The 57,671-nt window shown below is 34.0% G+C and carries 47 protein-coding genes and 3 tRNA genes (2 of these 50 cut by a window edge); 34 read left to right on the plus strand and 16 right to left on the minus strand.

Features of this window, described 5'->3' with window-relative positions; all coding sequences use genetic code 11:
- From E0F91_RS00505 to E0F91_RS00520, 4 genes are all read left to right on the plus strand, one after another.
- Positions 1 to 329 carry the final stretch of a 2,3,4,5-tetrahydropyridine-2,6-dicarboxylate N-succinyltransferase gene (locus tag E0F91_RS00505; protein WP_132064432.1) on the plus strand. 487 nt of this gene lie to the left of the window's left edge, so 329 of the gene's 816 nt are visible here — the last part of the coding sequence; its start codon lies off the left edge, out of view; it ends in the stop codon at positions 327 to 329.
- A gap of 35 nt (positions 330 to 364) precedes the next feature.
- The gene (locus E0F91_RS00510; protein ID WP_132064433.1) at positions 365 to 1,345 is read left to right on the plus strand and encodes a glycosyltransferase family 2 protein; all 981 of its coding nucleotides are present in this window, start codon (positions 365 to 367) and stop codon (positions 1,343 to 1,345) included.
- 19 nt (positions 1,346 to 1,364) lie between these two features.
- Positions 1,365 to 2,429 carry a glycosyltransferase family 9 protein gene (locus E0F91_RS00515; RefSeq protein WP_243698811.1) on the plus strand — a complete coding sequence of 355 codons (1,065 nt, stop codon included), beginning with the start codon at positions 1,365 to 1,367 and terminating at the stop codon, positions 2,427 to 2,429.
- A gap of 64 nt (positions 2,430 to 2,493) precedes the next feature.
- Entirely contained in the window at positions 2,494 to 3,285 is a 792-nt protein-coding gene (locus E0F91_RS00520; protein ID WP_132064434.1) for a glycosyltransferase family 2 protein, read from the plus strand.
- Here E0F91_RS00520 and E0F91_RS00525 read toward each other — a convergent pair.
- Positions 3,268 to 4,029, minus strand: a complete 762-nt coding sequence (locus E0F91_RS00525) for a lipopolysaccharide kinase InaA family protein (RefSeq protein ID WP_132064435.1) — start codon at positions 4,027 to 4,029, stop codon at positions 3,268 to 3,270. The two genes, E0F91_RS00520 and E0F91_RS00525, sit on opposite strands and share 18 nt — an antisense overlap.
- Before the next feature lie 218 nt (positions 4,030 to 4,247).
- On the opposite strand from E0F91_RS00525, the gene E0F91_RS00530 reads away from it, so the two are divergent.
- From E0F91_RS00530 to E0F91_RS00560, 7 genes are all read left to right on the plus strand, one after another.
- Complete coding sequence (locus E0F91_RS00530) at positions 4,248 to 5,360, plus strand: glycosyltransferase (RefSeq protein WP_132064436.1); 1,113 nt, start codon at positions 4,248 to 4,250, stop codon at positions 5,358 to 5,360.
- Positions 5,347 to 5,916 carry an L-threonylcarbamoyladenylate synthase gene (locus E0F91_RS00535; RefSeq protein WP_132064437.1) on the plus strand — a complete coding sequence of 190 codons (570 nt, stop codon included), beginning with the start codon at positions 5,347 to 5,349 and terminating at the stop codon, positions 5,914 to 5,916. Before E0F91_RS00530 ends, E0F91_RS00535 begins: the two co-directional genes overlap by 14 nt.
- Before the next feature lie 61 nt (positions 5,917 to 5,977).
- Entirely contained in the window at positions 5,978 to 6,370 is a 393-nt protein-coding gene (locus E0F91_RS00540; protein ID WP_132064438.1) for a GxxExxY protein, read from the plus strand.
- A gap of 23 nt (positions 6,371 to 6,393) precedes the next feature.
- A complete protein-coding gene (locus E0F91_RS00545; protein ID WP_132064439.1) occupies positions 6,394 to 7,815 on the plus strand; it encodes a CCA tRNA nucleotidyltransferase in 1,422 nt (473 codons plus the stop codon).
- Between the two features lie 51 nt (positions 7,816 to 7,866).
- Entirely contained in the window at positions 7,867 to 8,889 is a 1,023-nt protein-coding gene (locus E0F91_RS00550) for a COX15/CtaA family protein (protein WP_132064440.1), read from the plus strand.
- Between the two features lie 63 nt (positions 8,890 to 8,952).
- Entirely contained in the window at positions 8,953 to 9,726 is a 774-nt protein-coding gene (locus E0F91_RS00555; RefSeq protein ID WP_132064441.1) for a CDP-alcohol phosphatidyltransferase family protein, read from the plus strand.
- Positions 9,727 to 9,962: 236 nt separating this feature from the next.
- Entirely contained in the window at positions 9,963 to 10,145 is a 183-nt protein-coding gene (locus E0F91_RS00560; protein WP_091258074.1) for a CsbD family protein, read from the plus strand.
- 107 nt (positions 10,146 to 10,252) lie between these two features.
- On the opposite strand, the gene E0F91_RS00565 is transcribed toward E0F91_RS00560, so the two are convergent.
- From E0F91_RS00565 to E0F91_RS00590, 6 genes are all read right to left on the minus strand, one after another.
- Positions 10,253 to 11,020 (minus strand): LytR/AlgR family response regulator transcription factor, encoded by a 768-nt coding sequence (locus tag E0F91_RS00565; RefSeq protein ID WP_132064442.1) that lies wholly within the window; start codon positions 11,018 to 11,020, stop codon positions 10,253 to 10,255.
- A 74-nt stretch (positions 11,021 to 11,094) separates the two neighbouring features.
- Positions 11,095 to 11,430, minus strand: a complete 336-nt coding sequence (locus tag E0F91_RS00570; RefSeq protein ID WP_243698812.1) for a 2TM domain-containing protein — start codon at positions 11,428 to 11,430, stop codon at positions 11,095 to 11,097.
- A gap of 73 nt (positions 11,431 to 11,503) precedes the next feature.
- A complete protein-coding gene (locus E0F91_RS00575) occupies positions 11,504 to 11,803 on the minus strand; it encodes a 2TM domain-containing protein (protein ID WP_132064443.1) in 300 nt (99 codons plus the stop codon).
- 19 nt (positions 11,804 to 11,822) lie between these two features.
- Positions 11,823 to 13,157, minus strand: a complete 1,335-nt coding sequence (locus tag E0F91_RS00580; protein WP_165930069.1) for a histidine kinase — start codon at positions 13,155 to 13,157, stop codon at positions 11,823 to 11,825.
- Between the two features lie 52 nt (positions 13,158 to 13,209).
- The gene (locus E0F91_RS00585) at positions 13,210 to 13,830 is read right to left on the minus strand and encodes a hypothetical protein (protein ID WP_132064444.1); all 621 of its coding nucleotides are present in this window, start codon (positions 13,828 to 13,830) and stop codon (positions 13,210 to 13,212) included.
- A 404-nt stretch (positions 13,831 to 14,234) separates the two neighbouring features.
- Positions 14,235 to 16,394 (minus strand): TonB-dependent receptor, encoded by a 2,160-nt coding sequence (locus tag E0F91_RS00590; protein WP_132064445.1) that lies wholly within the window; start codon positions 16,392 to 16,394, stop codon positions 14,235 to 14,237.
- 270 nt (positions 16,395 to 16,664) lie between these two features.
- Here E0F91_RS00590 and E0F91_RS00595 point away from each other — a divergent pair, with 270 nt between their 5' ends.
- The 9 genes from E0F91_RS00595 to E0F91_RS00635 all read left to right on the plus strand — a co-directional run bounded on the left by E0F91_RS00595 (position 16,665) and on the right by E0F91_RS00635 (position 24,945).
- Entirely contained in the window at positions 16,665 to 17,228 is a 564-nt protein-coding gene (locus E0F91_RS00595; RefSeq protein ID WP_132064446.1) for a sugar O-acetyltransferase, read from the plus strand.
- Between the two features lie 71 nt (positions 17,229 to 17,299).
- Positions 17,300 to 17,695, plus strand: a complete 396-nt coding sequence (locus E0F91_RS00600) for a hypothetical protein (RefSeq protein WP_132064447.1) — start codon at positions 17,300 to 17,302, stop codon at positions 17,693 to 17,695.
- 47 nt (positions 17,696 to 17,742) lie between these two features.
- Entirely contained in the window at positions 17,743 to 18,132 is a 390-nt protein-coding gene (gloA2, locus tag E0F91_RS00605; protein ID WP_132064448.1) for an SMU1112c/YaeR family gloxylase I-like metalloprotein, read from the plus strand.
- A 128-nt stretch (positions 18,133 to 18,260) separates the two neighbouring features.
- The gene (locus tag E0F91_RS00610) at positions 18,261 to 19,541 is read left to right on the plus strand and encodes a chloride channel protein (protein ID WP_132064449.1); all 1,281 of its coding nucleotides are present in this window, start codon (positions 18,261 to 18,263) and stop codon (positions 19,539 to 19,541) included.
- Between the two features lie 6 nt (positions 19,542 to 19,547).
- On the plus strand, positions 19,548 to 20,165 hold the full coding sequence (locus tag E0F91_RS00615) for an HPP family protein (protein ID WP_132064450.1): 618 nt from the start codon (positions 19,548 to 19,550) through the stop codon (positions 20,163 to 20,165).
- Between the two features lie 180 nt (positions 20,166 to 20,345).
- The gene (locus tag E0F91_RS00620) at positions 20,346 to 20,885 is read left to right on the plus strand and encodes an IS1096 element passenger TnpR family protein (RefSeq protein WP_132064451.1); all 540 of its coding nucleotides are present in this window, start codon (positions 20,346 to 20,348) and stop codon (positions 20,883 to 20,885) included.
- Positions 20,886 to 20,947: 62 nt separating this feature from the next.
- Entirely contained in the window at positions 20,948 to 21,307 is a 360-nt protein-coding gene (locus E0F91_RS00625; RefSeq protein ID WP_132064452.1) for a four helix bundle protein, read from the plus strand.
- Positions 21,308 to 21,354: 47 nt separating this feature from the next.
- On the plus strand, positions 21,355 to 22,413 hold the full coding sequence (locus E0F91_RS00630; protein ID WP_132064453.1) for a nucleoid-associated protein: 1,059 nt from the start codon (positions 21,355 to 21,357) through the stop codon (positions 22,411 to 22,413).
- 168 nt (positions 22,414 to 22,581) lie between these two features.
- Complete coding sequence (locus E0F91_RS00635) at positions 22,582 to 24,945, plus strand: GAF domain-containing protein (protein WP_132064454.1); 2,364 nt, start codon at positions 22,582 to 22,584, stop codon at positions 24,943 to 24,945.
- A 2-nt stretch (positions 24,946 to 24,947) separates the two neighbouring features.
- On the opposite strand, the gene E0F91_RS00640 is transcribed toward E0F91_RS00635, so the two are convergent.
- On the minus strand, positions 24,948 to 26,126 hold the full coding sequence (locus E0F91_RS00640) for a Pycsar system effector family protein (protein WP_132064455.1): 1,179 nt from the start codon (positions 26,124 to 26,126) through the stop codon (positions 24,948 to 24,950).
- 25 nt (positions 26,127 to 26,151) lie between these two features.
- Between E0F91_RS00640 and E0F91_RS00645 the strand changes: the two genes are divergently transcribed.
- Positions 26,152 to 29,886 carry a metallophosphoesterase gene (locus E0F91_RS00645; protein WP_132064456.1) on the plus strand — a complete coding sequence of 1,245 codons (3,735 nt, stop codon included), beginning with the start codon at positions 26,152 to 26,154 and terminating at the stop codon, positions 29,884 to 29,886.
- On the opposite strand, the gene E0F91_RS00650 is transcribed toward E0F91_RS00645, so the two are convergent.
- Both E0F91_RS00650 and E0F91_RS00655 read right to left on the minus strand, forming a co-directional pair.
- Complete coding sequence (locus tag E0F91_RS00650) at positions 29,869 to 30,744, minus strand: SdiA-regulated domain-containing protein (RefSeq protein WP_132064457.1); 876 nt, start codon at positions 30,742 to 30,744, stop codon at positions 29,869 to 29,871. The genes E0F91_RS00645 and E0F91_RS00650 overlap by 18 nt on opposite strands.
- Positions 30,745 to 30,910: 166 nt before the next feature.
- Positions 30,911 to 31,975 (minus strand): hypothetical protein, encoded by a 1,065-nt coding sequence (locus E0F91_RS00655; protein WP_132064458.1) that lies wholly within the window; start codon positions 31,973 to 31,975, stop codon positions 30,911 to 30,913.
- 572 nt (positions 31,976 to 32,547) lie between these two features.
- On the opposite strand from E0F91_RS00655, the gene E0F91_RS00660 reads away from it, so the two are divergent.
- From E0F91_RS00660 to E0F91_RS00690, 7 genes are all read left to right on the plus strand, one after another.
- Complete coding sequence (locus E0F91_RS00660) at positions 32,548 to 34,377, plus strand: PAS domain-containing sensor histidine kinase (RefSeq protein ID WP_132064459.1); 1,830 nt, start codon at positions 32,548 to 32,550, stop codon at positions 34,375 to 34,377.
- A complete protein-coding gene (locus E0F91_RS00665; protein WP_132064460.1) occupies positions 34,367 to 34,768 on the plus strand; it encodes a response regulator in 402 nt (133 codons plus the stop codon). The genes E0F91_RS00660 and E0F91_RS00665 overlap by 11 nt, the downstream gene beginning before the upstream one ends.
- A gap of 67 nt (positions 34,769 to 34,835) precedes the next feature.
- Positions 34,836 to 35,732: an ABC transporter ATP-binding protein gene (locus tag E0F91_RS00670; protein ID WP_132064672.1), complete on the plus strand. Its 897-nt coding sequence runs from the start codon at positions 34,836 to 34,838 to the stop codon at positions 35,730 to 35,732.
- 91 nt (positions 35,733 to 35,823) lie between these two features.
- Positions 35,824 to 36,660, plus strand: a complete 837-nt coding sequence (locus E0F91_RS00675) for an ABC transporter permease (protein WP_132064461.1) — start codon at positions 35,824 to 35,826, stop codon at positions 36,658 to 36,660.
- A gap of 15 nt (positions 36,661 to 36,675) precedes the next feature.
- Positions 36,676 to 39,000: a T9SS type B sorting domain-containing protein gene (locus E0F91_RS00680; protein ID WP_132064462.1), complete on the plus strand. Its 2,325-nt coding sequence runs from the start codon at positions 36,676 to 36,678 to the stop codon at positions 38,998 to 39,000.
- Between the two features lie 24 nt (positions 39,001 to 39,024).
- Complete coding sequence (locus tag E0F91_RS00685; protein WP_132064463.1) at positions 39,025 to 43,974, plus strand: T9SS type B sorting domain-containing protein; 4,950 nt, start codon at positions 39,025 to 39,027, stop codon at positions 43,972 to 43,974.
- Positions 43,975 to 43,995: 21 nt separating this feature from the next.
- Entirely contained in the window at positions 43,996 to 46,500 is a 2,505-nt protein-coding gene (locus E0F91_RS00690) for a T9SS type B sorting domain-containing protein (protein WP_132064464.1), read from the plus strand.
- 251 nt (positions 46,501 to 46,751) lie between these two features.
- Here E0F91_RS00690 and typA read toward each other — a convergent pair whose 3' ends face one another.
- Positions 46,752 to 48,548, minus strand: a complete 1,797-nt coding sequence (gene typA / locus E0F91_RS00695) for a translational GTPase TypA (protein ID WP_132064465.1) — start codon at positions 48,546 to 48,548, stop codon at positions 46,752 to 46,754.
- Positions 48,549 to 48,721: 173 nt separating this feature from the next.
- Here typA and E0F91_RS00700 point away from each other — a divergent pair, with 173 nt between their 5' ends.
- Together E0F91_RS00700 and E0F91_RS00705 are read left to right on the plus strand one after the other, a co-directional pair.
- Positions 48,722 to 50,437 (plus strand): PAS domain-containing sensor histidine kinase, encoded by a 1,716-nt coding sequence (locus E0F91_RS00700; protein ID WP_132064466.1) that lies wholly within the window; start codon positions 48,722 to 48,724, stop codon positions 50,435 to 50,437.
- Positions 50,437 to 50,847 carry a response regulator gene (locus E0F91_RS00705; protein WP_132064467.1) on the plus strand — a complete coding sequence of 137 codons (411 nt, stop codon included), beginning with the start codon at positions 50,437 to 50,439 and terminating at the stop codon, positions 50,845 to 50,847. Before E0F91_RS00700 ends, E0F91_RS00705 begins: the two co-directional genes overlap by 1 nt.
- Positions 50,848 to 50,914: 67 nt before the next feature.
- Here the strand turns inward: E0F91_RS00705 and rpsT are convergent, their stop codons facing one another.
- The 5 genes from rpsT to proS all read right to left on the minus strand — a co-directional run bounded on the left by rpsT (position 50,915) and on the right by proS (position 53,057).
- Entirely contained in the window at positions 50,915 to 51,166 is a 252-nt protein-coding gene (gene rpsT, locus E0F91_RS00710) for a 30S ribosomal protein S20 (protein WP_066078122.1), read from the minus strand.
- A gap of 33 nt (positions 51,167 to 51,199) precedes the next feature.
- A tRNA-Glu gene (locus E0F91_RS00715) sits at positions 51,200 to 51,271 on the minus strand.
- A 37-nt stretch (positions 51,272 to 51,308) separates the two neighbouring features.
- A tRNA-Glu gene (locus tag E0F91_RS00720) sits at positions 51,309 to 51,380 on the minus strand.
- A 48-nt stretch (positions 51,381 to 51,428) separates the two neighbouring features.
- Positions 51,429 to 51,500 (minus strand) — tRNA-Glu (locus tag E0F91_RS00725).
- A gap of 78 nt (positions 51,501 to 51,578) precedes the next feature.
- A complete protein-coding gene (gene proS, locus E0F91_RS00730) occupies positions 51,579 to 53,057 on the minus strand; it encodes a proline--tRNA ligase (RefSeq protein ID WP_132064468.1) in 1,479 nt (492 codons plus the stop codon).
- Between the two features lie 100 nt (positions 53,058 to 53,157).
- Between proS and E0F91_RS00735 the strand changes: the two genes are divergently transcribed.
- The 4 genes from E0F91_RS00735 to E0F91_RS00750 all read left to right on the plus strand — a co-directional run.
- Complete coding sequence (locus E0F91_RS00735; RefSeq protein WP_132064469.1) at positions 53,158 to 54,201, plus strand: hypothetical protein; 1,044 nt, start codon at positions 53,158 to 53,160, stop codon at positions 54,199 to 54,201.
- 54 nt (positions 54,202 to 54,255) lie between these two features.
- Positions 54,256 to 55,833, plus strand: coding sequence for an OmpP1/FadL family transporter (locus tag E0F91_RS00740; protein ID WP_132064470.1), 1,578 nt, complete (start codon positions 54,256 to 54,258; stop codon positions 55,831 to 55,833).
- 238 nt (positions 55,834 to 56,071) lie between these two features.
- Positions 56,072 to 57,385 (plus strand): 30S ribosomal protein S12 methylthiotransferase RimO, encoded by a 1,314-nt coding sequence (gene rimO, locus E0F91_RS00745; protein WP_132064471.1) that lies wholly within the window; start codon positions 56,072 to 56,074, stop codon positions 57,383 to 57,385.
- A 30-nt stretch (positions 57,386 to 57,415) separates the two neighbouring features.
- Positions 57,416 to 57,671, plus strand: partial view of a hypothetical protein gene (locus E0F91_RS00750; RefSeq protein ID WP_132064472.1) — the 5' portion only. It continues 212 nt past the right edge of the window; only the first 256 of its 468 coding nucleotides appear in the window; its start codon is at positions 57,416 to 57,418; its stop codon lies beyond the right edge, outside the window.

The raw sequence follows: 57,671 nt of genomic DNA on the forward strand, positions 1-57,671 counted from the left end.
CAGCTCCAGTAATTATTGAAGACGGTGCATTTATTGGTTCACGTTGTATTGTTGTTGAAGGTGTTCACGTAGGAAAAGAAGCCGTTCTTGGTGCTAATGTTTGTTTGACAGCCTCTACAAAAATCATTGATGTTACAGGTGAAACTCCAGTTGAAATGAAAGGTTTTGTTCCTGCTCGTTCCGTAGTGATTCCAGGAAGTTATACCAAATCATTTCCTGCAGGTGATTTCCAAGTTCCTTGTGCATTAATCATTGGAACACGCAAGCCTTCAACTGATTTAAAAACATCATTGAATAATGCTTTACGCGAATATGACGTAGCGGTATAATTCGGTTTTGTTTTAAATTTTACACATAAAACCTATTGGATATTTCAATAATCATAGTCAATTACAAGGGTTGGAAAGCCTTAGACGAGTGTTTAGAATCTATTGATTCCATTAGTTCAAAAACATTTTCATTTGAGGTTATCATCGTGGATAATTTTTCTAATGATGGACAATTTCCTGTTTTTAAACATAAATATTCCAAGTTTACATTTATAGAAAATACTGGTAATAATGGTTTCTCAAATGGTTGCAACTTTGGTGCAAGCATTGCTACGGGAAACCATTTCCTTTTTTTAAATCCAGATACAAAACTCACTCTTGAAGCATTAGAAACGCTTCTGCAAACTGCGATCTCACATCCAGAGATTGGAATTGTATCCTGTTTGCAAATAAACGAAAATAATGTTTTTTACAAACAGACTAATTTATTCCCGGCTTTAGGAAGGTTTTTTGGAATCTCAAGAGCCCTTTTTAGAAAGTTGAACAAACCCAAACTTGAAAAACGTTTCAACACAACCACTGATTTATTTTATCCTGATTGGGTGACTGGAGCAGTTATTTTCATCAGTAGAAACTGGTTTGACAAAATTAAAGGCTGGAATGAAGATTACTGGCTGTATTTTGAAGATGTTGACCTTTGCAAAAAAGTTGCTGATCTTGGAGGAAAAATTGCCGTAACCAGAAAAGCTACAATTTTCCATCAACATGGCGGTGCATCCCGAATAAACGTCAAGACAAAAGCGCTTACAAAAACCGAAGTGATTATTTCTAAACACGTTTATATTAGCAATCAATTCTCAACAGGAATCCAGATCTATTTGCAAAGTCTATTGATTCTTGGAGTTCTTCTGGAGAAAATATTATTGTCCATTATCAGCCTGTTTTTGTTTTTTATTCCAAAATTAAAGGTGAATCGATTAATGCTTAAAAACTTAACCGTTTATTACTTTAACGCACTTCAAAAACAAACCTGGATTAGTCCTCGTGCTATGAATTACTTGAAAACTAACGCTTAATTTTTCTAATTTTCTCCTCATGAAAATACTTGTAATTCAACAAAAAATGATTGGTGATGTTTTGGTAAGCTCCATTTTATGCGACAATCTTCGCAAAGCGTATCCAAAAGCGCAAATTGATTATATGGTTTACGAATCGACTATTGCTGTTTTACAAGGAAATACCAGTTTTGACAATCTGATCCTTTTTAAGGAAAAACATCAAAAAAACAAATGGGAATATTTAAAGTTATTAAAATCTATTCGCGCAGAAAAATACGACGTTGTTATTGATGCGTATTCGAAATTAGAAAGTTGGTTGGTCGTACTATTTTCTGGTGCCAAACAAAAAATATCATATTGGAAAAAAGGAAGAGAATTTCTCTATACAGATTCCGTAAAACGAAAAGAAAGCTCCAATACTAATTTGGGTTTAATAATCGAACAACGTTTAGCACTCCTAAATCCTTTGCTTCTGGATATTGAATTACAAACTTTCCCTCGTATTTATGTCACGCAAAAAGAGAATGATTTTGCCACTTCCCTTTTTGAATCGCACGGAATAAACCAATCCAAAAAAACGATAATGATCAGCATAATTGGCAGCAGTCCAGACAAAACGTATCCACTGGATTATATGTCGAAATTAGTTGATTTCATTGCAGATAAAGGAGATGTGAATATTCTTTTTAATTATTTTCCAAAGCAAATTGAGGAAGCAAAAATAATTTATGATACGTGCAAAGAAACTACAAAGCAGAAGATCTATTTTTCCGTTCTAGGCAAAAGCATCCGAGAGTTTATTGCTATTATGAACCATTGTGACATGATAATTGGTAATGATGGCGGAGCAATAAATATGGCAAAAGCTTTAGAGAAACCTTCCTTTATTATTTTTTCTCCTTGGATTGATAAAAAAGGCTGGGCCACATTTGAAGATGGAATCAATCATGTTTCACTTCATTTAACTGAGTTTAAACCAGAATTATTTAAAGAGAAAACCGCTAAAATAGTAAAAAAAGAAACCGCTACATTCTACACAGCTTTTACTCCTGAATTAATTTATCCTGCATTGAATACTTTTTTAGAAACGCATTTACAATAAACTTTTAAGTTAAAAAATTGATTTTAATCCGAAAACTATATTTTTGTAGCACATCCAAAAATTAATGACAAACAATCACAACACTAACATTTCAGTTTTAATTATTACATTAAACGAGGAAAATCAAATGAAGTCGCTTTTGGCTGATTTAGAATTTGCTGATGAAATTGTTGTTGTGGATTCCTTCAGTAGCGATAAAACGGAATCTATTTGTAAATCATTTCAAAAAGTCACTTTCATTCAAAATAAATTCGAAAACTATTCTTCTCAACGAAATTTTGCGATCTCTCAAGCAAAAAATGACTGGATCTTATTTTTGGATGCAGACGAAAGACTAACTCCTGCATTAAAAAATGAGATAATAACCACGGTAAATACTAACAAAACCTATTCGGCTTTTATGTTTTACAGAACTTTTATGTTTGAAGACAAAGTGCTTCATTTTAGTGGAAATCAAAATGATAAAATATTTAGGCTCTTCAATAAAAATAATGCTGATTACACTAAAGAAAGGCTCGTACATGAAAAATTAAAAGTGAATGGAAAAATAGGCGTGTTAAAAAATAAACTCATTCATTACTCCTATTCCAATTTTCAAGCTTATAAAGCAAAAACCATCCGTTACGGAAAATTCAAGGCTCAAGAGAAATTTATAAAGAAGCAAAAATCTTCCTTTTTATTACGATTTTTGCATCCTACTTATAATTTTTTATTCAATTATATCGTGCGATTGGGATTTCTTGACGGAAAAAAAGGCTTGATTATTTGTTATTTAAATGCAAATTCAATTCATGTCCGTTATCAAGAATTGGAACAACTTTGGAAAACCGAAAAAAAGCTATCTCCAAAACAATAATTTCTTTTTTCGAGCAATCTTTCGGTGAAATTTTGTCTGGAAATCATTGGTATAAAAGCACATTTTTGTAAAAACAGTATCATATTCTTTACCGTAAAGTTTGGCATATTCATCACTCATTACCGCAAGCATTTCTATTTTTGGCGTAAGCCTGTTCAAATTTTTCATTCGGGAATCAAAATCCATCGTTTCGTGAAAATTCATTCGGTTTAAATCCACCAAGTAAAAACTATAGACGTTGTTCGCTTCTTTCCTGATTAATGTATTTCCTGGCGAATGATCCAGAAATTCAATCCCTTTTTCATGCAAATCGAATGTGAATTTAGTGAACTGACGCAGGATATTCTCGTGATCGTGATAATCCGGTTCGAGCACTAATTCTCTAAAAGTTAGGTGGGATTGTAGATGTTCACTGATATAAAAACTTTTTTCCAGTCCTGACAATTTGAAATTTTCAGCATAAGCAATAGGCTGAGGAGTTCCAATTCCATTTTCAATTAATTTGTTTGCATATTCATAAGAGCGTCTAGCTTTAGACTTTCTAAAATATTTGTAAGCCACTTGATTGATAACATTAGGAATTTTAAACGATTTAATGTTAATCGTTGTATCATCTAAATCAAATAATTTAATCTTATTTCTTTGACCGTCACCAAATAGTATTCCTGTTGTATCAAAATTATTTACAAAGTTCCTAATTTGTTTCTCAAAAGATTTAAAAGAAGGGTTAAAGATATATTTCATAAAAAGCAGAATTGAAAGACAAAAGTAAGTATTGAATTCAAGACTTAAAATATTTAATGTAATTTTACCCGAATTTTATGACTATGGTGGATTATCAGTACCCATTAAAAGAAAGCTAAAAGGGTATTAAGACCAATTATTTCTTAAAAAAGAGAGTGCTATTTTTAAATGAATACGACTACCAAATCAAAAACCAACCTAAAAATGAAACAAAAATAATGACAGTTCTACATATATCTGCAGTAAAAAGTTGGGGTGGTGGCGAAAATCATATTGAAAACTTATGTTTTGAATTAGCACAATCGAATCCTGAAGTCACCAATATCATTTTGTGCGTGAAAGATGAATTATTTCATCAACGTTTGTCCAAGACCAATATAATTACAGAAACTGCACCTTTGTCTATTAATATGGATCTTCGTTTTGTTTTGAAAATAATTAAATTGAATCGGAAATATAAACCTGATATTATTCACCTGCACGATCCTTCCGCCATTGTTCTGGCCATTGTAGCGGATAAATTTGCTGGATTACCGCCTTTTGTATTCAGCAAAAAAACATCGTTTCCTATTAAAAATAAAAAGTTGACACTTTATAAATACAATTATTTTAAAATTAAGAAGTATTTATGTGTTTCGGAGGAAACAAAAAGAATCACAGAAGAATCCATAATTGATAAAAATAAACTAATTACAATTTATCACGGAACTAATATTGGAACTAAAAATTCACAAACTCCTTTTTTACTGAGAGAAAAGTTCTCTATTGCTCCACAGACAAAAATAATCGGAATTATAGGCAATCATATTCGAGCCAAAAATTTTGAAACGCTAATCGAGACCGTAAATATCATTGTTAATGTACAAAAAAGGACTGATTTTATTTTTATCCAGATAGGAAGTCATACGGATCGTACTGAGGATTTATTGCAAAGTGTAAAAAGCTTACATTTAGAAAAAAACCTTTTATTTTTAGGTTATATGCCAAATGCTTCTAATTTTATTCCACAATTTGACGCACTATTGCTTACCTCGCAAAGTGAGGGCATTCCGCAAGTTATTTATGAAAGTTTCTACCATGAAGTCCCTGTTATCAGTACAAACGTGGGTGGAATACCTGAAATAATACAAGATGGTATTAATGGACTTTTAGCTCCAAAACAAAACCCAGAAATACTAGCTGAAAAAATTGAATATTTATTTAATAATGAGAATATGATCTCTAATTTTGTAGGTATTTCTAAGAAAAATCTGTTGCAGTATTATACGACATCGATTATGGCACAAAAAACGCTACAAGAATATAAAACTATTTTAAATGGAAAATATTAACGACGAAATACTTAAAGCCTACGAAGTCATAAAAGATGGTGGAATAATCCTGTATCCTACGGACACCGTCTGGGGAATAGGTTGCGATGCTACAAACGCTGAGGCTGTCGCCAAAATCTATAAACTAAAAAAAAGAGCCGAAACCCAAAGCATGATCGTTTTGATGAATGGCGAAAAAATGATGTACAATGTTTTTAAAGACATCCCTGAAGTAGCGTGGCAAATTATCGACTTATCCGAGAAACCAACTACTCTTATACTAGACAAACCAAGAAATGTAGCTGCTAATATCATCTCCGCCGATAACTCACTTGGAATTCGTGTTGTGAAAGAACCGTTTTGCTTTAAACTAATGGAAAAGATGAAAAAACCATTGGTTTCTACCTCAGCAAATATCTCTGGACAGCCTACTCCTATTGCCTTCAAAGATATTAGTCCGGAAATTATAAAAGGTGTAGACTATGTTGTAAATTTGCACCGTGAAAAAATTGGAGGAAAACCTTCGACTATTATAAAATTGACAAACGATTCACAGGTGAAAGTGATTAGGAAATAGTTTTTTTATTGTAATCTTTTCACCGCTGATTCGCAGATTATTAATCAATTTAATATTTTTTATGTCAGAAGAATACTCAAATAAAGATGAAACATACAAAATAATAGGAATTCTGTTTGAAGTACATAATAATTTAGGAAAAGGTTTCTCAGAAATCGTTTATAAAGATGCTTTGGAATACGAATTTAATGCTAATAAGATCAAATTTGAGCGTGAAAAAGAGTTTCAAGTTCAATATAAAAACACAACTTTACAGCATAAATTTTACGCTGACTTTATAGTTTTTGACAGTATAATACTTGAAGTTAAAACTGTTGATTGTTTCAACAATAGCCATTATAATCAATGCCTTAATTATTTAAAGATTTCTGATAATGAACTAGCTTTATTAGTAAATTTCAACGCAACATCTTTAGAATATAAGCGTATAATTAATACAAAAAAATTAAAATAAATCTGCGAATCTGCGGTAAAGCAATGAACTACAAACAAGCATTACATAATAAGATATTCGAAGTCATTTCTCAAGCTTCCCAAGAACTTAACGTTGACAGTTATGTGATTGGTGGTTTCGTGCGAGATTTGCTTTTGAAAAGAGACTTCAAAAAAGACATCGACGTTGTTGCCGTGGGTAGCGGAATCGAATTGGCTTTAAAAGTATCTCAATTACTACCTAACAAACCAAAAGTTCAGGTTTTCAAAACTTACGGAACAGCGATGTTGCGCTTTGAAGATACCGAAATTGAGTTTGTAGGTGCCAGAAAAGAATCCTATCATTTTGAGAGCCGCAATCCTGTTGTAGAAAACGGGACGCTTGAAGACGATCAAAACCGCCGCGATTTCACCATAAACGCTTTGGCTTTATCTTTAAACGCTAAGAATTTTGGAGAATTATCCGATCCTTTTAACGGACTTGAAGATTTAAAAAACAAAATAATCAGAACACCTCTGGATCCAGATATTACTTTTTCTGATGATCCGTTACGCATGTTGAGAGGCATTCGTTTTGCGAATCAATTAGGATTTGAAATCGAAGGAAATTCGTTGAACTCGATAACCAAAAACGCAGACCGAATCAAAATCATTTCCGGAGAACGCATTGTTGATGAATTGAATAAAATCCTTTCGACAGATAAACCTTCAGTAGGATTTTTACTTTTGTTCAAAACTGGGCTTTTAGACATTATTCTTCCCGAATTGACTGCGCTGAATCAAGTGGAGGAAATTGAAGGCCATACACACAAAAACAATTTCTACCACACATTAGAAGTCGTTGACAATATTTGCCCAAATACGGATGATGTTTGGCTGCGCTGGTCGGCATTGTTACACGATATTGGTAAAGCGCCAACGAAACGTTTTAATAAAAAGCAAGGCTGGACTTTTCACGGACATGAGTTTCTGGGTGGAAAAATGGCAAAAAAGATATTCGAACGCTTGCACATGCCATTGAATCACAAAATGAAATTTGTACAAAAAATGGTCATGATGAGTTCGCGCCCTATTGTATTATCACAAGATACGGTGACGGATTCTGCTGTGCGCCGTTTGGTTTTTGATGCAGGTGAAGATGTTGAGAATTTAATGACGCTGTGCGAAGCAGATATTACGACCAAAAATCCAAATAAGTTCAAGAAATACCATAATAATTTCGAAATCGTCCGCAAGAAAATTGTTGAAGTGGAAGAGCGTGACCAAGTTCGTAATTTCCAACCACCCATATCAGGTGAAGAAATTATGGAAAAATTCAACATAAAGCCATCCAAAGAAATTGGAATGCTAAAGGAAGCTATAAAAGAAGCAATTCTTGAAGGAGAAATTCCAAATGAATATGAGGCAGCCTATGAATTCATGTTAAAAAGAGCTGCAAAAATTGGATTAAAGATTAACGCTTGTTGAATTAACAATTAATTACATTTCAAATATCTTTGTACAAATTAATTTCAAACAATGAAAAAAGAGAATAATTACGTTATCATTTGGTTGTTATCAGGATGTTTATTATTGTTTATGATGGTTGTAGTGGGAGGAATTACCCGATTAACCAATTCCGGTTTATCCATGACTGACTGGCATTTAGTTACCGATACTTTTCCACCATTAACAGAAGAAAAGTGGACGAATGCTTTTGAAGAATATAAAAAATTTCCAGAATATCAAAAAATCAATATACACAATGATTTTACCCTAAGTGATTACAAGTTCATCTATTTCTGGGAATGGTTTCACCGGTTTATTGGTAGAATAATTGGTCTAGCATTTATCGTTCCTTTTTTGTATTTCTTGTTCAAGAAACGTCTTTCTACCGAAACCATCAAAAAATGTGTAGTTTTGTTGTTCATGGGCGGATTTCAAGGGTTTTTAGGTTGGTTTATGGTTCGTAGTGGCTTAATTGACAATCCGGATGTAAGTCACTTTAGACTGGCGTTACACCTGACATTTGCCTTTATCACGTTTGCTTACACACTTTGGGTAGCTTTAGACTTAATTTACCCAAATAAAGCACAAATAATAGTTCCTTTACGAAATCTTGCACGTGTAGCATTAGTTTTTCTGATTATACAAATCATCTATGGTGGGTTTGTTGCGGGTCTAAATGCAGGTTTAATTCACAATCACTGGCCATTGATGAGCGACGGACAATTCATTCACGATAGTGTTTTTATAGAGAAAAGCACCCTGTTTTTAAATCTCATTGAAGGAAAAAGTGGCGTTCAATTTGTTCATCGTACGATGGCTTATGTTGTAGTAGGACTTATTTTGGCGTTGTATTTTACAAGCCGAAAACACCTGCTTACCGTACTACAGAAAAAAGGGATTAAAACATTGGTAGTAATTGTATTTTTACAATTTGCATTGGGCGTCTTTACTTTGCTATACGGTGTGCCATTGTGGTTGGGATTATTACATCAGGTAATGGCTTTCTTTTTATTGACCGCAATGACATTTTCTTTGCACCGATTATCCAAATAAAATTATAATTCAATACCTATATTGCCTGACTATATTGTCACATTTCTTTGCTTATTAACGTAAATGTCTAAACTTGCCGCTCAAGATAAATTTTTAGATTTATCAGATTATGGAAGAACTTTTGGAAAATTTCTCGCCAATCAATTAAAAAATACTCGTTTCACACCCATACATGTAACATTGCTTTTTGGCGTTTCCGGTCTGATAGCCATTTATTGTATTCTAGAAGGATCGTATTTTTGGGCCGGTTTTTTTATAGTTTTAAAATCTGGAATCGATGCTGCCGATGGCGAATTGGCACGCTTAAAAAACACGCCTTCCTACACTGGGAGATACTTGGACAGCGTGTTTGATATCATCCTGAATTTTCTGTTTTTAATGACCATTTGTTACGTTTCACAAACCAGTATTTGGATGACATTTTTGGCCTTTATTGGCATCCAGTTACAGGGAACTTTATACAATTATTACTATGTGATTTTAAGAAATAAATCGGTTGGTGGAGACACAACAAGTAAAATTTTTGAGTACAAATCACCCAGAGCTTTACCGGGAGAAACGCAAAAATCCGTGGATATTTTGTTTACAATTTACACCATCGTTTATGGAACTTTTGACAAGATAATTCACTTATTAGATAAAGAGGCGTACAAGGTAAAAACCTTTCCAAACTGGTTTATGACGTTGGTTTCTATTTACGGTTTAGGTTTTCAGTTACTGATAATTGCAGTACTATTGCCTATGGGTTTAATAGAATTTATCATTCCATTCTTCATCTTTTTTACCCTAATGATTTTTGTGATAATTGGCATTAGAAAGACTTTTTTTAAGGTATAAGTTCATCATAGAGAATATCTATATCAAAAATCTAGAATTCATGTTACCAATGTTTTAAAACAAAACACTTGTAGTTATTATTTAAGGTATTTTTCGTTTTAATACATTTACTAAATACCTACAAAATCACCTTATCAATAGGAATTATATAATAGATTCACAGAATTATATAACAATCAAACAGCTTAAAATCGCCAAATTTGTAAAAACAAATAGTAATTTAAAACTTAGATATTATGCCAAATTCAAAAGAGATTGAAGGAAACTGGAATGAGTTGAAAGGAAAACTTAAACAAAAATTTGCCGATTTGACGGATGATGATTTACTATACGAAGAAGGAAAAGAAGATGAAATGTGGGGTAAATTACAACAAAAATTAGGCAAGACAGAGAAAGAAATTAAATCATTATTTGATTAATTTTTAATTCCTAAACGGACTTAAAACTGTTTCAATTGTTAAATTCAAAAATTTCCCTTTTAGGATATTTTGACTTTCAATTGAAACAGTTTTTTTATGTTGTAAAACTACCCAATCCACGTCTTAAAATCAGATACTTTTTCTCTGCTCACAATCACTTCTTCCTCTTTATAAGAAGGCAAAATAACTTTCAAACGAGAGTTGCTGTACACAACAATTTCCTTAATTGCTTTCAGCGGAATTATAAATTTTCTACTGATTCGAAAGAAATCTGCGGGATCTAATTCCTGCTCCAAAAGTTCCAAAGTACATTCGATTAAATAATTCCTGTTGTCAAAAGTATGCAAATAGGTTCCTTTATTTTCACTAAAAAAACATTCAATTTCATCAATGGAAATCACTTTCAAATGTTGGCCTATTTTTACCGTAAACCGTTTTTTATAGTTTTTCTCAAACGGATTGGTCAACATCCTTTTGATTTGTTCAAAATCGATTCCAAGGTTTTGAGATTGTAATTCTTGCTTTGGCAAAAGCGACTTGAATTTGGCAACAGCCACTTCTAAATCATCTTCATCAATAGGTTTTAAAAGATAATCGATGCTATTCAATTTGAAGGCACGAAGCGCATATTCATCATAAGCTGTTGTAAAGATTACGGCGCTTTTAATTGCAACTTTTTCAAAAATTTCAAAAGACAATCCATCCGATAATTGAATGTCTAAAAAAATTAGTTCCGGGTGTTCATTTTTAGAAAACCATTCGAGTGCTTCTTCTACGGAATGCAACATCACTCCTACTTGAATATTTAGTTTTTCCAGTTTTCTTTGCAGTAATCTAGCTGCTGGTTTTTCGTCTTCGATTATTATTGTGATCATTAAGGTAGAATCGTTAATGTGATTATTTGTTTAACTGAATAGTGCTCCCGAAGCTTCGGGACGAATACTCCTTTTTACTCCCATTTTTCACTTTTTTCTTTCTCCATAAACTCTTTAATTTTTTTTTCTTCCCAGTTTTTTCCAAAAAATATACTACCACCAAAAACAGATAATCCATGAAACAATAGTCCTATTCCCCAAAAAAATGCAGTAAAGAAATTTTCTAGTTGAAAATAACTTTCGCCTGGTGAAAGGTCCTTAACATTCAAAACAAAAATAAAAATGTTAACCAAAATGTAAATCATCAAATGGCTATAGAATCCTTTTAACTTTTTTACTTTTTTTTGGGCTTCTGCATATCTGTCCTCGGATTGGAGGTTGTTATAATCCATCTCAACTTTATTTCGCATTGTACTTAATTTTAAATGATACTTTGTTAGACCTCAACAATTCATATTCTAATTTCCTGTTTGGTAAACCGTATTACTCCCAGTTTTTTTTATTTTCCTGATCCATTATCTGTTTGATCTTTTGCTTTTCCCAATCTTTACCTAGAAAAGGCATGTAATTAAACACTCTCAGTCCGTGTATAACCACTCCAATTCCCCAACCAAACAAAGGCCAATAAAACCAAAGATGATCTGGTGATGTAACGAGATTAATGACGAGTAATACGCTGTTAAAGACGATATAAGAAGCCAAGTTCCCATAAAACCCCTTTATTTCTTCAATTTGTTTTTTTGCTCTAAAATAGCGCTCGTCATTTTGATATGTATTTTCCATGATTTAATTTTTTTAGGGTTTAATTCCAATTTTTCTTGTTGTCTTCTTTTTGTAAAATTTCTTGAATCTTGCGCTCTTCCCAGTTTGAGCTGTAACCATACACTTTTAAAGCGTGCATTAGTAAACCAAATCCCCATCCCACTGCTGAAAACCAAAACCACTGAAAATGAGGTGAAAACTTTAAATTGATAAATATTAAAAAAGGAATTACGCAACAGTACGAAATCAGGTTTCCGTAAAATCCCTTGAGTTCTTCTACTCTTTTTTTTGCTTTATAATAGGCGTTGTTTTCGCTATAATTATTTGTTGTATCCATGACGGTTATTTGTTTGGTTAAAATGGGTATTTTGACAGTAAATGTTTTCTCATTCTGGACAATCAAAACCTTTCGTTTAGTAATAATTCCGTATCTATTGATGATATTTTGCAACCCAACACCTTGACGCTCTTGCAACACTTCTTTCTTTTGATAATCATTTTGAACCGCCAAATAATCGCCTTCTACACAAATCCTGATGTGTAATGGTCTTTGTTCACTAACCACGTTGTGCTTCACCGTGTTTTCCAATAAAAGCTGCAAAGAAAGCGGTACTACTTTGGCTTCAGCCGAAATTTCAGTTGTTGGCATTTCATAAAACAAACTATTTTCGAAACGCATTTTCAATAAATTCATATACGTTTTGGCAAAAGCCAATTCTTCGGCAACCGAAACTAATTCCTTGTCTTTTTGTTCCAAAACATAACGATAAATCTTGGATAAGGAAGTTGTAAATCGTTGCGCATTTTCAGGATTTTCTTCGATCAAAGAACTCAGTACATTCAAACTATTGAAAAGGAAATGAGGATCAATTTGATTTTTTAAACTTTCGAATTTTGCGTTGGCCGTTCCTGCAATGATTTTCTGTTCTTTAACTTTATTTTCATTATAAGCCTTGTAAAAAGCAATGGCATGCACCGACAACGTCACAAAAAAAGTAATTATAATCGACGCTAAATAATTCGAAGGCTTTTCGTTTGCCAAAAATTTTTCGAAAGAGTTATTACCGTACACTACTTCTTCAAAAACATGCAGTAAAAAAATCACTGCTAATGAGACTACAAAAGAACCTAAAAACCCTGATACCAGTCGTTTAATTGAAAATCGATCTACAAAAAAGCTGTCTAATTTCACAAAAAGCAACGCATTAGCTCCGTAAAGCGAAAATGTATACAATGTTGTAAATAAAAAATGAACCAAAAGCCTTTTGTTAAAATGAACTTCACTACCCATAATCACATTAATCACTTCAATTACAATAAATATAATTAGGGTTAGTTTTATTACTTTTTGAAGTTGTTTGTATAGTACATTCATTTTACTTTGCTATTTATTCCGATGTTACATTCAAGAAAAAGTTTCTTTTCTCTTATTTACAATTTTTCTGTGCTTCGATGGCTCTTTCTAAACCCCATTTTGGAGAGAAAGATGTTTCAGGTTTAAAAGTAGCAAAAAGTCCAATAGCTTTTTCAATTTGCGTACACATTGGTTTAGTATCAGTACCCCAAAATTTAGCACTACCCATTTCAAATTCGGCTTTACTAAAAACTACTCTTGGGTTTTCTGGTGCTATTGCCTGTGCTTTTCCGTACAATTCCATTACAGTTCCTGATAATTTTTGTCCATTAGTCATAGGATCAAAGGCAATCCAGGCCGTATGAATCATAGCTTGAACCACTAACAATTCAGCATTATTTGGATTACTATCCATTTCTATATCCAGTGCTTTTTGCGCTTTCGAAAGTAATAAATTCATTTGATCTTTGTCTTTTGTTTTAAAAGCAGTGGTCGTATTTACTAATGCAACGTAATAATTAGGCAACCAATTTGTTTTTTCGGCTGCTGCAATTCGTTCGAAAAGGTCTGAAGCTTCCGTGTTTTTTCCTTCGCCCCATAACTGGAAGGCTTTTCCCATTCCTTGCTCGAATTGGCCTTGAGCGGATACTAAACTACAGATAAAAAATACGATTGTGGTGATAATTTTAGTCATGATTTCTTGTTTTTAAATGGTGATTTTTTGATGATTAAAACGTTGTGTTATTTATACTTCAAAAGTATCTCGGTTTTCATTGGATTAAAATTTATAAATACTGAACTGTCAATTTTGATGGATGAGTTGTAATTTCAGTAGAAAGTCGTCAGTTCGAGTGCTTTTATTGCCAAATGCGATAGCTTTTGGCAGAAAAAGTGTATCGAGAACATTTGAATAAACGAGACGACTTCTCGATAGATTTTTATTTCGTTCCACTACATAAAAATACTCGAAGTGACGGTGGTACATTTTTATTTCGTTCCACTGCATAAAAATAATCGAAGTGACGCATATTGCTCAATGAAAATTAATTAAACCCAACAGGTAAATTGCCGTTATTACTACGTCACTTAATGACTCCCCTACAAATTCCTCAATTGATTGTCTTTTTTGTCGTTGCTAATCGTCCAAAAGAAGCCTACAAAGAAAAACCGATCAGCTGTAGGAATGATTTCTTTTCTATTAAAAACGCCTGCATCGTTTGGCTTATTCGCGTATTCATATCCAAATACATTTTGAGTTCCTAAAACATTGGAAACTGAGAAATACAAAATCTTTTGTTGACTCAATAAATACGCCCAGTTGAAACTTAAGCTGTTGTACGATTTTGTTTTTCCATTCATAAATTTCGTTTCGTTTGGATTGTTGTATGGTCGTCCAGAACTGTAGGAGTTTGTAAAACCTATTTGCGATTTCCAGTCGTTTATCCAATATTTCGTAACAATTGATAAACTGTGATCCGCAACGAAACTTGGCGTCACTTGAGAACTGAAATTTTTATAATCTCTTTCTGTATCGATGTACGAATAGGAAACCCAATATTCTAAGTTTTTGATGGATGTTCCGTCTCTCCAGAACAAGTCTAAACCTTTTGCGTAACCAGAACCCGAATTATCATAAACCGAATTATAAGCTGCCATTTGAGTATCAAATTTCACTAAATCACGATAGTCTTTATAATAGGTTTCGGCACGAAACGTTTTTCCGTTTTTATTGTACTGAAAATTCAAAATGTAATGCGACGCTTTTTCACTTTCAAACTGATTGCTATTGGAATATTTGATATATTCTGCACTTGGAGTTTGGGTGAAATCGCCATAAGCAAAGGAGAATTGACTGTTTTTAGCCATTTTATACGCAAAAGAAATTCGGGGAGAAATAGCCGTTTCATTTAGCAAATCATTGTTTGAAGCCCGTACTCCTACTTTTGCAGCCCATTTTTTAGAGAAGAAAATATCTGCTTCGGTATATATAGCGGCTATGTTTGAATCGTACCCATTGGTGAAAACCGAACCGGAAGTAGGATTAAAATCTTCCTTGAATTGTGTTACAAAATAATCCGCTCCAAAAGACAATTTCAATCGGTCCGAAAAACTTTTTCTTAATTTTAATTTCAAATGGGCCGCATTTTCATCATTCGCCACTTTATCTGAATCCAAATTTATTTTGTTGTTACTGTAACCATAACTCAACCCTGAAGTAATTTGCCAGTTGTTCCCAAAAACGCCTTTGTACGACGAGTTAAAATAGAAATTATTATTGTTTAAATCGACTCTGATTTTCTCTGGTGAATTGATGTTCTCTTGATTGATATCGAATTTAGACGAATCAAAAGCAGCGTACACTTTCAAAATTCCGTTGTTGAAATTATAGCGGTACACGGTTTCGCCAGACAAGGATTGAAAAGGACTATTCCAATTAACATTTTGAGGAATCACAGCTTGATACGGAGCTAAATTCAAGTAATTTGCATTAACACTCAAGGAACTTTTTTTCCATTTTTGCGTATTAGCAAGTCCCAGACCAACGGTCATCAAAGAGATTTCGGTTTTGTTTTGGTCTGGTTCATCTTGGGTATTCAATAACAAAACACTGGAAAGTGCTTCGCCATATTCTGCTGAGTATCCGCCAGTAGAAAAGGAGATTCCGCTAAATAAAAAAGGAGAAAATCGGCCTCGTGTAGGTACGTTATTTGTACTTGCGCCATACGGTTGCGCCACCCGAATTCCATCTACAAAGGTTTGTGTTTCATTGGCCTCGCCGCCACGAACAAACAATCGCCCATCCTCGCCTACCGTTTGTGTTCCTGGCAAGGTTTGTAAAGCGGCAATAATATTTCCAGCAGAACCCGCTGTAGTAACGATATCCAAGGGTTTTAGAACAGAAACTCTGGCTTTGTCTCCCGCTTCTAATGTTCCGGCCGTTATCACAACCGCATCTAGAGATGTTACGCTTTCTCGAAGTTTGATGGTTTTGTTTTGGAAATTAGCCACGTCAATTACTGTTTTTGAAGTTTCAAAGATCAAGAAACTAACGACCAATGTTTGATTACCCATGGTTGCAGTTGTAAAACTAAATGCACCGGTTTCGGTAGTTGAAGTACCATCATACGTGCCTTCGATAAAGACATTAGCACCTGCAACGGGTTTTCCTTTCTCATCTACTACTTTTCCTGAAATTGTAGTTTGTGAAAAAAGTAACGTAGTACAAAAAAGAACGGCTAGTGTAATAATGGTTTTCATTTGATTTGATTTTATGATGAAGCAAATGTAGCAGGACGACTACCGATGAAAAACTATACTGTTCTGAACTGTTGAAATCAACGGATGAATTGTAGAGAATTTATTTTTCTGTTATATTTACAGCAAGTCTAATGAAAACGGAAGCGATTTGCATGAGGGATAGCAGTGGAAATCCTTTATTTTCTCGTTGTCAAAACGAGAAAATAAAGATTGAAACGGATAGCCCGACCGCAGCTTTTGCGAAGGGCATGCCCAAAAAATAAAAAATGTATGGAAGATCAAACCGAAAAAGAAAAGATGATTGCCGGAGACTATTATTCAGCTGTTGATCCTGTTTTAGTAAAAGACCGTCGCAGGGCTAAGAACTTACTGCACCGATTGAATGTCACAGAATACCGAGTGACCAAGAAAGCGCGGGAAATAATCAAAGAGTTGATTCCGAATGCCGGTGCAAATTTTTATATTGAACCACCATTTCATTGCGATTACGGATACAATATCAGTTGTGGCGAAAATGTTTATTTCAATGTAAACTGCGTTGTTTTAGACTGTGCCAAAGTTACTATTGGCTCAAATGTGTTTTTTGCACCCAATGTACAGTTGTATACCGCCACACATCCGCTGGAAGCTGAATTGAGAAAAACGCTAGAAAATGCCTTACCTATAACCATTGGTGATGATTGCTGGATTGGCGGAAATTCCGTTATTTGTCCCGGAATTACGATTGGAAATGGCTGCGTGATTGGTGCAGGTTCAGTAGTTACAAAAGACATTCCTGACAATTCATTGGCGGTTGGAAATCCGGCGAAAGTGATTCGGAAATTGAATGAATGATGAATATTGGAATTGCAATTTCTCAAAACTAAATTTTCCTATCTTTGTTATAACAACTTAAACAAATCATAATGAAACATCTTAAAACATTTTTAGTCTTGGCACTTATCATTGTCGCAAACTCAGTTTCGGCACAATCCACTTTTGATAAGTGGCCTGCCATAAAAGAATTTCACGAAGTAATGTCGCAAACTTTCCATCCGGCAGAAGAAGGAAATGTGGCGCCAATAAAAGCACGTTCAGAAGAAATGATGAACAAAGCAGCGATGTTATTAAAATCTGATATTCCAACAGAATTTAGAACGAACGCTATTTTAGCTTCAGCAGAACGACTGCAACTAAAAAGTAAAGCACTTCACAAATTAGTAAAGTCAAATGGAACTGACGCTGCAATTGTGAAATCAATTACGGATTTACACGACACTTTTCATGAAATTGTGGGACTTTGTTCTGACGCAAAAAAATAAAAACCTAAAGCCTAATCAACCGATTAGGCTTTTTCATTATAATACAAATGCTTCAACTCAATAAAGTTCACCATATTGCCATTATTTGCTCCGATTATCAAAAATCAAAAAGGTTCTATACAAACATCTTAGGACTCACAATTATTCAAGAAATTTATCGTGAGGAAAGACAATCGTATAAACTTGATTTGGCACTTAACGGAGAGTTTGTGATTGAATTGTTTTCTTTTCCAAATCCACCAAAACGTCCTTCCACACCTGAAGCGGCTGGACTACGCCATTTAGCATTTGAAGTCAATGACATCCAAAAAACACGAGATTTTTTAGTGCATCAAAGTATTACTGCAGAAGCAATTCGTATTGATGAATTTACTCAAAAAAGCTTCTTCTTTATCGCAGATCCAGATAACTTACCGGTAGAGTTTTATGAAAAATAAGGCGTTTTTGTTTGTAAAAAAGTCAAAATAATACCTAAATCACAAAAGAAAATAGTCTATCCATTTTCTTTATTTGATTCCGATTATGTTTCTTTAATTTTGTATTACTCAGAAAATTAATTTTTCAAATGAACAATACCACACAAATCAAAGAGAACTATCGCTTCATTAAACTTCAAAAACTAGTTATTGTATCCATACTAATTGGTTTTCTTTCTGCTTTTTTAGGTGTTGTTTTAAAAAACACTACGGAATATTATGAAGAAATCTTTTTTCATCAAACGATTGTAAATCCATTATTTTTTGTTGTTTTCCCCGTTTTTGGATTGTCAATTATCTATTTTCTACGGGAATATGTATTCAAGAAAAAGGAAAATAAAGGCATAAAAGAAGTCTTTGAAAGCACTAATTCTCCTTCGAATAATTTACCCAGTTATAAAATTCCTTCTCATTTCATTAACGGCTTATTGACTGTCGTTTTTGGTGGCTCTACAGGAATAGAAGTCTCGACAGTTGTTGCTTCGGCTACAATAGGTTCTGTGGCACAAAGAAAACAAAATGCATTCCGACAATACAAAACCGAGTTAATATGTGCGGGAATTGCTGCCGGAATTACCGCATTATTCAGCAGTCCTATTGCCGGCCTTTTATTTTCATTGGAAGTAATTTCAAAAAAAGTAACTCGGGCATTTATACTAACCAATCTAATCGCTGTTTCAATCGCTTTTGGACTCCTTCATTTATTGGACGAAAAACCTTTGTTTGCAATATATAATATGACTTGGCATTTAAGAGCTATTCCCTACTTTATACTGCTTGGAATTATAGCAGGAATAAATTCTGTTTATTTAACCCGTTGTGTGTTATTTTTTAAAGCACAATTTTCTAAAATAAAAGTACACTATTACAAAATCATCTTTGGATCCGTAATTTTAAGTGTTTCCCTTTTTGTATTTCCACAGCTTTATGGCGAAGGCTATCATGCCATCAAAACTATTTTAATCAATCCAAATGGAATGGTATTTTCAATGTCAATGATACTCACTTTCATTGGAATTTTAGTTTTGAAACCTATTGTTACCTCAGCCACTTTAGCTTCAGGAGGAGATGGCGGCGTTTTTGCACCAAGTTTGTTTATAGGAGCTTTTTTAGGATTGCTACTTGCTTTAATTTTAAATCAGTATTTCAATGCCAATGTAATTCCAATAAATTTCGTCATAATAGGAATGGCAGCCGTTTTGAGTGCCAGTATTCATGCGCCTTTTACCGCCCTATTTTTAGTGTGTGGTTTAACCAATGATTACACGTTGTTTCTACCAATTCTAGTGGTGTGTTTAATCTCAAAATACACGGCTAAAATGATTTATCCGTTCACCGTTTACTCATATTCTCCCAGTTTAGCAAAATAATTATCGATGGCAGTTCAAAAAATAAAAAGGAGTTACCGCAAAACAAAATACATTCTGTACAAAGAAACATTGGTTGATTTCACAGAACATTTCTGGGCTTTTCTCGGTTCTTTTATAGGCATAGGAATACTCGCTTATTTGCAATCCCAAACGTTACCGCAATCTGATGTTGTTTATTTAATTGGTTCCTTTGGCGCCTCCAGTGTTTTAGTTTATGGCGTAATCCAAAGTCCATTGGCGCAGCCGAGAAACCTTATTGGAGGACACTTAATTTCTGCAATTATAGGCGTTACCGTGTATCAATTTGTTCCGGATCTAGTTTGGATAACCGCCCCGCTTGCCGTTTCTTTGTCTATTGTTTTTATGCAAATAACGAAAACTTTACACCCACCAGGCGGCGCAACTGCTCTAATTGCAGTTACTGGTTCAAATGAAATTAAAAATATGGGCTATTGGTATGTACTCTCCCCGGTATTGAGCGGCGTACTAATTTTGCTTGCTGTAGCTTTGGTTTTTAATAATATGACATCAAATAGACAATATCCGACTCATAAAAAATACCATCAGTTCCGAAAAAGAGTTGTAAGTGTTTTTAAAATTAAACACAACGACCAAAAATTATAACTTCCTGTGTACTTAATTCGTTTTAAAACAAGATTTACTTTTTTATATTTTGTTGAAATAGTATCATCTTGATTGTTTTCTTACTTCCGCATACGCAAAAATATTATCAACAAATCGAAAATCTGAAATCTAAATCTAAAATTATATTTTACCTTTGGCCTTTCAATAAAAACAAAGATTATGGTATATAAATTTAGAGTGATTCTAGACGCGGAAGAAGATGTTTTTAGGGACATTGCAATACTTGAAGACGATACTTTAGAAGATTTACACAACGCTATTTTCAATTCTTTCGGTTTTGATGGAATGGAAGTGGCTTCTTTTTATACTTGTGATGAAACTTGGAATCAAGAAGAGGAGATTTCACTTTTTGATACCGGTGATGTTCCCGGCGAACAAAAGGTCATGAGCGATTACCAATTATCGGATATTTTAGATAAGCAAAACACTAAAATTCTTTATGTATATGACTTCATCAATATGTGGACGTTCCTTGTGGAACTTGCTGCTGTAGAAGATCAAGTTGTTGGTAATTTATATCCTGAAACTATTTTTTCTCATGGTGAAATGCCTGACGAAGCGATGGAAAAAAACTTTGAATCCGACAATGCAGATGATTACAATGATGAATTTGAAGATGGCTTAGACGAAGATGATCTGGACATGTTTGAAGGCGATGACAGTTTTGAAGATTATGGATTTGAGGAGAATTGGAATTAATCCTTGAAGAAGGTGCTAGCTACTAAGGTGCAAAGTTGCAAAGGTTTTAAAAATATAAGAACATGAGTACATTTAGAGACTTACTGATTTGGCAAAAATCTATGGTTTTAGTTACCGATATCTATCAGTTAACAAATTCATTTCCAAAAGAAGAAATTTACGGTTTAACTTCGCAAATCAGGAGAAGCTCAGTCTCAATTCCGAGTAATATTGCTGAAGGTTATGGCAGAGATGGTAATAAAGATTATTTAAAATTCTTGAATATTGCAATAGCTTCATTATTTGAAATACAAACACAACTTGAAATATCATTTAATCTAAAATACACAAACGAAATTCAATTTAACAAAATATACGAAGAAAGCAGAGAAATAGAAAGAATGTTAAGTTCATTCATTAGAAAAATAAAAGAGCGAATTTAAAACCTTAATTTCTTTGTCTCTTTGCTCCTTTGAAACTCAAAAAAACCATGATCAACTTATACAACACCCACATCGAAAACTTATCCATTCATAGAGTGGGAAATAAAAGTAGAAACGAAGCGATTTTTTTATCAGAGCAACCGTTTAATCTGAATGATGAGATTGTGCCTTTGATGAAAGAATTTTTCTTTAAACCTTTTAGAGAAAAAGAAGAAAACTATTTTCAGTTTGCACATGAAGTTGATTTGGACTATAACGACATGTTCAAATTTGCAACGGAAGTTTTTGATAATCCAAGTACAATTCATGACGTTTCTAAAAAAATCACCTCACACTTATTTGAGCAGTCGAATCATCCGCACATCAAGAATGGTGAAGTATATGTTACTTATTTAACCAATGTAAGTATCGATAATAATGTGGTTGACGCTATAGGGATTTTCAAAAGTGAAATTCAAGCTGACTTTTTGCAGTTTGAAGAAAAAGCTTCCCATTTAGAGATGATTTTACAACATGGTGTGAGTTTGAATAAACTAGACAAAGGATGCATTATCTTTAACTACAAAAAAGAAGAAGGTTACAAAATCCTGACTGTTGACAGCAATCGTTATGATGCCAGATATTGGCTGGAGCATTTCTTATCTGTGGATGCTTTTGAAGATGAAAACTTCATCACTAAAAAATACCTTAAATTCTGTCAGAACTTTGCGAAAGATGTTGTTTTTCCAGCTGAAGATAAGAAAGAAGAAGTGATGTTTATGAACCGTTCCGTGAATTATTTTGCTAAAAACGATCAGTTTGAAGAAACGAATTTCCTAAATGAAGTTTTAGACAATCCAGACTTAATTCCTGAGTTTAAAAACTATAAAGTCGACAAAGGAGAGAAATACAGCATTGAAGATGTCACCTCATTCCCTATTGCGAATGCAGCGGTTTCTGATGCGCGAAAGTCCATCAAAAACGTCATTAATTTAGATACGCACATCCAAATAAAAATGGATTTTATCAATCCTGAAAGTGCGGAGAAATATGTAGAAAAAGGCTGGGACGAGGAAAAACAAATGTATTATTACTTAGTTTATTTCAATAAAGAAGAGAAAAGTTAGTTAGTAGTAATTAATTTTTAAGATTCAGTCGCAGTTTAAAAAGTGATAATAATAAATATGTAAATCTCCAATTACGAAAGTAGTTGGAGATTTTTTTTTAAATAAACGCAAAAATCAACCACTCAAATTTGGTTTCTTTGTAAATTTACAACTTCAAATCTATCAAAAATGACGCATAATTTTTTCAAAGAAAGTCCGTTCAAAACCTTGATTTCATTTCATAAGCTCATCGAAGCTCTAGAGGAAATTGCAGTTACCAATGTAGATTATCGAGCAAATTATGCCAAAGCATTACTAAAAGAAGTTGCCCCTTTTCCTGAATTCAGAACAGGTATTGAAGATTTGAGTTTAATAAGTGAAAACGAAACTTTAATCCAATATTTACTGGCTGATTTATTCCCGACCGCTTTAACGAACAATGAAATCAAGGCCGTTACGATTCCATTTCAGAATTTTACTTTTAATTACACCGAACGTTTCAAAAAAATAGTAAACGAAGCGGGTGTTTTATTTGACATGGCAATACGTGATTTTGATGAGCATCAATTTTACGTAATGAGTTGTACGCTGATTTTGAATGAATTTTACGGTCAGAAAATTGATTTTAACAAACCTTTATTTTACGATATTCCAAACAAAAAAGGAATCATGAATCAATATCGTATTTTGTACAATGCTGATTTTTTAGAAATTATTGCAACAGAGAAAGCACCAAAACTATCACAAGATGACATCGATTTGTTGATGGATAATTATGATGACCTTGCTTTATGGAAAGAGAAATTTCCAGTTGAAAGTTGGATTATGAAAGGTTTTGGCATCGCTATTCTTTTTGATGCAACTACAGAAAGTTCTATTTCTAAGTTGAAGAGTAATCTCTTAAAACCGGAAAGAGAACAAATAGCGCTACAAGAAAATTTCGAATCTATTTTTCGTTCTATTTTCAAAATAGCCGATTTAAGAGTTGGCGTAATTATTTACAATGCAGAAGAAGATAAATTTGTAAAACCTAGTTTGAATGATACCAGTCTGAGTAGTTTTATACTGTCTAACACAGAAGAAGTAACTTGTAAAAATGTACTGTTGGGTTGCTCTTTTGAAAATTTATTAGAAAATAATAAAGCATTATCCGTTTCTAATGTTGAAAAATTTGCATTCGAACCCGGAAACCAGATACTAGGCAATCATTTATTAAAACAAAATATTCAGAGTTGTATTTTTGCTCCAATTATAAAAAACGGAATGCTTTTAGGAGTGGTAGAGCTCGTTTCTGCAAGTCCTCGAGCACTAAACAGTATTAATGCCAGTAAATTGGATCTGATTTTACCCTATTTAATTGATACGGTAGAGCGGTACAACACCGATATGCAAAATCAAATTGAGGCAATAATCCAAAGAGAATATACAGCCATTCACCCCAGTGTATATTGGAAATTTCGTAAAGAAGCTCAGAAATATTTTCAAACGCAAACTAGGGATTATATTTTTAAAGAAATTGTATTCAAAGAAGTCTATCCGTTGTATGGACAAATTGATATTAAAGGCTCCTCCAATCACCGAAACGAAACGGTAAAAGAGGATTTAAAGAACCAATTAAACGCCGTAATCGAGATCTTTGAAAATCAAAAATCTCTAACCAATTTAGTATTATTGGAACAACGAAAGTTTGAATTGCAATCTCTTTTAAAACAACTGGATTCCCCTTTAAAAGCAGATACAGAACAACAAATTCAGCTTTATATTGAAAATGAAATCCATCCTATATTAAGAAATACCAAATCGGATGCTGCTGGAGAGACTTTGGAGAAAAATTATTTTGAGAGTCTGGATGAAAAATCAGGAATGTTTTATCATTCCAGAAAGAAATTCGATAACGCCATGTCGATTATCAATAAAAAATTAGCTTCTATTCTTGATAAAAAACAAGCAGAAGCACAAAAAATATATCCTCATTATTACGAACGTTTTAAAACAGATGGTGTAGAACACAATTTATACATTGGATCTTCAATTGCTCCCTCAAAACCTTTTGACACAATGTACCTTCATAATTTGAGGTTGTGGCAGTTGCAAACTTTGTGCGAAATGGAATTGGAACACCACCAATTGAAATATTCTTTACCGTATGAACTTGATGTAACTTCACTCATTTTAGTTTTTAGTTCCCCAATATCGATCCGATTTAGAATGGACGAAAAACGTTTTGATGTTGATGGAACCTACAATGCCCGTTATGAAGTGGTAAAAAAACGCATTGACAAAGCCAATATCAAAGGAACCAAAGAACGGATTACCGAAAAAGAAAAGATCACAATTGTGTACTCTCACAATAATGAAGAAACTGAATATTTGAATTACATCAAGTTTTTACAATTCAAAAATATTTTGGAACCGACTGTGGAGCAATTTGAAGTAGAGGAATTACAAGGAGTTTCAGGACTTAGAGCCATTCGTGTAAAAGTTAGCAATAAATTTTCAGACGAAACTCAAAAAAACTTTTCATACCAAGATTTGTTGGATGAATTAAACTAAGCTTACACCATTTTGAAAGCGATGACAAAAGCAATAACGGATAAAACAATTCCTATCATAAAAAAATTATAGGCAACTCGTAACAAACGGTATTTTTTTTCGAGAACCACTCCTAAAAAATACAAATCTTTAATCATTGAATTGTACAGGTATTCCTTGTCTTTCATCATTTCATTCATGGCCCATTGGTATTCTGTCAAATCCATTTTATAAAAATTTCCAAAAAAAAGTAAATTCACTTTTTTATCTTCGATATCTTGGCGGGTAAAAATCCCTTTAGTGACTTTTGGTCGTGTTGAAAGTATTGCAAAAACAATAGTAATCACACTAGAAATCAACATTATAAAAGTAGGAATCATCAGGTGTGCATTCCTTGGACTGTCTAATTTTGGTATTAGAGTAGAAAGTGCAATTGAAATTATAATCGCATTTACAGAAAGAAGAATATTAGCTTTACTATCAGCAATACCGCTTAAACTAGTATGATTATTCAACGTTACCCGAAACAAAGTATCAATAGCGCGATCCGGCTTCTCCTCCTTTTCCCGTTTTTTTAATTCCTTTTCTAAATCTTTAGTACTATTCAATTCCATTTTGGTTCTTTTTTTCTGAAGCTGTTTTATATTTTTATCCTTTAATGGTTGCCAATTGTTCAATGCAAAATCAGTATAATAGCGATGTCTATTGGTAAGAAAATCTATGTTTTCAGTAATCCATTCGGCATCAGTAAAGGTTTTTTTGCTTACATTTTGCCACTCTAATCGCAAAGCGTTACAGCTTGTATTATAATCAGATTTTGAGAGATGGAAGTAATCCGCATCCCTTATTATTTTTTCACACTTTGTTTTAGGAATATGTTCGTAGGTTGTTGACCGAATCAAGTCTGCTACTTTAGATATGTAACTTGTTGATTTTAAATAATTAATTAAAAAATCAGTAACGATAGTAACACTACTTTCTTCATGATTACAACAACCATTAATATATCCTGTGTCATGAAACCATGCAGCAATGAGCAAAATTTCTTTATCGGAAGAATCAATATTTTCAGTAGCGACGAGTATATTGACCGCTGCAACAACATCTATTGTGTGATTTATATTATGATAGGTATATAAGGAAGAAAGTTTATCTTTGAACAATTTTTCAACATAATCTTTGGCCTGTTCTACTAGATTCATGGACATATTTTTATACTACTAAATTATGAAATTATTTTCGGATAATTGTTTTATTACTTCCAATAAAGCAGGTTATATATTATTTCTCATGGTACTGATTTTTCAATCTTGTGCCACTCATCACGCACAATTTGGTAAAAATATCGCAAATCCAATTACAAAGAACGCCACAGATAGTTCAAAAATTGCGCATACTTTTTATTTAATTGGAGATGCTGGTAACGCCAATGAAAAGCAAGCGCAGCAAACATTACTTATACTGGAGGAACGTTTAGAAAAAGCCAATAAAAACAGTACTCTTTTATTTCTTGGTGATAATATTTATCCAAAAGGATTGCCTGCAACTGATAGTCCTAATGAACGAATTATTGCCGAAAGTAAATTGACAAATCAACTTAAATTATCTAAGAAATTTAAAGGGCAAACTGTTTTTATTCCCGGAAATCACGATTGGTATAGTGGAATTAAAGGATTAGAACGCCAAGCTAAATTTGTAATGGACTACCTCAACGATAAGAAATCATTTCTTCCTAGAAAAAGTTGCGGAATTGATGATGTAGAAATCAACGAAAATCTGGTTTTAATCACTATTGACAGCCAATGGTTTTTAGAGGATTGGGATAATAGCCCAACAATAAATGATGACTGCACGATCAAAACTCGAGAAGCTTTTTTTGAAGAATTTGAAAACCTTTTGAGTAAGAATCAAGAAAAAACAGTAATTCTCGCACTGCATCACCCGCTAATGAGCAATGGATCACATGGAGGTCAATTTTCGCTCGAAAAACAACTTTTCCCATTAGAACAAAAAATTCCGCTTCCTGTTTTAGGTTCTCTAATCAATTTTGTTCGAAAAACATCTGGGGCAAGTCCACAAGATATTCAAAATAAGCAATACAGCCTTTTCATCAAAAGAGTAAAAACACTGCTTCAAAATCAGGATAATGTTATTGTAGTGTCCGGACATGATCATAATTTACAATATATTGAAAAGGACAATATTAAACAAGTTATTAGTGGTGCGGGTTCCAAATCTGAGGCTGCCAAGGCACTTTATCCTAATGATTTTTCTTATGGCCGAAATGGGTATGCTTCGTTGTCAATCTATGAAAATGGGGCGGTAAAAGTATCTTTTTATGGTAAAGAAAATAATACGGAAAAACTAATCTTTGAAAAATTAGTGTTAGAAAAAAAAGAGGATTATGACACGAAAGTATTTCCAACATCATTTCCCAAGACGACCACTGCTAGCATTTATACTTCAAAACAAACCGAGAAATCAGGTTTTTATAGGTTCTTCTTCGGAAACCACTACCGCAAATATTACAGTCTACCGATAATGGCTAAGACTACTACAATTGACACTCTTTTTGGTGGATTACAACCAAAACGTTCCGGTGGAGGGCATCAATCTAATTCCTTACAACTCAATGATAAAACGGGTAAAGAATATGTGATGCGTGCTATGAAAAAAAGCACAACACGTTTTATACAATCCGTAGCATTCAAGAATCAGTATATACAAGATGAATTTGATGATACGTATGCCGAAAATTTACTGTCTGATTTTTATACGACTGCACATCCTTATACGCCGTTTGCTGTGGGTAATTTAGCTGCAAAAATAGGTGTTGCTCATGCGAATCCCAACTTATACTACATTCCAAAACACAGTGCGTTGCAAAATTTTAATACTGAATTTGGAAACGAATTATACTTGGTAGAAGAACGACCAACAGATAGTCAAAAAACAGTAGAAAGTTTTGGTAATCCACTGGCCATCATTAGCACAAAGGAGGTCTTGAAGAACCTTCAGAAAGACGAAAAATATACAATAGACGAAAGTGCTTATATCAAAGCCCGATTATTTGACATGCTTATTGGTGATTGGGACCGTCATGAAGATCAGTGGCGCTGGGGCGAATATAAAGTAGATCAAAAAATAATTTACAAACCCATCCCGCGAGATAGAGACCAAGCATTTACTAAATATGATGGCGCATTACTCTTTGTATTAATGAAAAGTGCACCATTGCGTCACATGCAATCTTTTGGTGATAAAATGAAAAATGTCAAATTGATGAATCGAGAACCTTATCCCTTAGATCTTGCTTTCATAAAAAAAGCAGATGATAAGGAATGGATCAAACAAGCAAAATACATACAAGACAACCTATCAGATAAAGATATCGATGGCGCATTTGATAATTTACCCGTGGCAGTACAAGATGAGACATTACAAGACATCAAACGAAAATTAAAACTTCGGAAGAAAGAATTGCACCATTCCGCCTCCCAATACTACTCGGTTTTACAACACACTGTTTTGATTGTAGGAACAGATAAAAAAGACAAGTTTGTAATCCAAAATAAAGAAAAAAACAAACTCGAAATCCAAGTGTTTCGCATAAAAAATGATGGAGAAGAATTACAGTACATCAAAAACTTTACCGCCGAAAAAACAAAAAAAATATGGATTTATGGTTTAGACGATGAGGATATTTTTGAAGTAAAAGGAACAGCTAAATCAGGAATTAAAATCCGACTAATTGGAGGTCAAAATCGGGATACCTACACAGTTGAATACGGACGAAAAATAAAAATTCATGATTTTAAGTCAAAGGATAATACTTATGCATTAGATACTAAAAGTAAAACTTTATTATCAGACGAATATGAAACTAGTTTATATGATTACAAAAAACCGAAATATAATGCTTTTTCAGGCCTCCCTAATATTGGATTTAATCCTGATGATGGCATAAAAATAGGCATTGTAGCCGGGTATCTTGTTAATGATTTTAAACAGAATCCATACACTCAAAAGCACAGTCTAAAAACCAATTATTTCTTTGCTACAAAAGGATATGAAGTTATTTATAATGGTAAATTTCCAAAATTATTTGGCAAATGGGATGCTGATTTTGAGAGCCGTTTCACCAGTCCTAATTTTACGATTAATTATTTTGGTTACGGAAATGAGACAGTAAACGAAGATGCTATTTTTGGCATGGATTACAATCGTGTTCGCATCAGAATGCTAAAAGTGATGCCATCTATTAAAAGAGTTGGACAGTACGGCAGTACGATTCAGCTACAAACCAGTTTTGAAAGAATCACCGTAGAAGAAACTATGAATCGATTTGTAGATCTTTCTCCAAGCGTAAATCCATCCGTTTTTCAAAGCCAACAATTTGCTGGAGCAATGATAAAATACAGTTTTGAAAATTATGATATACCATCTTTTCCCTCTATGGGAATGGGCTTTAGTATTGCAGGTACGTGGAAAATAAATTTAGAAGATACCAAAAGAAATTTCCCTGCACTAGAAAGCAAGCTTAATTTTAATCACAAAATAGACGCTAACGGGAAGCTAGTATTCGCAACTATACTTAAAGGGAAAGCCGTATTAAATGACAATTTTGAATTCTACCAAGGGACGACTTTAGGGGGTGATTATGACTTAAGAGGTTTCAGAAACGAACGCTTTTTAGGCAACCAATCTTTCTATCAAAGTAGTGATATTCGTTTGAATTTAGGAAAAATAAAAAGGAGCATTATTCCTATGTCCTATGGAATTTTAACTGGTTTTGATTACGGTAGAGTGTGGAGGAAAGGGGAAAATTCAGATAAATGGCATCAGTCCTTTGGTGGTGGCTTATGGTTGAACGGACTAAATGTATTAACCGCCCGAATCACTTATTTCAAAAGTGCAGGCGAAGAAGCACGAATTGCTTTTGGTCTAGGATTTGGATTTTAATATTTTAAGACTCACATCATAAACGTTTCCTCCAATGTCTTTCTTTCTTTCATCGGCAAGGAATAAGCGGTCATTGTCTTTAAAACAAGCCGCTTCTTTTTGAGAGAAATGATTTAATTCCAGAATAGTTTTAGTACCATTAAGAAAGTCATCATTTTTAAAATTTTCAAATAAAAATAGTTTGTCATGTGTTAAAAGTGCCACTTTTTTATCATCTGGACTAATGGTTGCACTAGTGATTGCACAACTATTATACGCTGTACATGTTTTAAATTCTCCCATTAAAACCGCTTGATAAACTCCTGGCGCATTCGGTATTTTATATAAAAATGCTGTTCCGTCAAATCCTTTGCTTCTATTTTTGGTAAAAAGATAAAAATTATCTTTAAACTCGAAAAAACCTTCTACATCATAAAACATTTCTGATTTCTTAGGTGGAAAATCTTTTTGTTCGGGATATGTAAAGGATATTTTATATACTGGTTTGGCGCTTTCATTTTGGAGCGCCTTTTTATCAATTTTGTAAATACTCAAATCCTTTCTTTCATTGTCATTATTACCAAAATCGCCAATATAGAGATTTCCTTCTTTGTCTTTTGTGATGTCTTCCCAATCGATATTATCCGTATTCTCTATGGTTATGGTTTTCTCGATTTTGCCATTAGAATTAATACTATAAAGTACATTTGGGTTGCCACGATCTTCAAGTACCCATAACAAATTGGTACTGGAAACATACGTTATTCCCGAAACCTCTTTTAATTTACTAGGCAAAGAAAAAAGTGGTGTCAAAGAATTTGATTCTTGCTGACAAGCCAATAAAATAAAAGAGACACTTAATAAAAAATATTTTTTCATAGAAAAAGAACTTGACGTAAATTTGAATAGCATAAGGAAATAATACAAAGCACTTTGGCGACTTCATTCCTTCTTATTTGTGCTTGCAAAAGTTAAACCATACGAATTGAATAGTAGCGTGGCCTAAAATAATTTTAATTCGTTTTACACAAAAAAAAACCAATGCTTACATTCTTGATTTAAATAAATTAATGCTTTTGAAATTTCGAGTAATAAATTCAAATGCTGCATTCATAATTTCCCCCATAGATTTGGCTTTTTTAAAATTCAAATCATTGGTATAATTGTACAGTTCTAATTGTAATTGCTGAAAATGTGCTTCGGGTGCAAGTTCGTCCTCTCCCATAATTTCCAACAATCTGTTGATTCTATTTTCCGCAGAAATCATTCTTTTGGCTAACACAGAACGCTCCTCATCTTTGTATTGCTCGATTGAACTATTTTGAAGTTTTTCTTTTACCAATTTAACCATTGGATAATTTTCTTTAAAAAACTGTGGGCGATACACTTTAAAATTGCCTTCGTAACATTGCTGATCAAAATCTATAGCGCGTATTTTATAGACCACTTGGTCAAAATCATGCGTAGGAACAATTACATAATTATAAGAACGCATATCCCCTAGTAACCGAATCATACAACGTTCATTAAACTTTACAAACTCTTTTGCGATCTGTGACTTTTCCGTTTCTGTACAATCTTTCAGTAAGGTTTTAATAAATACATCGCCTGGAATTCCCATGATGTGCTCCTCAATTAAAGTATCTTGGTACACTAAAAAATTGATTTTATCAGGGGAAAGAATGTGTTCTAATTCCAAACCATAAACACGGGAAGCATCGGCTTTTTTGATATAAAAGTGCGTATAATTATCATTAAGTATGTTCCTGACTTTTATTCGAAAGGGCTTTGAGTTCCCAAAAGTACAATAGTCTATAGAATCCACATTTAGGAATTTAATAATTCCTAAATTACCATCGGAGTGCAATAGTGAATAGATCTTTTTAAGATTCAAATCAATTTCTTCTCTTTCAAACTCATTGTAGTACACTCTAATCCATAACGTATCCTCATCGTTTTTATCATACACCGTTATCGAACCTGAAAACCGCAATAAATCATCATAAAATATTGAGACTTTTGATATGCGATCAAACCGCTCTAAATACTGCAAAAGAGCATCATTTATAGGGTAGGATGGTTTTTTAAAAATCATTACTGGCTCACTCATCTGAAAAATATTTACAGCAAAATTACAACAAATTAAGCTGCTGATTGGTGCATGCGTTCAACTAAACCTATGCAAACTTACCCTCTAACTATAAAAATGCAATAAAGTTGATTTTATAGGATCTAAATGGACCTTGAAACTATAAATTTCCGCAAATTATGTAGCAATAAATTCCTTTAAATATTAAAAATTTTAACTTCGAATAAAAAAAATAATATTTAGTTTAAAACTACAAAACCAAATACTGCAGTGCAAGCTGGATTAAGTTCCTGCTCCATTTATCCCAAACTAATAAAAACAAGCAGCTTTATTTTTTTAGTTTAATAAACGATAATCACTAAAATCATAAAGACTTTTATTACAGCTATTTAAATGTTTTTCTATTAGATAAACCCAAATCATAAAGAGAGTCCAACCTCAACAAAAAATAACAGCTGATTAAAAAGTATTTAAGATACAATATATTATACCATCTTGACAAGCTGTTATTTAATGTTAAAAAAAATATATGCTGAATTATAAACTTTATATTTGAATCCCCCAATTTACTTAAAAACGTATAGTACCGACTAATGACAAATAAACTTGAACTCTACTTCAAGGCTGCGCAATCAGCTAAGATTGGTATATGGAAGATGAATATGCAAACGAATCACGTTTTTTGGGATGCAGTGACAAAATGCATTCTTGAAGTTCCTGCTGATTTTGAGCCTGTTAATGGAAACGGAATTAATTTTTATACCGAAGGAGAAAACAGAGACCGGATTAGAAACAGGATTTATAGTGCAATTCATGAAGGAATTTCATTTGATGATAAATTCCAAATTACAACTGCTAAAAACAATATAAAATATATAGAATGCATCTGTCAAGTGGAAATGATTGATGGAAAACCGGCTAATTTATTAGGTACTTTTCAGGACATCACAAATGAACAGAACCTAATTAATGAGCTTCAATTAAATGTAGATAAATTTTCGTCCATTTTTTCTAGTGCTAATGACTCCATCTTTATTATTGACACTTCTAATGGCATCATAACCGATTGTAATCCGAGATCCTCAGTCCTCACTGGTTATGATGCTTCTGAATTAAAAGGCATCCATTACACCGAATTATTTCCAGAAGAGTTCAGAAAAGAAGCCCATTTTTTTCTGAAATATAACCTACACCGAAATGACTATGCCGTTGATGAAACCTTCATAAAACCTAAAACTGGAGATTTAATCCCGGTAGAAATAGCCTCTGGAAAGAAATTTCAGGTGGAACATATCACTTATTTAGTGTGTTATATTAGAGACATCAGCGAAAGAAAGAATGTAGAAAACAAATTGAATTTATTATCACTTGCAGCATCTGAGACTACGGATACGATAGTAATTGCTGATAAAAAAGGAATAGCAGTATGGGCAAATCAAGCCTATTTAGACCTAACTGGTTTAACAATGAATGAAGTTTTAGGGCAAAAACCAGGATATTTATCTAAAGGTCTCGAAACGGATGCAACTGCCTCATCATTGATGCGAAAAGCGATTGAAAACCAAGAAAGCATAAAGATTACGGTACTCAATTACAACAAGAAAAAAGAAAAATATTGGTTTGAATTGAATATCACGACAGCATTTGATAATCACAATAATTTTATCAATTTTATTGGTGTAGGACGAAATGTAACTTCCAGAATTGAAAAAGAACTAGAACTGAAAAAACTTTTAGAAGTCACTAGTAATCAGAATAATAAATTATATAACTTTACACATATCGTTTCCCATAATATCCGTTCTCACACCAGTAATTTATCTATGGTAGTAGATGTGATTGAAAACACTGATGATATCCCCGAAAAACTTTCCTATTTTGAATTATTTAAAGAAGGAACGGAAAAACTGTCTGAATCAATTGAATATTTGAATGAAATCATAACAATTCAGCAAAAAACGAATATCGAAAAAAAAGAAATTTGTTTAAAACACGAAATCGAAAAAACAAAAAAGGCATTAAGGTTAGTCATTAAAGAAAGTAAAATAATTATAACGGACACCATTCCAGAGGATCTTATGGTTACAGCCATACCAGCCTATTTAGATAGTATTTTACTCAACTTAATTACCAATGCTATAAAATACAAATCAAAGCAGCGCATAGCCACCTTAGAGATAGGACATGAAATTATTGATAACTTCAATATCATAAATTTCAAAGACAACGGATTAGGATTAGATTTAGAAAAAAATGGACATAAAATTTTTGGCATGTATAAAACCTTCCATGGCAACGAAGATGCTAAAGGAATTGGATTATTTATTACTAAAAATCAATTAGAAGCCATGAATGGTAAAATTGAAGTAGAAAGTGAAGTAGATCTAGGTTCAAATTTTAAAATTTATTTAAATGACAAATAAATTAACTTATATCATAGACGATGACAAATTAACCGTAAAACTGATGAGCATTCTTATTTCTAAAAATAAGTTTTGCGATGAAATTCAATCTTTTAATAATGCCCAACATGCGTTAAAAGAGCTAAAAAAAAATGAATTTAACACCGAAATTCTACCAGATGCCATTTTACTCGACCTGAATATGCCAATTATGGATGGGTGGCAGTTCCTAGACGAATTTATTGAATTATCATTAAAAAAAGAGATCTTTATTTTTATCATGACTTCCTCAATTGACCCAGCTGACATCGAAAAAGCGAAGGAATATCAAATAGTGAAAGACTATATTGAAAAACCAATTACCGCTAAAAAACTAGACGCAATTTGCAAATTAATTGGAGAAATAAACTAATTCTGATTAAATAGTAACAAAATCGGTCCTTGTTCGTCCTATATAAAAACATATAAAGATGAATTCCTTGGAAACGATACTTTCAGTCAAAAATCTCAATAAACGTTATGGCACACTCCAAGCTTTAAAAAACGTTTCTTTCGAAATAAAAAAAGGTAATGTCTATGGGATCTTAGGCCCTAATGGGAGCGGAAAATCAACCACCTTAGGTATTACTTTAAATGTGGTCAACAAAACTTCCGGCGAATACAGCTGGTTTGACGGAACTATGGAAACACATCAAGCCCTAAAAAAAGTAGGCGCAATTATCGAAAGACCAAATTTCTACCCTTATATGACCGCTAAGGAAAACTTAGAATTAGTGTGCAAAATCAAGGGAATTAACTATGCTAAAGTCAATGAAAAGTTAGAATTAGTAGGTTTGACGGATCGCCAAAATAGTAAATTCAGTACCTTTTCATTAGGTATGAAGCAACGATTAGCAATCGCTTCGGCACTATTGAATGATCCTGAAATATTGATTTTAGACGAACCTACAAATGGCTTAGATCCACAAGGAATCCATCAAATTAGAGATATTATCAAACAAATTGCATCCCAAGGGACAACCATACTACTCGCTTCGCATTTATTAGACGAAGTGGAAAAAGTGTGCACCCACGTTTTAGTATTACAAAAAGGAGTGGTTTTATATACCGGTTTAGTCGATGGAATGTCAGCTAACGAGGGATTTTTTGAAGTAGAGGCAGATGACATTCCCAACTTAATGAGAATTTTACAAACACATCCCGCCACTAAAAATATTGTTCAGGAGCAAGGAAAAGTTTTGGTTTATCTCAAAGAAAATTTGGAAGCAAAAGACTTGAATCGTTTTCTTTTTGAAAATAATATAGTTTTAAATCATTTGGTGAAACGAAAAAACAGCTTGGAAGAACAATTTTTAGAATTGACTCAAAAAAAATAAAAGTGGATAAAGCGATTGCCTTAGCTCATTTAAATCTTACTACAAAACACTAAATCTTAAGCTTCAGTTCTTAAGTATTAATACTCCATTTATGAAACGACTTCTCTCCATAGAACTACAAAAAATTTGGAAAAACAAAGCCAGTAGGGTTTTGACATTAACCTACTTTATCCTTTTAACCTTCATTGCATTAATAGCCTCTATAAAGTTTGATTTAGGAATTTTTAAATTTCACCTGGCTGAAATGGGAATTTTTAACTTTCCTTTTATTTGGCATTTCAACACGTACATTGCAGCGATACTAAAACTGTTTTTAGCCATCGTAATTGTTTCGATGATGGCAAATGAATACAGTTATGGAACGCTAAAGCAAAACTTAATTGATGGCATGAGCAAAGCGGAATTTATTCAGTCTAAATTTTTAACCGTTGTTTTATTTGCATCAGTATCTACTATTTTTATTTTTATAATGTCACTGATTTTAGGATTTAGTTTTTCATCTTACACAGAATTTAGTATCGTATTTTCTGATTTAGAATACCTGCTTGCCTATTTCGTAAAATTAGTTGGTTTCTTTTCGTTTTGTTTATTTTTAGGAATATTGGTAAAACGTTCCGCCTTTGCGTTAGGTTTTTTATTGGTTTGGAATATTATCGAAGGAATTGTAAAAGGTATTTTAACATTCAAGATTTTTCCAGAAAGTACCACAGCGGCTTCTATTATGCAGTTTTTTCCTTTGGAATCGATGTCGAATTTAATCATCGAACCCTTTACACGTTTGTCAGTGGTGAAAAACTTGGGAACACAAATTGGATTAGATAATGTCAAAAAATATGATGTCGAACTGTCTTCCCTACTAATTGTTTTATGCTGGACCGTGATTTTTATTTTCCTTTCACATCGATTATTAAAAAATAGAGATTTGTAGTATCTTTATAGCGCTATGAACGGTGTAAAAACAATACTATTTTATTTTTTCGTTTGTTGCATTTTTAGTAATGCAACTGCACAAACTATTATAGTAAATGACACTTTTACAGCAAATCAACTGGTAGAAAATGTTTTAGTAAATAGTTCCTGCGCTACCATTTCAAACGCTGCAGCTGCCGGAGATAATTTTTCTGGTATTCAAAAAAGTTATGCTTATTTCAATGCAAACAACAGTAATTTTCCGTTCCAAGAAGGTGTAGTTTTAAGCACCTGGAGCAGTCAAAACTCTGTAGGCCCATTTGTAAGAAACAGGGGTGGTGGAAATTCAGGTTGGCTGGGGGATTCTGATTTAGAACAGGTATTAAATTTAACACAAACATTCAATGCTACAGTCCTTGAATTCGATTTTATTCCGTTGACAAATTTTATCAGTTTCAACTACATCTTTGCTTCAAATGAATACCAAGATTATTTTCCTTGCTTTTATTCAGACGGATTTGCTTTTTTAATCAAAGAAAAAGGAAGTCCTACACCCTATCAAAATATAGCGGTCCTACCCAATTCTACGATTCCTGTTTCGTCAACCAATGTTCATCCCTTGATTCCTCCATTCAATGGATCTGGCGGTTTAATACCTGGATGTTCGGCTGTAAATGAGAATTTTTTTGGAGGGTATAACGGCAGCACTAGCCCGATTAATTACAGTGGACAAACTACCGTTCTTAATGCGCAAAGTAACGTGATTGCTGGCAAAATTTATCATATAAAATTAGTTATCGCTGATGACGAAAATGCTGATTTTGATTCGGCAGTTTTTCTAGAAGCGGGTAGCTTTCTGCCAAAAATTGATTTAGGGCCTGATCGATTACTATCCACAAACAATGCTATTTGCTTTGGCGAAAGTTACACTATCAATCCTAAACTGCCCTCAAGTTATAAATACAAATGGTTTAAAAACGGAATCGAATTATCCGATACCACACCTACTTACAATGTTACAAGTCCTGGTATTTATAAAGTTGAAGTACTCTTGACACCCAGCTGTATTGCAACAGAAGATATAAAAATTGAATATGTTCCAAAAATCGATTTGAGGGACACCACACTTTTGCAATGTGATCCTGACTCTGACGGAATCACTCTATTTGATTTGACAAAAGTAGATGCCATTGTAAAAAATAATATACCGAATTTAAGCACGGTAGTCTATTATGAATCTTTGGCTGCTGCCAAAGCACAAATGAATCCAATTAGCAACACAACCACTTTTCAAAATACAGCACCGAGTCAATCTGTATTCGCTAGAGTGACCAATTCTTTGGGATGTGAAAACTTTTCGGAGGTAAAACTTCTTATTTCCAATACTACCCTCTCGGAACAAAACCCCATCAAAACTTGCGACGGCGATGGTATCGAAGATGGTTTAACTGAATTTAATTTAAGTACTCAGGCAACCGCACAGGTCCTGACCGGTTTACCAGCGGGATTGGTCGTTCAGTATTATTTGACCTCAACGGATGCTATAACAACGCAAAACCAACTCTCAACGGTTGTTAGAAACACGATTCCGAATCAACAAACCATTTTTGCTAAGATTGTAAATGGACCCGACTGTTATGCAATTACTCCTATACAATTGGAAGTAAACCCATTTGACCCACCTAATTTTCAAGACGAATCTTTGATTTTATGTGAAGGATCTAGCATAGCTCTTGCCGTTGATAGTGGCTTCACCAACTATTTATGGAACACAGGAGCAGGTTCTAATAGTATTTTGATTGATGCTCCAGGAACGTATACTGTAGTAGTCACAAATGAGAAAGGCTGTCAAAAAACTAAAAAATATACGGTAACCCTTTCTGGAATTGCAACGATAACAGGCATAAAAACAAACGATTTTGCGGGTGATAAGAATTCAATTTCAATTGAGTACACGGGAATTGGAGCATATGAATTTTCAATTGACGGTGATTTTTTTAAAGAAAATTCCACTTTTAATGGTGTGGTTCCAGGAAAATATTTAGTCTATGCCCGAGATAAGAATGGTTGCGGCACCTCGTTGCCTTTTGTCGTTTACGTTTTGGATTACCCGCGTTATTTCACGCCAAATGATGATGGGTACAATGATGTTTGGAAAATTAAAAATCTGGACACACTTCCCCAATCATCATTATATATTTTTGACCGTTACGGAAAGCTACTGAAACAATTAACGGTTTCAGATGTTGGTTGGGACGGAAGTTTTAATGGAGTCTTATTACCCGCTGATGATTATTGGTTTAATTTAACTTTTACGGATGGGAAAATCATAAAAGGACATTTTTCTTTGAAAAGATAATACTAATTTCCCTATTTTTAGCGCATGAAAAAAACTTTACTTATTTTCTTTATTTTTTTATCAATAAGCTGCTTTGCCCAATTTAGTAAAACACATTATATACCACCGTTGTCAGGATCTAATTCGGTTGCTGCACAAGACCAATATCTCTACATTTCTACACCGAGTTTTATTCCTGTAAAGGTTAAAATTAACGCCTTAGGAGTAGGTATTACGGAAATTATAGTATCAAAAAATTCACCAGTTGAATATAACGTAGGATTTGGAACAGATAGCCAACTGCATGTTGAACCTGGTTTATTAAACACTCCTTTATCCAATAAGGGATTTATTATTGAGGCCGAAAATTTAATTTACGTTGCCGCACGAGTAATAGCAGGTAATTCCAATCAAGCCGGTTCCCTTGTTTCAAAAGGTATATCAGCTATTGGGAATGAGTTTAGAGTTGGCGCTTTTGTCAATACGGGTACAGCAAATAATGGTACTTTTAGATATACTTTTTTATCAATCTTAGCTACTGAAAACAATACGGTGGTCGATTTTAGCGGCATAAAAGCGGGAGTAACCTTAATGGGAAATACAACCGTAGGAAACACTCCCCCAAGTGTAACTTTAAATACAGGTCAGAGCTATGTTTTAGCGACGGAAGATATTAGTACCGCCAATAAAGATGGATTAATTGGGGCATTAGTAAAATCTAACAAACCCATTGTCATGAATTGCGGTTCTTATGGAGGCACGAATGGAAACAATAGTGGAAATTTAGATTTAGGATTTGATCAGATAGTACCTGCACAAAGAATAGGGAATGAATATATTTTTGTTCGTGGTTTGGGCTTAGATATTTTAGAAAGGCCTTTGCTCGTGGCTCACGAAAATGACACTTTTATTTACCTTAATGGAAGTACAATTCCATTTAACACAACTCCTCTTACTGCCGGGCAATACATAATCCTTGATGGTACAAATTATTCTGCCAATCGCAGTTTATATGTAAAAACAAATAAAAATGTCTTTGCATACCAAAGTGTTGGGAGTTCGAGTCAGGCCAATCAAGAAATGTTTTTTGTTCCGCCATTAAACTGTTCTACTCCAAATATCGTTGATAATATTCCAATGATAGAGCAAATAGGAACAACGTCATTTACTACAAACAGTGGATTAAATATTGTTACTGAAAAAGGAGCAACTATAGAAATTGCGATAAATGGCGTTAGACAGCCTATTGGCGTCCAACCACAGGATGTCATTGGGAATACGCTATATGAAACCTACACTATTACTGGTTTAACTGGAAATATTGGCGTCTTTTCATCCAAACAAGTCTATGTTTCTTATTTTGGTTCAAACAATGCAGCTACTTATGGAGGTTATTATTCCGGTTTTGATACCAAGCCCGAAATTATAAATGACGAAATCACCGTAGGTAGTTCATCCTGTATTCCTAATGTTACGCTAAAAGTTAGTTCCATTTCTTCATACGATACCTTCGAGTGGTATTTTAATGGTGTTGCTCAAAGTAATTCTAATAACAGTTCATTTACTCCCAAAGAACCTGGTTATTATCAAGTAAAGGGTAGTATATCTGGTTGCAGTTCTCCTCCTGTTTTATCTGACCTGATTCCTGTAAGCACGTGTGACACAGATATAGATAATGACAGCGTAAACGATAATATTGACATCGACAATGACAATGACGGAATTACCAATTGTATAGAATCTTATGGCAATCAAGATGTTACTATATCCAATCCTCTTGGGGGAATTATAGCAACTGGTCTTTATTCCAATTCATTTATTGGAGCCATTTCTACGTCGACAGCAGCAAGTGTTACTCCTTTTACAGGAAATGACAATGGAAGTTTTATTACCCAAATACCCGCCGGAAAAGGAAATTTTGTAAGCTATAAAATGACTTTTGCCCAACCCATAAGTTTGGGAATGGAATATATAACTAGCGCCAATGCAACAGATTTATTGAATGCGGATTCTGATTACATTGTAAATTCAGATATCGATAAAACCATAACGGTACTCAACCCAAACAACCAATTATTGATTGATACTAATTATGATGGTATTTATGAAAGCGGGGTAACACAATATTCTTCTTTCGAAATACGATTTCGTTTGAACAGTAGCGCTCCCCTGGTGCCGGGAACAGGAACATTCAAGTTTCTTACTTACTTGTCCAACTCCATCAGTTTCACACACAAAAATTTATCTGACACCAATGCCAACAAATCAACATTTAAGTTTTTTGCTTCTTGTGTTCCAAAAGATTCTGATGGCGATGGAACCCCAGACCAGCTAGACAGTGATAGTGACAATGATGGAATTCTAGACATAATAGAATCTCAACCAAATGCCTCGGTTGCATTATCCAATTCTGATACCAATAAAAATGGATTAGATAATGCGTTTGAACCTGGATTGGTCCCAATCGATACAGATAATGATGGCGTACCCGATTATCTAGATTTAGATAGCGATAATGATGGAATTACTGATGCAATTGAAACTGGAAATCTTGGAACAGACACCGATACTGACGGCATCAAAAATTATCGCGATTTAGATAGTGATGGAGATTTATGTTCTGATGTTATCGAAGCAGGATTCATGGATCCAAATGGAGATGGATTATTAGGTACGATTGCACCACCAACCATTGATAGTAATGGACTAGTAACTAGCGGTACTGGCTACTCAACCCCAAATGCAAATTACATAACAGCCGCTCCGATTGCAATCTCAACGCAACCAAAAATAAATCCAACTTGTGAATTAGAAAACGCGACAATTACACTAGTTGACAATGGGGGCAACACCTACCAATGGCAAATTTCTACTAATGGAACCACTTGGAATACTATTATTAATAACGTCATCTATTCTGGAGCAACAACCAATACTTTAGTAATAACAAGCGTAAAAAATACAATGAACGGATATAAATATCGAGTTCTACTAAATAAAGTAGGTAATTCTTGCGGATTACTTTCAGATGATACGACGCTAACCGTGTACACTTTACCAACCGTTAATAACGTGACTATCATTCAATGTGATACTGATTTAGATGCGGTAACTACTTTTAATCTAACGGTGAAAAATGATGCTATTTCCAGTAATTTTGCCAATGAGGACTTCTTCTATTATACTTCATTGGATGGTGCTACCACAGCAAACGAATCAGAATTTATTAGTACGCCTACATCTTATACAAATACAACACCCGGCACGATGACAGTATGGGCCAGAGTAGTCAATGCTAACGGCTGCTTTAGCGTAGCGGAATTAACCTTAAAAGTTTTAGTAACACAAATTCCAAGCACCTTCAAGAGAACGTATATGGAATGTGACGATTTCTTAGATGAAAACGGGAATAACAATTCAAACAATGATAACAGAGATGGAATTAGTTCATTTGACTTTAGCAGTGCCGAAACGGATATAAAAACTTTATTGCCAGTTGGTAATTACACCGTTACTTTTTACCGTAATCAAACAGATGCGTTAGCGGAAAACAATGCGATCACAAATATTTCAAACTATAGGAATATTGGTTATCAAAACACACAGGAAATATGGGGTCGAGTAGACAGTGATGTCGATAACGCCTGTTATGGTTTGGGACCATATGTATCGCTCACTGTTGAAAAACTACCTTTTGCGAATGCAGTTACCGTTCCTAGACAATGCGATGACAATCAAGACGGAATATATACTTTTAACACTTCTACTCTAGAATCAGATATAGTAAAAGGACAAACTAATGTAACCATCACATATTTTGATAAAAATAACAATCAGTTACCCAGTCCTTTTCCGCCAACATTCACAACGGAATCTCAGACTATAAAAGCAGTGGTAACGAACGCCACAACTTTGAGCTGTTCTGATACTACAACTATCGTTTTTATCGTAGATGATTTACCTGTAGCGTTCCCAATTCCAACAGCTTTAACAACGGTTTGCGATGATGAAGCCGATCCATTAATGCAAGACGGGAAATATGGATTTGACACCAGTACTTTTCAAAATACAATTTTAGGAGGACAAACAGGAATGAATGTTAAATATTTCGACATAGATGGTGCCTCGTTACCTAGTCCGCTACCAAATCCATTTTTCAGCAATACTCAAGACATTACTGCTATAGTAGAAAATACTATAAATTCAAACTGTACTGCATCGGTAATTATACCTTTTATAGTACATCCACTTCCACCAATAAATTTAAATTTAGATGGAAGTGAGGATGAATTAGTATGTTCGAATCTCCCCACTTTCTTCGTAACACTTAATGCGGGAATTCAAGATGGTTCAGCTACAACTAATTATACATACGTTTGGTCCAAAGACGCTGTTGTTTTAACTGGCCAATCCAATGCAACCTTAGATGTTAATGCCGAAGGTAATTATACTGTTGAAGTATTTACAACTTTAGGCTGCAGTAGAACCAGAAAAATAAAAGTGACAGCATCTGATATTGCAACGATTTCAAAGATTGATATTGTGGACCTTACAGATATAAATACGGTAACAGTGAATGTTACCGGAAAAGGAAAATATGAATATAGCCTAAACGAACCGTCGGGCCCTTTCCAATCCTCTAATGTATTTACTAACATTCCTTCCGGAATTTATGATGTCTTTATTAATGACATCAATGGTTGCGGAACGGTTAGTAAAACTATTTCAGTTATTGGTGTACCAAAATATTTTACACCCAATAATGATAGTTATAATGATTTTTGGAATGTAAAAGGAATTAATGCCAACTTTAATGCGAAGTCTACAATCTATATTTTTGACCGTTATGGAAAGCTTTTGAAACAATTAATACCAACCAGTGAAGGTTGGGATGGAACTTTTGCAGGCCAGCCTTTGCCTTCTGATGATTATTGGTATACCATAAAATTAGAAGATGGTAGAGAAGCCAAAGGACATTTTAGCTTAAAAAGGTAAAAATATTTTTTAAATTTTAACATGACAAAAAAACTCTTACTGTCCTTATTCTTACTTCTTGCATTTGTAAAGAGCCATGCACAAAGTGACTGTAGCGATGCCATTATTGTTTGCGGAAATACAAATTTAGAAGGACTGACAGTAACTGGTATTGGTACTCAAGAATTATCTGCTTTGAATACTTGCTCAAGTGAGGAGAATAATAGTATTTGGTTAAAAATATCGATAAAAAAAGGCGGTACGCTAGGATTTAATCTCGTTCCCGAAAGTTCAGATATCAGAGAAGATTTTGATTTTTTTGTTTTTGGACCTAACGAAACATGCGGTGCTCTTGGACAGGCCATTAGGTGTTCTACCACTAATCCTGCAGCAACAAGGCAAAATAATAATTATACTGGTATGAATGAAGATGAGACTGATATAGCCGAAGGACCCGGAAACAATGGAAATAGCTTTGTAAAATGGCTAACGGTAGCTGATGGCGATTCCTATTTTTTAGTAATAGACAGACCCATTGGCAATAGCAATTTTTCAATTCAATGGACCGGTACTGCAACATTCAATTCTTCGCCTACAAATAATGTCCCAACGGGCGAAACCTTAAATATAGTTACATGTGATAGTGATGGAACAGCGGACTTTACTACAGCATTCGATTTAACAAAAAATACTCCAATTATAATAGGGGACCAAACCGGTGTTAACGTAAGTTATCATAAAGATCAAAATGACGCAACAACAAGTGCAAATCCAATACTTAATGCAACTTCATTTATAAATTCACAGAATCCTCAATCTCTTTTTGCAAGAATTACCAATACAAGTACAGGATGCTTCAACACGTCAGAGTTTTTTATTCAAGTTAAAGACTATGTAAAGATTCCCACAACTGAGTCCGTTATTTGCGATGATGCGAAGGATGGAAACGATTCAAATGGCAAAGTTACTTTTGATTTAAGCAAAGTTACTTCTGAAATTTTAAACAAGGAAGGGACTACTGATTATATCCTTAAATATTTCATTTCTCGAAATGATGCTGAAACAGATAGCAACGAACTAGGGCAATTTTTTTACAACACAATCCCAAATCAACAATCCATTTATGTCAAAGCCTTTAGCTCTGCTACTTTATGCGAAGACATTAGCGAAATCAAACTAACTGTAACTCCTCTTCCTATAGTAAATAACGTGACAATAGTGCAGTGCGATGAAGATTCTGATGGATTTTCAGCCTTTAATTTAACTGTAAAAAACTACGAAATAACGACTACAGCCAGTCCAAAAATCACCTATTTCACTTCACTTATTGGTGCAGAAACAGCCGACGTTGAAAAATTAATTCCTGACCCTATCGCCTTTACAAACACTACTGCAGGAAGAATGAAGGTTTGGGCACGAGTAGAGAACACAAACAGTTGCATAAAAATTGCCCAACTTGATTTAATCGTATCTACCACGCAAGTCCCTCCTTCCTTCACTCGGATACTTTCGACCTGTGATGACTTAACAGCAATAAATGACGATAGAGACGGAATTGCTACATTTGATTTCAGTAGTATTAGCAAAGATATCATTGCCATTCTTCCGCCTGCGACAACTCCCTACTCTATCCAATATTTCAAAAATGAAGCAGATGCTTTATCCGAAAATAATGCAATACTAAACCCATTAAATTATAGAAATGAAGGCTATCCAAATGAACAAATTATTTCGGTCCGAGTGGAAAGTACGGCAGACAATTCCTGTTACGGTTTGAGTCCTTTACTAAAACTAGTCGTGAATCCAAAACCAATGATCAAGAATGATCTAGAGGGGAATAAAATGGTTTGTTCAAATCTTCCTGCTTTTTTTGTAACGTTAGAATCTGGAATTCCAAGCGGCATAGATTCTAGTAACTATACTTATAAATGGACAAAAGACAACATTAGACTAAGTGAACAAACGAATGCAACACTTGATGTTAATAGGGAAGGTGATTACACGGTAGTAGTAACAAGCCTTGCAGGATGCAGTACAACAAAAAAGATAAAAGTTTCAGCATCAGATATTGCGACCATAACAAAGATAGACATAGTAGACTTGAATGCTATCAATACAGTAACAGTAAACACAATTGGACCAGGTGCTTACGAATTTAGTTTAGACAAACCAAATGGGCCTTTTCAGTTCTCTAATTTTTTCAATAATGTATCTTCTGGAATTCATGAAGTTTATATTAATGATAAAAATGGATGTGGAACGGTCAGTAAAACTATTTCTGTGATTGGTATTCCAAAATATTTCACGCCAAATAATGACGGTTTTAATGATTTCTGGAATATTGAAGGAATAAATGCCACTTTTAATGGAAATTCAACTATCTACATCTTTAACCGCTATGGGAAGCTAATAAAGCAATTAATACCGACAAGTCAAGGATGGGACGGGACTTTTATGGGGCAGTCTTTGCCCTCTGATGACTATTGGTACACTGTAAAACTAGAAGATGGTAGAGAGGTCAAGGGTCATTTCAGTCTGAAAAGATAAATTGATTTTGGGTAAAGCTACGCAAAATAGCAAACACCTACTTTTCAACATGAAGATTAGGCAATTTTTTATGCTAGAGAAAATTTCACTTTTTAGTGTTGCTACTATTGAGATAACTATTTCAAGTTGCATTAGGCAGTTCACGCTGATGATAAAAAAAACATGCAGATACTACTTAAGCCCGTTATAAAAGGCCATAAAAAAAGCCATTCGAATAAACGAATGGCTTTTCAATTTTATAAAAAATAGAATTAGATTTTAAATCTCTTTCTATCAGTTTCTGTCAAATAGATTTTACGTAAACGAATGGATTTTGGAGTAACCTCAACATATTCATCTTTTTGAATGTATTCTAAAGCTTCTTCAAGAGAGAAAATGATTGGAGGAATAATCCTTGCTTTTTCATCATTTCCTGATGAACGAACATTTGATTGTTTTTTCTCTTTAGTTACGTTTACACACATATCATCAGCACGAGAGTTTTCTCCAATCACCTGACCTTCATAGATTTCAGTATTTGGTTCAACAAAAAACTTACCACGATCTTGTAATTTATCGATAGAATAAGGAATAGCTTTTCCTTTTTCCATAGAAATTAATGATCCTTTGTTACGTCCTGCTATCTCTCCTTTGAAAGGCTCATATCCAATAAAACGGTGTGCCATAATAGCCTCACCAGCTGTTGCAGTAAGTAATTGATTACGCAATCCAATAATTCCACGAGATGGAATATTAAATTTTACAATCATACGTTCCCCTTTAGTTTCCATGCTTAACATTTCACCTTTACGCATAGTAACAAACTCTACAGCTCTACCAGAAAGATTCTCCGGTAAGTCGATTGTTAGTTCTTCAATTGGCTCACATTTTTTACCATCAATTTCCTTGATGATTACTTGTGGTTGACCAATTTGTAATTCGTATCCTTCTCTTCTCATTGTTTCAATAAGAACAGATAAGTGTAATACACCACGACCAAAAACCATAAATTTATCAGCAGAATCAGTTTCACCCATTTTCATGGCTAAATTTTTCTCTAATTCTTTAGTCAATCTTTCTCTAATATGACGAGAAGTTACAAATTTTCCTTCTTTACCAAAGAAAGGAGAGTCATTAATAGTAAACAACATACTCATTGTAGGCTCATCAATAGCAATTGATTTCAAAGCTTCTGGATTTTCAAAATCAGCGATAGTATCTCCAATTTCGAAACCTTCTACTCCAATAATTGCACAAATATCACCAGCAATAACTTCTTGAACTTTCTTACGACCAAGACCTTCAAAAGTATGAAGTTCTTTAATTCTAGATTTAGTTGTTGTCCCGTCTCTTTTAACTAATGAGATTGGCATACCTTCTTTCAATACACCTCTTTCTAAACGACCAATAGCGATACGACCTGTAAAAGCGGAGAAATCTAAAGATGTAATTAACATCTGAGGAGTTCCTTCTGATACTTTAGGAGCTGGTACATTTTCGATAACCATATCTAATAAGGCTTCCACATTATCAGTTACGTTTTCCCAGTGATCAGACATCCAGTTATTTTTAGCTGAACCGTAAACAGTAGGAAAATCTAACTGCCACTCTTCTGCACCTAATTCAAACATTAAGTCAAAAACTTTTTCATGAACTTCTTCAGGAGTACAGTTTTCTTTATCAACTTTATTGATTACAACGCATGGTTTTAAACCAAGGTCTAATGCTTTTTGTAATACAAAACGCGTTTGTGGCATAGGCCCTTCAAAAGCATCTACAAGTAGACAAACTCCATCAGCCATGTTCAATACACGCTCTACTTCTCCTCCAAAATCGGCGTGACCAGGGGTATCAATAATGTTGATTTTTGTTCCTTTGTATACTACAGAAACATTCTTTGAAGTAATGGTAATACCTCTTTCACGCTCTAAGTCGTTGTTATCAAGGATTAAGTCACCTGTGTTTTCGTTATCACGAAATAACTGACAGTGATACATAATTTTATCAACCAAAGTTGTTTTACCGTGATCGACGTGGGCAATAATTGCAATGTTTCTAATAGATTCCATCTGTGATTTTTAATGGGTGCAAAGGTACACTTTATTTTGATATAAAAAATATTTATGCAATAGTTTACATATTCTTAACCTATTAGATCAAAAAAAAAGATGGTTAAAAAAAACTTAAAAATAAGTTGTGACTGATATTTAATAATTCAGCAATAATTATTTATATTTGAGTAATGAAAAGCAAAACCAATCAAGTAATCATCATCTACATTCTTATCTCAATGTTTGTAGCTATTGTTTGTCACAAACTATTACAGCAATATATTTCTAATGAAAATCTTTCATTTTACACTTTTACTAAAGATATTTTATTTGTACTGTTTACTGGTATCATTTTTAAGCTTATTCTCTCGAAAAATGACAACCGAAACGTCGCAATATTTAAAAAACTCAAAAACACAAATGACGAAATAAAAGAATCAAATGAAAAATATAACATTGTAGCGAAGGCAACTAGCGATACCATTTGGGACTGGAAAATACAAGAAGACAGCTTTTCTTGGAACAAAGGAATTGAAAGCGTTTTTGGATACACACAAGAAGAAGTAGACGACAATTCAAATTGGTGGTTTGACAAAATTCACCCTGAAGACAGCATTAAAATGTCCATCAGACTCTACTCCTTTATCGAACAAAAAACAGAAAACTGGCAGGATCAATATCGTTTTAGATGTGCTGACAACTCTTATAAATACGTTCTAGATAAAGGCTTTTTATTAAAAGATGATACTGGGAAAGCAGTCAGAATGATTGGAGCCATACAAGATATCACCAAACAAAAGGAAGAAGAACAAAGACTTAAATTATTAGAGACCGTAATTATACAGTCTAAAGACTCTATAATTATTACCGAGGCCGATTCCATCGATGGTAAAATTCCAAACATCATTTATGTAAATCCTGCTTTTTCGATCATGTCAGGATACGAAGCAATTGAAATTATAGGCAAATCACCCGACCTATTTAATAGTCCAAACTCGGACGCTAATGAACTTAAAAAATTATTAGCTGCTATAAACAACAAAGAAGAATGCCTTATCGAAACGATAAGCTACACTAAAAACAAAGTGGAGTATTATGTGCGTCTCTCAATGATTCCTATTTTTAACTTAGATAATGAACTTTCCCATTGGATTTCAATACAACGAGATATAACCGATGAAAAAAAGCAAGAAAAAGAAAAAGAGCAACTCATAAGAGAACTAACGCAAAACAATAAAGACCTAAAGCAATTTTCTTATATTACCTCCCATAATCTCAGAGCACCATTATCAAACTTAACAGGATTACTGAATTTACTGGAGGACATCCCCATCGAAAACCAAGAATTAAACGAAATTTTAAGTGGTTTTAATAAATCTACTCATTTATTAAACGAGACAATCAACGATCTTGTTAAGGTAATTGTCATAAAAGACAATCCTTCCATCAAAAAAGAAGCAGTGTTGATTAAAGAAATATTTGAAAATGTTTTTAGTCAGCTTGATTTTCAAATTCAATTACACAAGCCAATAATTAAACTCGATTTTGAAAAAGTTTCTATCATTCATATTAACAAAGCTTACATAGAAAGCATATTACTAAATCTTTTGACCAATGCCGTAAAATACAAATCTGAAAATAGAAAGCTCAAGATAACAATTACAACGCACGAAATTGACGATACTGTTGTTTTAATTTTCAAAGACAATGGCATAGGTATCGACTTGGTTCGAAATAAGGACAAAGTTTTTGGACTTTACCAAAGGTTTCATAATTATCCAGACAGCAAAGGACTTGGACTCTATCTAGTTAAATCACAAGTTGAAACGATGGGAGGCACTATCGAAATTGAAAGTGAAGTTAATAAAGGAACTGCATTTACATTAACATTTAAAAACAAACAATAATGTTAGATCAAATTTTATGTATAGATGACGACCCCATAACACTTATGCTTTGCAAAAAAGTAATCATTCGATCATCATTTTCTAGTGAAATAATTACATCCCAGAATGGCGAAGAAGCGCTTAATTTCTTCAATACTATAAAACACACTAGCAACAAAAATAAACCAATAGTTCAACCACAACTCATTTTTCTAGATTTAAACATGCCCGTAATGGGTGGTTGGGAATTTTTAGATTATTTCAACAGTACAGATTTTGAAGAATTCAATACAATAAAGGTTGTTGTACTTTCCTCGACAATTGACCCGGAGGACTTAGAAAAATCAAAGAAGTATCCAATGGTTATTGACTTTTTATCAAAACCAATCACTCAATCAATGCTGGAATACTTAAAAGATAAATTAAAATAAAAATAGCACGTACAAAAAAAGCTCTCATAAAATGAAAGCTTTTTTTGTACGTGCTAAATTGAATTAATTACAATTTAGAAACAAGTTTCGTTAATTTAGATTTTAAATTAGAAGCTTTGTTATCATGAATAATATTTTTTTTCGCTAACTTATCAATCATAGAGATTACATTTGACAATTTAGATGTAGCATCAGTTTTATCTGTAGCTATCCTTAATGCTTTAATCGCATTACGAGTAGTCTTGTGCTGGTATCTGTTTAATACTCTTCTCTTTTCGTTAGTTCTGATTCTCTTTAGAGCTGATTTATGATTTGCCATTTTATTGCTTTTTTATCTTTTACTATTTTTTTGTAGTCCGTAAGGGAATCGAACCCCTGTTACCAAGACGAAAGCTTGGCGTCCTAACCCCTAGACGAACGGACCATTATCCCCTAAGTTTTATCAATATGCTATTGAATTGTAGCCCGTAGCGGAATCGAACCGCTCTTACATGGATGAAAACCATGCGTCCTAACCGATAGACGAACGGGCCATTATTCCCTCTAAGTTCAGGAAAACTTTAAATCTGCAATAAAAATAGTAGCCCGTAGCGGAATCGAACCGCTCTTACATGGATGAAAACCATGCGTCCTAACCGATAGACGAACGGGCCCTGCTTCTCTAATGCGGATGCAAAAATACAACTATTTTTGAGAAGCGCAATAGCTGATGCGAAAAAAAATATTTTTTTTTAATATGCCTTAGCAAACAGTACTCTTCCAACTGAACTTTCTCCAGTAAAAACGCAGCTTCCCATCACTTCTACCCTGTCTAGTGGAATACATCTAATGGTCGCTTTAGTCAAGTCTTTAATCTTTTCTTCGGTCGCTGCTGTACCGTCCCAATGTGCTGATACAAAACCTCCTTTAGTCTCTAAAACTTCTTTAAACTCATCAAAACTATTTACCTCCGTAATATGTGTATTTCTATAATCTAACGCTTTTTCGAACAATTCTTTTTGAATTTGTTTCAATAAATCACTGACATAAGTTTCAATTTCATCTTTAGAAATTACTTCTTTAGACAACGTATCTCTTCTTGCAACCTCAAAAGTTCCATTTTCTAGATCTTTTGGACCTACAGCAATTCGTACTGGCACCCCTTTCAACTCCCATTCCGCAAATTTAAAACCAGGCTTCTGAGTAGTCCTGTCATCAAATTTTACAGAGATATTTAATTTTCTCAGAGCTGCAGTCAAAATATTGACCTCAGCGGATATAAGAGCTAATTGCTCATCTGATTTATAAATAGGCACAATCACGACTTGAATAGGCGCTAAACTAGGAGGCAACACCAATCCTTGATCATCTGAATGCGTCATTACTAACGCACCCATTAAGCGAGTTGAAACGCCCCATGAAGTCCCCCAAACGTACTCTTGCTTTCCTTCAGCATTTGCAAACTTAACATCAAAGGCTTTAGCGAAATTCTGACCTAAGAAATGTGAAGTTCCAGCCTGTAAAGCTTTCCCGTCTTGCATCAATGCTTCAATACAATATGTTTCTTCAGCTCCCGCAAAGCGTTCCGTTTCTGTTTTTATTCCTTTTATAACTGGAATTGCCATAAAATTCTCAGCAAAATCAGCATATACATTCATCATTTTTTCTGATTCTTCAATAGCTTCTGCCTTTGTTGCATGAGCCGTATGTCCTTCTTGCCATAAAAACTCTGCTGTTCTCAAAAACAATCTGGTTCTCATTTCCCAACGAACCACGTTAGCCCACTGATTGATTAACAACGGTAAATCTCTGTAGGACTGAACCCAACCCTTGTAAGTAGACCAAATAATTGCCTCACTGGTGGGACGAACAATCAATTCTTCTTCTAATTTTGCATTAGGATCTACCATTAATTTGCCAGGTCTGTCTGGATCATTTTTTAACCTGTAATGCGTTACGATAGCACATTCCTTAGCAAATCCTTCTGCATTTTTTTCTTCGGCTTCAAACATACTTTTCGGCACAAATAATGGAAAATAGGCATTTTGATGCCCCGTTTCTTTAAACATTCGATCCAACTCCCCTTGCATTTTTTCCCATATTGCATAACCATACGGCTTGATAACCATACAGCCTCTAACTCCTGAATTTTCGGCTAAATCGGCTTTGACAACCAACTCATTATACCATTTTGAATAATCGTCTGCTCTCGTAGTTAAGTTCTTACTCATATTGAATAGTTTGGCACAAATTTTGCATTAATAATTTTAAGTAAATAGTTACGCAAAACTAACTATTTTTGTAGTGTCCAACAATAAAAACTCCATATATATGAAAACTAACACTCTTTCCTTACAAAATCCAACATCATATTACTTAGTTGGATTTTTGAGCATTTTGTTTGCATCTTGTGGCTCTTATCAAAACAGCTCTTACTATGATTCTGATGGAATATATGGTAATACTCCAAGAAGAGTTGTTGCAGTAGAGACAGAAAATGCTCCCAACAATCAATACAAAGACTATTTCGGATCTTTGCAGAACAACAATCAACCTGTAGAAATTTTTACAGATGTAGACAACTATAATAATTATAACATTGAAAACGACTCTCTACAAGACAACGCAAGTTATCCTGGATGGGGTAGCAATCCACAAGGCGTAAGCATAAACATCTACGACAACAATTGGGGTATGAACAATTGGGGCATGAACAATTGGGGATGGAATGGTGGTTTCGGTTGGGGAATGAACAACTGGTATGGAAACAACTGGGGCTGGAATGGCGGTTTCGGCTGGGGAATGAACAACTGGGGCTGGAATGGTGGTTTTGGTTGGGGCATGAATGCAGGCTTTGGATGGAATAATTGGTACGGAAACAATTGGGGATATCCTACTTCAAATAATAATGTTGGTTATTCTTATAATAGAGGCCGAAGAGGCTCTTCCTACAACACCAACACTAGTACGGATAGAAATTTAAGTACCCGAAATTCAGCAAATTATTCTAGAAACCAAGGCAATACCATTAACCGTAGAAACGATTTTAATGGTAGAGGAAACACAAATACCGATTTCCGAAGAAATACTACAAACGGATTCAATAGAAATAGTCCAACATTTTCAAGAAATCAAGGACAATCGCAAAACAACTCGAATTACAATCCAAGTAGAAGAGGAAGTGGTAACGCTACACGCAACCAAAGCAACAGACCGGAAAGATCTTATACTCCGAGTTCAACAAACGACAACAATTCAAGATCGTATAGCCCTAGCAATAGTGGATCAAGCAGTTCCAGAGGATCGGGTAGCAGCGGAAATTCTGGAGGTGGAGGTAGATCATCTGGAGGTGGCGGTAGAGGCGGTAGAGGATAACCAAAACGAAGCTCCCTTCTTTTTTATAGTATTAAATTATAACGATTCCATTATATGAAAAAATATATATTTTTAGTAGCATTAAGCTTCTCTGTAAGCGTTGCGCAATCACAAGAAATCTCTGATGCACTGCGCTATTCACAAGATAATCTGAGCGGTACAGCACGCTTCAGGGCTATGAGTGGTGCGTTTGGAGCATTAGGAGGAGATTTATCTTCCATAAATGTAAACCCAGCAGGTTCTGCCATTTTTTCGAATAATCAAATGGCAATTACTCTAAGTAATTACGATATTAAAAACAACTCCAATTACTTTGGAACCACAACATCCGAAAAAAGCAATTCCTTCGATTTAAATCAAGCTGGAGCTGTATTTGTATTTAACAACAAAGGAAATAGCAATTGGACAAAAGTTTCACTCGGTATCAATTATGAAAATACCAATAATTTTGATAATGGCTTATTTTCTGCAGGAACGAATCCAAACAATTCAATAGCCAACTACTTTTTGAGTTATGCTAACAACTCTAATAATGGGGCTCCAGTTCCACAAGAATTTGTAAATAGGGTTCCTGGCGAAACAATATCAGATTTATATTCATTTTTAGGAACTAATCTTCCTAATAATCAATATCAAAACTTAAACGGATACTCCGCTCAGCAAGCATTTTTAGGGTATCAAGGCTTCGTAATTGATGCAGTTGACACCAATAACAATAACTCTCCTTACACTTCGAATGTTCCAGCTGGAGGCAATTATTACCAAGAAAATTCTATCTATAGCACTGGTTATAATGGAAAACTATCTTTTAATGCAGCAACATCGTATAAAGACAAATTGTATATTGGGCTTAATTTGAATTCTCATTTTACTGACTATCGCAAATCATCCACTTTTTATGAAGATAATAATGCACCAGTAACAGCAGATTATACCGTAAGCAGATTGAGCTTTGAAAACGAATTATACACCTATGGAACTGGATTCTCTTTCCAAGTAGGAGCTATTGCAAAACTGACGAATGAAGTTCGTTTAGGTCTTGCTTATGAATCATCTACATGGTACAATTTAAATGACGAATTATCCCAAAGACTAGTTGTCGTAAGGAGCGCTACAAATGCTGATGATATTACTAATGATGTGAATCCTCAGTATGTAAACAGATACGAACTTTATAAACTGCAAACGCCAAGTAAGTTAACTGGAAGTTTTGCTTATGTTTTTGGAAAATCCGGTTTGATAAGTGTTGATTATGCTATGAAGGATTACAGCAATACTAAATTCAAACCTGAAAATGATTCTTATTTTAATAATTTAAACAGCGAAATGAATTCCATTTTATCTTCTACTGGTGAATTGAGAATAGGAGCTGAATATAAGATAGAAGCTTTAAGTTTAAGAGCAGGATACCGCTACGAACAAAGTCCGTACAAAAATGCTGTAACATTAGGGGATTTAACTGGTTATTCAGGCGGTTTAGGATACAGTTTTGGTTCAACAAAAGTTGATTTAGCCTACTCTTATGCCAAAAGAAACGCACAACAAGGATTTTTTAGTCAAGGACTCACTGATGGCGCAAGCATAAATGCTGTAAACAACGCTGTATCAGTAACCTTGCTGTTTGAATTGTAAACTATTCCAATTAGCATAATAAATCCGTTTCGTGATTATGAAACGGATTTTTTTTAGCCCTGATGGCAGTGAAAATCCTCCCGCTTTTTAGCGGAAGATTGCAACGTACAGCAGGAATAGCTCCATAAAAAACACAAACTTTTATGGTGCGAAATGAATTAATAGAAACTGAAACAAGTTCAGTTGAAATAAAAATTGTAATTTTGCAAAATTCCCAAATTATAGGGATTCTAATGATATGAGAACGAAGTCTTTAAAAAAGAATAAAATAAACGTGATCACTCTAGGGTGCTCAAAGAATGTATATGACAGTGAAGTACTTATGGGTCAGCTTCGCGCAAGCGGAAAAGATGTTACACACGAGGCTCCGGAAGCAGAAGAAGGAAATATTATTGTAATAAATACTTGCGGGTTTATTGATAATGCTAAGGCGGAATCAGTGAACATGATTTTAGAGTATGCTGATAAAAAAGAAAGAGGACTTGTTGATAAAGTGTTTGTTACTGGATGTCTTTCAGAGCGTTACCGTCCCGATTTAGAAAAAGAAATCCCTAATGTGGATCAGTTTTTTGGCACAACGGAATTGCCTGCTTTACTAAAAGCTTTAGGCGCTGATTACAAGCACGAATTATTAGGCGAACGTCTAACAACCACTCCTAAAAACTATGCGTATCTAAAAATTTCAGAGGGTTGCGATAGACCCTGCAGTTTTTGTGCAATCCCATTAATGCGAGGGAAAAATGTTTCCCAAACTATTGAAAAACTAGTAAAAGAATCTGAAGGGCTGGCTAAAAATGGCGTAAAAGAATTAATTTTGATAGCTCAGGATTTGACCTATTACGGTTTGGATATTTACAAAAAAAGAGCCCTTGGAGAATTATTAGAAGCGCTAGTTAAGGTTGAAGGAATCGAATGGATTCGTTTGCATTACGCTTTCCCTACTGGTTTTCCAATGGAAGTACTGGAAATCATGAAGCGAGAGCCTAAAATTTGTAATTATTTAGATATTCCATTGCAACACATTTCAGATTCAATTTTGAAATCTATGCGTCGTGGAACCACTCAAGCAAAAACAACTAAATTACTACAAGAATTCCGCGCTGCTGTTCCAGGCATGGCTATTCGTACGACTTTGATTGTTGGTTATCCCGGAGAAACGCAAGAAGATTTCAATATATTGAAAGAATTTGTTCAAGAAATGAAATTTGACAGAATGGGTTGTTTTGCCTATTCTCATGAAGAAAATACACATGCTTACTTGCTTGAAGATGACGTTCCAGACCAGGTGAAGCAAGATCGTGCCAATGAAATAATGGAATTACAATCACAAATTTCTTGGGATTTAAACCAAGAAAAAGTAGGTCAGGTTTTCAAATGCATTATCGATAGAAAAGAAGGAGGTCATTTTGTAGGACGAACAGAATTTGATAGCCCTGATGTAGATAACGAAGTTTTGATAGATGCATCCAAGCATTATGTTAAAACTGGCGAATTTGCCCTAATAAAAATTATAGAAGCAACAGAATTTGATTTATACGGAGAACCCGCTTAAATTTATATTATTTGATTTAAAACATTAATTATGAAACCACTTCAATCTATTCTAACGGTCCTGTTTATTGCATTATTTTCAAATACGGTTTCCGCACAATTTGGAAATGGCGGATTCAATAATGGTTATGGAAATAATAATGGTGGGAATCGCCGCATGAATAGTTCGATGGATCAAAATAGAACACAGGAAAAACCGAAAGAGATTCCTGTTGAAGTTACGGTTGCAAAAATAATCGAGCGAATAAAACCCGAACTCCTTCTTGATGAACTTCAAGTAGTGGCGC

Origin of the sequence: Flavobacterium sandaracinum, assembly GCF_004349135.1 — a bacterium.
GTDB lineage: Bacteria > Bacteroidota > Bacteroidia > Flavobacteriales > Flavobacteriaceae > Flavobacterium > Flavobacterium sandaracinum.

What these genes read in the sequence shown, in the direction of transcription:
- E0F91_RS00675 (WP_132064461.1), top strand. Translation starts at nt 35,824, where the DNA reads ATGAAACGACTTCTCTCCATAGAACTACAAAAAATTTGGAAAAACAAA.
- E0F91_RS00600 (WP_132064447.1), top strand. Translation starts at nt 17,300, where the DNA reads ATGAAACATCTTAAAACATTTTTAGTCTTGGCACTTATCATTGTCGCA.
- E0F91_RS00595 (WP_132064446.1), top strand. Translation starts at nt 16,665, where the DNA reads ATGGAAGATCAAACCGAAAAAGAAAAGATGATTGCCGGAGACTATTAT.
- E0F91_RS00615 (WP_132064450.1), top strand. Translation starts at nt 19,548, where the DNA reads ATGGCAGTTCAAAAAATAAAAAGGAGTTACCGCAAAACAAAATACATT.
- E0F91_RS00620 (WP_132064451.1), top strand. Translation starts at nt 20,346, where the DNA reads ATGGTATATAAATTTAGAGTGATTCTAGACGCGGAAGAAGATGTTTTT.
- E0F91_RS00665 (WP_132064460.1), top strand. Translation starts at nt 34,367, where the DNA reads ATGACAAATAAATTAACTTATATCATAGACGATGACAAATTAACCGTA.
- E0F91_RS00635 (WP_132064454.1), top strand. Translation starts at nt 22,582, where the DNA reads ATGACGCATAATTTTTTCAAAGAAAGTCCGTTCAAAACCTTGATTTCA.
- E0F91_RS00625 (WP_132064452.1), top strand. Translation starts at nt 20,948, where the DNA reads ATGAGTACATTTAGAGACTTACTGATTTGGCAAAAATCTATGGTTTTA.
- E0F91_RS00570 (WP_243698812.1), bottom strand. Translation starts at nt 11,430, where the DNA reads ATGCGAAATAAAGTTGAGATGGATTATAACAACCTCCAATCCGAGGAC.
- E0F91_RS00585 (WP_132064444.1), bottom strand. Translation starts at nt 13,830, where the DNA reads ATGACTAAAATTATCACCACAATCGTATTTTTTATCTGTAGTTTAGTA.
- E0F91_RS00590 (WP_132064445.1), bottom strand. Translation starts at nt 16,394, where the DNA reads ATGAAAACCATTATTACACTAGCCGTTCTTTTTTGTACTACGTTACTT.
- E0F91_RS00545 (WP_132064439.1), top strand. Translation starts at nt 6,394, where the DNA reads ATGAACTACAAACAAGCATTACATAATAAGATATTCGAAGTCATTTCT.
- E0F91_RS00740 (WP_132064470.1), top strand. Translation starts at nt 54,256, where the DNA reads ATGAAAAAATATATATTTTTAGTAGCATTAAGCTTCTCTGTAAGCGTT.
- typA (WP_132064465.1), bottom strand. Translation starts at nt 48,548, where the DNA reads ATGGAATCTATTAGAAACATTGCAATTATTGCCCACGTCGATCACGGT.
- E0F91_RS00645 (WP_132064456.1), top strand. Translation starts at nt 26,152, where the DNA reads ATGAAATTATTTTCGGATAATTGTTTTATTACTTCCAATAAAGCAGGT.
- proS (WP_132064468.1), bottom strand. Translation starts at nt 53,057, where the DNA reads ATGAGTAAGAACTTAACTACGAGAGCAGACGATTATTCAAAATGGTAT.
- E0F91_RS00700 (WP_132064466.1), top strand. Translation starts at nt 48,722, where the DNA reads ATGAAAAGCAAAACCAATCAAGTAATCATCATCTACATTCTTATCTCA.
- E0F91_RS00550 (WP_132064440.1), top strand. Translation starts at nt 7,867, where the DNA reads ATGAAAAAAGAGAATAATTACGTTATCATTTGGTTGTTATCAGGATGT.
- E0F91_RS00650 (WP_132064457.1), bottom strand. Translation starts at nt 30,744, where the DNA reads ATGAAAAAATATTTTTTATTAAGTGTCTCTTTTATTTTATTGGCTTGT.
- E0F91_RS00660 (WP_132064459.1), top strand. Translation starts at nt 32,548, where the DNA reads ATGACAAATAAACTTGAACTCTACTTCAAGGCTGCGCAATCAGCTAAG.
- E0F91_RS00705 (WP_132064467.1), top strand. Translation starts at nt 50,437, where the DNA reads ATGTTAGATCAAATTTTATGTATAGATGACGACCCCATAACACTTATG.
- rimO (WP_132064471.1), top strand. Translation starts at nt 56,072, where the DNA reads ATGAGAACGAAGTCTTTAAAAAAGAATAAAATAAACGTGATCACTCTA.
- rpsT (WP_066078122.1), bottom strand. Translation starts at nt 51,166, where the DNA reads ATGGCAAATCATAAATCAGCTCTAAAGAGAATCAGAACTAACGAAAAG.
- E0F91_RS00520 (WP_132064434.1), top strand. Translation starts at nt 2,494, where the DNA reads ATGACAAACAATCACAACACTAACATTTCAGTTTTAATTATTACATTA.
- E0F91_RS00555 (WP_132064441.1), top strand. Translation starts at nt 8,953, where the DNA reads ATGTCTAAACTTGCCGCTCAAGATAAATTTTTAGATTTATCAGATTAT.
- E0F91_RS00565 (WP_132064442.1), bottom strand. Translation starts at nt 11,020, where the DNA reads ATGATCACAATAATAATCGAAGACGAAAAACCAGCAGCTAGATTACTG.
- E0F91_RS00685 (WP_132064463.1), top strand. Translation starts at nt 39,025, where the DNA reads ATGAAAAAAACTTTACTTATTTTCTTTATTTTTTTATCAATAAGCTGC.
- E0F91_RS00560 (WP_091258074.1), top strand. Translation starts at nt 9,963, where the DNA reads ATGCCAAATTCAAAAGAGATTGAAGGAAACTGGAATGAGTTGAAAGGA.
- E0F91_RS00735 (WP_132064469.1), top strand. Translation starts at nt 53,158, where the DNA reads ATGAAAACTAACACTCTTTCCTTACAAAATCCAACATCATATTACTTA.
- E0F91_RS00655 (WP_132064458.1), bottom strand. Translation starts at nt 31,975, where the DNA reads ATGAGTGAGCCAGTAATGATTTTTAAAAAACCATCCTACCCTATAAAT.
- E0F91_RS00640 (WP_132064455.1), bottom strand. Translation starts at nt 26,126, where the DNA reads ATGAATCTAGTAGAACAGGCCAAAGATTATGTTGAAAAATTGTTCAAA.
- E0F91_RS00530 (WP_132064436.1), top strand. Translation starts at nt 4,248, where the DNA reads ATGACAGTTCTACATATATCTGCAGTAAAAAGTTGGGGTGGTGGCGAA.
- E0F91_RS00680 (WP_132064462.1), top strand. Translation starts at nt 36,676, where the DNA reads ATGAACGGTGTAAAAACAATACTATTTTATTTTTTCGTTTGTTGCATT.
- E0F91_RS00540 (WP_132064438.1), top strand. Translation starts at nt 5,978, where the DNA reads ATGTCAGAAGAATACTCAAATAAAGATGAAACATACAAAATAATAGGA.
- E0F91_RS00630 (WP_132064453.1), top strand. Translation starts at nt 21,355, where the DNA reads ATGATCAACTTATACAACACCCACATCGAAAACTTATCCATTCATAGA.
- E0F91_RS00525 (WP_132064435.1), bottom strand. Translation starts at nt 4,029, where the DNA reads ATGAAATATATCTTTAACCCTTCTTTTAAATCTTTTGAGAAACAAATT.
- E0F91_RS00690 (WP_132064464.1), top strand. Translation starts at nt 43,996, where the DNA reads ATGACAAAAAAACTCTTACTGTCCTTATTCTTACTTCTTGCATTTGTA.
- E0F91_RS00535 (WP_132064437.1), top strand. Translation starts at nt 5,347, where the DNA reads ATGGAAAATATTAACGACGAAATACTTAAAGCCTACGAAGTCATAAAA.
- E0F91_RS00610 (WP_132064449.1), top strand. Translation starts at nt 18,261, where the DNA reads ATGAACAATACCACACAAATCAAAGAGAACTATCGCTTCATTAAACTT.
- gloA2 (WP_132064448.1), top strand. Translation starts at nt 17,743, where the DNA reads ATGCTTCAACTCAATAAAGTTCACCATATTGCCATTATTTGCTCCGAT.
- E0F91_RS00580 (WP_165930069.1), bottom strand. Translation starts at nt 13,157, where the DNA reads ATGAATGTACTATACAAACAACTTCAAAAAGTAATAAAACTAACCCTA.
- E0F91_RS00575 (WP_132064443.1), bottom strand. Translation starts at nt 11,803, where the DNA reads ATGGAAAATACATATCAAAATGACGAGCGCTATTTTAGAGCAAAAAAA.
- E0F91_RS00515 (WP_243698811.1), top strand. Translation starts at nt 1,365, where the DNA reads ATGAAAATACTTGTAATTCAACAAAAAATGATTGGTGATGTTTTGGTA.